61 protein-coding genes and 1 tRNA gene (2 of these 62 only partly in view) are annotated in these 57,671 nt (G+C 35.0%); 36 read left to right on the top strand and 26 right to left on the bottom strand.

The features are described 5' to 3' along the window. A protein-coding gene (gene acsF / locus AC6EIY_RS01185) for a magnesium-protoporphyrin IX monomethyl ester (oxidative) cyclase (protein WP_498507137.1) crosses the window boundary here: on the bottom strand, positions 1 to 771 show its 5' portion. Its footprint begins 336 nt before the window's first position; only the first 771 of its 1,107 coding nucleotides appear in the window; it begins with the start codon at positions 769 to 771; its stop codon lies off the left edge, out of view. Positions 772 to 994: 223 nt separating this feature from the next. Beyond that, positions 995 to 4,303, bottom strand: a complete 3,309-nt coding sequence (gene carB / locus AC6EIY_RS01180) for a carbamoyl-phosphate synthase large subunit (RefSeq protein ID WP_498507136.1) — start codon at positions 4,301 to 4,303, stop codon at positions 995 to 997. A 120-nt stretch (positions 4,304 to 4,423) separates the two neighbouring features. On the opposite strand from carB, the gene AC6EIY_RS01175 reads away from it, so the two are divergent. The 8 genes from AC6EIY_RS01175 (at position 4,424) to AC6EIY_RS01140 (ending at position 10,281) form a co-directional block, all read left to right on the top strand. Next, on the top strand, positions 4,424 to 5,059 hold the full coding sequence (locus tag AC6EIY_RS01175; RefSeq protein ID WP_498507135.1) for a DUF3318 domain-containing protein: 636 nt from the start codon (positions 4,424 to 4,426) through the stop codon (positions 5,057 to 5,059). After that, complete coding sequence (gene rsfS, locus AC6EIY_RS01170) at positions 5,052 to 5,426, top strand: ribosome silencing factor (protein WP_498507133.1); 375 nt, start codon at positions 5,052 to 5,054, stop codon at positions 5,424 to 5,426. The genes AC6EIY_RS01175 and rsfS overlap by 8 nt, the downstream gene beginning before the upstream one ends. Then, positions 5,419 to 5,919 carry a CGLD27 family protein gene (locus tag AC6EIY_RS01165; RefSeq protein WP_498507131.1) on the top strand — a complete coding sequence of 167 codons (501 nt, stop codon included), beginning with the start codon at positions 5,419 to 5,421 and terminating at the stop codon, positions 5,917 to 5,919. Before rsfS ends, AC6EIY_RS01165 begins: the two co-directional genes overlap by 8 nt. A gap of 45 nt (positions 5,920 to 5,964) precedes the next feature. Next, positions 5,965 to 6,885, top strand: coding sequence for an asparaginase (locus AC6EIY_RS01160; RefSeq protein ID WP_498507130.1), 921 nt, complete (start codon positions 5,965 to 5,967; stop codon positions 6,883 to 6,885). 52 nt (positions 6,886 to 6,937) lie between these two features. Continuing rightward, positions 6,938 to 7,014, top strand: a tRNA-Met gene (locus AC6EIY_RS01155). Positions 7,015 to 7,715: 701 nt separating this feature from the next. Further along, positions 7,716 to 7,907: a hypothetical protein gene (locus tag AC6EIY_RS01150; RefSeq protein ID WP_498507128.1), complete on the top strand. Its 192-nt coding sequence runs from the start codon at positions 7,716 to 7,718 to the stop codon at positions 7,905 to 7,907. A 192-nt stretch (positions 7,908 to 8,099) separates the two neighbouring features. Then, positions 8,100 to 9,434, top strand: a complete 1,335-nt coding sequence (locus AC6EIY_RS01145) for a Rieske 2Fe-2S domain-containing protein (RefSeq protein WP_498507126.1) — start codon at positions 8,100 to 8,102, stop codon at positions 9,432 to 9,434. A gap of 34 nt (positions 9,435 to 9,468) precedes the next feature. Then, entirely contained in the window at positions 9,469 to 10,281 is an 813-nt protein-coding gene (locus tag AC6EIY_RS01140) for an ABC transporter ATP-binding protein (protein WP_498507125.1), read from the top strand. Between the two features lie 222 nt (positions 10,282 to 10,503). Here AC6EIY_RS01140 and AC6EIY_RS01135 read toward each other — a convergent pair whose 3' ends face one another. Continuing rightward, positions 10,504 to 11,229 carry an AhpC/TSA family protein gene (locus AC6EIY_RS01135; protein ID WP_498507124.1) on the bottom strand — a complete coding sequence of 242 codons (726 nt, stop codon included), beginning with the start codon at positions 11,227 to 11,229 and terminating at the stop codon, positions 10,504 to 10,506. Positions 11,230 to 11,478: 249 nt separating this feature from the next. Here AC6EIY_RS01135 and AC6EIY_RS01130 point away from each other — a divergent pair, with 249 nt between their 5' ends. Then, on the top strand, positions 11,479 to 12,537 hold the full coding sequence (locus tag AC6EIY_RS01130) for a chlorophyll a/b binding light-harvesting protein (RefSeq protein ID WP_498507123.1): 1,059 nt from the start codon (positions 11,479 to 11,481) through the stop codon (positions 12,535 to 12,537). A gap of 274 nt (positions 12,538 to 12,811) precedes the next feature. After that, a complete protein-coding gene (locus tag AC6EIY_RS01125; protein ID WP_498507122.1) occupies positions 12,812 to 13,408 on the top strand; it encodes a Crp/Fnr family transcriptional regulator in 597 nt (198 codons plus the stop codon). Positions 13,409 to 13,725: 317 nt separating this feature from the next. Here AC6EIY_RS01125 and AC6EIY_RS01120 read toward each other — a convergent pair whose 3' ends face one another. Both AC6EIY_RS01120 and AC6EIY_RS01115 read right to left on the bottom strand, forming a co-directional pair. Then, complete coding sequence (locus AC6EIY_RS01120) at positions 13,726 to 14,277, bottom strand: ferritin (protein WP_498507121.1); 552 nt, start codon at positions 14,275 to 14,277, stop codon at positions 13,726 to 13,728. 158 nt (positions 14,278 to 14,435) lie between these two features. Continuing rightward, positions 14,436 to 15,521: an ABC transporter ATP-binding protein gene (locus AC6EIY_RS01115; protein WP_498507120.1), complete on the bottom strand. Its 1,086-nt coding sequence runs from the start codon at positions 15,519 to 15,521 to the stop codon at positions 14,436 to 14,438. A gap of 164 nt (positions 15,522 to 15,685) precedes the next feature. Here AC6EIY_RS01115 and nth point away from each other — a divergent pair, with 164 nt between their 5' ends. The 3 genes from nth (at position 15,686) to AC6EIY_RS01100 (ending at position 17,310) form a co-directional block, all read left to right on the top strand. Next, positions 15,686 to 16,339 carry an endonuclease III gene (nth, locus tag AC6EIY_RS01110; protein WP_498507119.1) on the top strand — a complete coding sequence of 218 codons (654 nt, stop codon included), beginning with the start codon at positions 15,686 to 15,688 and terminating at the stop codon, positions 16,337 to 16,339. A gap of 77 nt (positions 16,340 to 16,416) precedes the next feature. Further along, positions 16,417 to 17,085, top strand: a complete 669-nt coding sequence (locus AC6EIY_RS01105; protein WP_498507118.1) for an SDR family oxidoreductase — start codon at positions 16,417 to 16,419, stop codon at positions 17,083 to 17,085. A gap of 21 nt (positions 17,086 to 17,106) precedes the next feature. Next, the gene (locus tag AC6EIY_RS01100) at positions 17,107 to 17,310 is read left to right on the top strand and encodes a hypothetical protein (RefSeq protein ID WP_498507117.1); all 204 of its coding nucleotides are present in this window, start codon (positions 17,107 to 17,109) and stop codon (positions 17,308 to 17,310) included. An 8-nt stretch (positions 17,311 to 17,318) separates the two neighbouring features. On the opposite strand, the gene AC6EIY_RS01095 is transcribed toward AC6EIY_RS01100, so the two are convergent. After that, positions 17,319 to 18,206, bottom strand: coding sequence for a GNAT family N-acetyltransferase (locus AC6EIY_RS01095; protein ID WP_498507116.1), 888 nt, complete (start codon positions 18,204 to 18,206; stop codon positions 17,319 to 17,321). An 885-nt stretch (positions 18,207 to 19,091) separates the two neighbouring features. On the opposite strand from AC6EIY_RS01095, the gene pgsA reads away from it, so the two are divergent. Beyond that, positions 19,092 to 19,664 (top strand): CDP-diacylglycerol--glycerol-3-phosphate 3-phosphatidyltransferase, encoded by a 573-nt coding sequence (pgsA, locus tag AC6EIY_RS01090; protein WP_498507115.1) that lies wholly within the window; start codon positions 19,092 to 19,094, stop codon positions 19,662 to 19,664. On the opposite strand, the gene AC6EIY_RS01085 is transcribed toward pgsA, so the two are convergent. Next, positions 19,636 to 20,553 (bottom strand): NAD-dependent epimerase/dehydratase family protein, encoded by a 918-nt coding sequence (locus tag AC6EIY_RS01085; protein ID WP_498507114.1) that lies wholly within the window; start codon positions 20,551 to 20,553, stop codon positions 19,636 to 19,638. The genes pgsA and AC6EIY_RS01085 overlap by 29 nt on opposite strands. 93 nt (positions 20,554 to 20,646) lie before the next feature. Between AC6EIY_RS01085 and hisA the strand changes: the two genes are divergently transcribed. The 17 genes from hisA (at position 20,647) to AC6EIY_RS01000 (ending at position 36,030) form a co-directional block, all read left to right on the top strand. Further along, positions 20,647 to 21,417 carry a 1-(5-phosphoribosyl)-5-[(5-phosphoribosylamino)methylideneamino]imidazole-4-carboxamide isomerase gene (hisA, locus tag AC6EIY_RS01080; RefSeq protein WP_498507113.1) on the top strand — a complete coding sequence of 257 codons (771 nt, stop codon included), beginning with the start codon at positions 20,647 to 20,649 and terminating at the stop codon, positions 21,415 to 21,417. 127 nt (positions 21,418 to 21,544) lie between these two features. Continuing rightward, complete coding sequence (locus AC6EIY_RS01075) at positions 21,545 to 23,146, top strand: DUF3685 domain-containing protein (protein ID WP_498507112.1); 1,602 nt, start codon at positions 21,545 to 21,547, stop codon at positions 23,144 to 23,146. Positions 23,147 to 23,213: 67 nt separating this feature from the next. After that, complete coding sequence (locus AC6EIY_RS01070) at positions 23,214 to 23,771, top strand: thylakoid membrane photosystem I accumulation factor (RefSeq protein WP_498507111.1); 558 nt, start codon at positions 23,214 to 23,216, stop codon at positions 23,769 to 23,771. A 56-nt stretch (positions 23,772 to 23,827) separates the two neighbouring features. Then, entirely contained in the window at positions 23,828 to 24,994 is a 1,167-nt protein-coding gene (locus AC6EIY_RS01065; RefSeq protein ID WP_498507110.1) for a hypothetical protein, read from the top strand. A gap of 20 nt (positions 24,995 to 25,014) precedes the next feature. Next, positions 25,015 to 26,052, top strand: coding sequence for a hypothetical protein (locus AC6EIY_RS01060; RefSeq protein ID WP_498507109.1), 1,038 nt, complete (start codon positions 25,015 to 25,017; stop codon positions 26,050 to 26,052). Beyond that, the gene (gene ruvX, locus AC6EIY_RS01055; protein ID WP_498507108.1) at positions 26,049 to 26,483 is read left to right on the top strand and encodes a Holliday junction resolvase RuvX; all 435 of its coding nucleotides are present in this window, start codon (positions 26,049 to 26,051) and stop codon (positions 26,481 to 26,483) included. The genes AC6EIY_RS01060 and ruvX overlap by 4 nt, the downstream gene beginning before the upstream one ends. A gap of 65 nt (positions 26,484 to 26,548) precedes the next feature. Next, positions 26,549 to 27,085 (top strand): DUF3727 domain-containing protein, encoded by a 537-nt coding sequence (locus AC6EIY_RS01050; protein ID WP_498507107.1) that lies wholly within the window; start codon positions 26,549 to 26,551, stop codon positions 27,083 to 27,085. Then, a complete protein-coding gene (locus AC6EIY_RS01045) occupies positions 27,073 to 27,594 on the top strand; it encodes a YqeG family HAD IIIA-type phosphatase (protein WP_498508132.1) in 522 nt (173 codons plus the stop codon). The genes AC6EIY_RS01050 and AC6EIY_RS01045 overlap by 13 nt, the downstream gene beginning before the upstream one ends. Then, on the top strand, positions 27,591 to 28,673 hold the full coding sequence (proB, locus tag AC6EIY_RS01040; protein WP_498507106.1) for a glutamate 5-kinase: 1,083 nt from the start codon (positions 27,591 to 27,593) through the stop codon (positions 28,671 to 28,673). Before AC6EIY_RS01045 ends, proB begins: the two co-directional genes overlap by 4 nt. 38 nt (positions 28,674 to 28,711) lie before the next feature. Beyond that, on the top strand, positions 28,712 to 29,764 hold the full coding sequence (gene lpxD / locus AC6EIY_RS01035; protein WP_498507105.1) for a UDP-3-O-(3-hydroxymyristoyl)glucosamine N-acyltransferase: 1,053 nt from the start codon (positions 28,712 to 28,714) through the stop codon (positions 29,762 to 29,764). 26 nt (positions 29,765 to 29,790) lie between these two features. Beyond that, positions 29,791 to 30,870, top strand: a complete 1,080-nt coding sequence (leuB, locus tag AC6EIY_RS01030; protein ID WP_498507104.1) for a 3-isopropylmalate dehydrogenase — start codon at positions 29,791 to 29,793, stop codon at positions 30,868 to 30,870. 88 nt (positions 30,871 to 30,958) lie between these two features. Beyond that, positions 30,959 to 31,861: a phosphoribulokinase gene (locus AC6EIY_RS01025; protein WP_269612712.1), complete on the top strand. Its 903-nt coding sequence runs from the start codon at positions 30,959 to 30,961 to the stop codon at positions 31,859 to 31,861. 60 nt (positions 31,862 to 31,921) lie between these two features. Beyond that, entirely contained in the window at positions 31,922 to 32,398 is a 477-nt protein-coding gene (locus tag AC6EIY_RS01020; RefSeq protein ID WP_498507103.1) for a prepilin peptidase, read from the top strand. Between the two features lie 60 nt (positions 32,399 to 32,458). Beyond that, a complete protein-coding gene (accD, locus tag AC6EIY_RS01015; protein ID WP_498507102.1) occupies positions 32,459 to 33,343 on the top strand; it encodes an acetyl-CoA carboxylase, carboxyltransferase subunit beta in 885 nt (294 codons plus the stop codon). A 37-nt stretch (positions 33,344 to 33,380) separates the two neighbouring features. After that, on the top strand, positions 33,381 to 33,740 hold the full coding sequence (locus AC6EIY_RS01010; protein ID WP_498507101.1) for a hypothetical protein: 360 nt from the start codon (positions 33,381 to 33,383) through the stop codon (positions 33,738 to 33,740). A gap of 21 nt (positions 33,741 to 33,761) precedes the next feature. Then, on the top strand, positions 33,762 to 34,862 hold the full coding sequence (locus AC6EIY_RS01005; protein WP_498507100.1) for a Gfo/Idh/MocA family protein: 1,101 nt from the start codon (positions 33,762 to 33,764) through the stop codon (positions 34,860 to 34,862). A 100-nt stretch (positions 34,863 to 34,962) separates the two neighbouring features. Then, positions 34,963 to 36,030: a class I fructose-bisphosphate aldolase gene (locus tag AC6EIY_RS01000; RefSeq protein WP_158466423.1), complete on the top strand. Its 1,068-nt coding sequence runs from the start codon at positions 34,963 to 34,965 to the stop codon at positions 36,028 to 36,030. A gap of 70 nt (positions 36,031 to 36,100) precedes the next feature. Here the strand turns inward: AC6EIY_RS01000 and purQ are convergent, their stop codons facing one another. The 5 genes from purQ to AC6EIY_RS00975 form a co-directional block, all read right to left on the bottom strand. Beyond that, positions 36,101 to 36,754, bottom strand: coding sequence for a phosphoribosylformylglycinamidine synthase subunit PurQ (gene purQ, locus AC6EIY_RS00995; protein WP_498507099.1), 654 nt, complete (start codon positions 36,752 to 36,754; stop codon positions 36,101 to 36,103). Next, positions 36,751 to 37,032 (bottom strand): phosphoribosylformylglycinamidine synthase subunit PurS, encoded by a 282-nt coding sequence (gene purS, locus AC6EIY_RS00990; protein WP_498507098.1) that lies wholly within the window; start codon positions 37,030 to 37,032, stop codon positions 36,751 to 36,753. Before purS ends, purQ begins: the two co-directional genes overlap by 4 nt. Before the next feature lie 93 nt (positions 37,033 to 37,125). Beyond that, positions 37,126 to 37,311: a hypothetical protein gene (locus AC6EIY_RS00985; protein ID WP_498507097.1), complete on the bottom strand. Its 186-nt coding sequence runs from the start codon at positions 37,309 to 37,311 to the stop codon at positions 37,126 to 37,128. 127 nt (positions 37,312 to 37,438) lie between these two features. Beyond that, the gene (gene cobW / locus AC6EIY_RS00980) at positions 37,439 to 38,479 is read right to left on the bottom strand and encodes a cobalamin biosynthesis protein CobW (RefSeq protein ID WP_498507096.1); all 1,041 of its coding nucleotides are present in this window, start codon (positions 38,477 to 38,479) and stop codon (positions 37,439 to 37,441) included. 20 nt (positions 38,480 to 38,499) lie between these two features. Next, positions 38,500 to 39,012 carry a pentapeptide repeat-containing protein gene (locus tag AC6EIY_RS00975; RefSeq protein WP_498507094.1) on the bottom strand — a complete coding sequence of 171 codons (513 nt, stop codon included), beginning with the start codon at positions 39,010 to 39,012 and terminating at the stop codon, positions 38,500 to 38,502. Between the two features lie 71 nt (positions 39,013 to 39,083). Here AC6EIY_RS00975 and AC6EIY_RS00970 point away from each other — a divergent pair, with 71 nt between their 5' ends. Genes AC6EIY_RS00970 through ilvD form a run of 3 tightly spaced genes read left to right on the top strand, consistent with a single transcriptional unit; the run spans position 39,084 to position 41,730 of the window. Next, positions 39,084 to 39,701: a uracil phosphoribosyltransferase gene (locus AC6EIY_RS00970; protein WP_498507093.1), complete on the top strand. Its 618-nt coding sequence runs from the start codon at positions 39,084 to 39,086 to the stop codon at positions 39,699 to 39,701. A gap of 24 nt (positions 39,702 to 39,725) precedes the next feature. Next, a complete protein-coding gene (locus AC6EIY_RS00965; RefSeq protein ID WP_498507092.1) occupies positions 39,726 to 40,025 on the top strand; it encodes a hypothetical protein in 300 nt (99 codons plus the stop codon). 34 nt (positions 40,026 to 40,059) lie between these two features. After that, on the top strand, positions 40,060 to 41,730 hold the full coding sequence (gene ilvD, locus AC6EIY_RS00960) for a dihydroxy-acid dehydratase (RefSeq protein ID WP_498507091.1): 1,671 nt from the start codon (positions 40,060 to 40,062) through the stop codon (positions 41,728 to 41,730). A gap of 1 nt (position 41,731) precedes the next feature. Here ilvD and AC6EIY_RS00955 read toward each other — a convergent pair whose 3' ends face one another. The 7 genes from AC6EIY_RS00955 to glpX all read right to left on the bottom strand — a co-directional run bounded on the left by AC6EIY_RS00955 (position 41,732) and on the right by glpX (position 48,784). After that, positions 41,732 to 42,127: a DUF8659 family protein gene (locus tag AC6EIY_RS00955; RefSeq protein ID WP_498507090.1), complete on the bottom strand. Its 396-nt coding sequence runs from the start codon at positions 42,125 to 42,127 to the stop codon at positions 41,732 to 41,734. After that, a complete protein-coding gene (locus tag AC6EIY_RS00950) occupies positions 42,114 to 42,689 on the bottom strand; it encodes a CIA30 family protein (RefSeq protein WP_498507089.1) in 576 nt (191 codons plus the stop codon). Before AC6EIY_RS00950 ends, AC6EIY_RS00955 begins: the two co-directional genes overlap by 14 nt. Before the next feature lie 33 nt (positions 42,690 to 42,722). Further along, on the bottom strand, positions 42,723 to 43,439 hold the full coding sequence (gene pgl / locus AC6EIY_RS00945; RefSeq protein WP_498507088.1) for a 6-phosphogluconolactonase: 717 nt from the start codon (positions 43,437 to 43,439) through the stop codon (positions 42,723 to 42,725). Positions 43,440 to 43,444: 5 nt separating this feature from the next. After that, positions 43,445 to 44,863, bottom strand: coding sequence for an NADP-dependent phosphogluconate dehydrogenase (gene gnd / locus AC6EIY_RS00940; RefSeq protein ID WP_498507087.1), 1,419 nt, complete (start codon positions 44,861 to 44,863; stop codon positions 43,445 to 43,447). A gap of 159 nt (positions 44,864 to 45,022) precedes the next feature. After that, on the bottom strand, positions 45,023 to 46,318 hold the full coding sequence (locus tag AC6EIY_RS00935) for a glucose-1-phosphate adenylyltransferase (RefSeq protein WP_498507086.1): 1,296 nt from the start codon (positions 46,316 to 46,318) through the stop codon (positions 45,023 to 45,025). Between the two features lie 105 nt (positions 46,319 to 46,423). Continuing rightward, positions 46,424 to 47,749: a glutamyl-tRNA reductase gene (locus AC6EIY_RS00930; protein ID WP_498507085.1), complete on the bottom strand. Its 1,326-nt coding sequence runs from the start codon at positions 47,747 to 47,749 to the stop codon at positions 46,424 to 46,426. Positions 47,750 to 47,779: 30 nt separating this feature from the next. Further along, complete coding sequence (gene glpX / locus AC6EIY_RS00925; protein ID WP_498507084.1) at positions 47,780 to 48,784, bottom strand: class II fructose-bisphosphatase; 1,005 nt, start codon at positions 48,782 to 48,784, stop codon at positions 47,780 to 47,782. A 199-nt stretch (positions 48,785 to 48,983) separates the two neighbouring features. On the opposite strand from glpX, the gene rpe reads away from it, so the two are divergent. Continuing rightward, entirely contained in the window at positions 48,984 to 49,736 is a 753-nt protein-coding gene (rpe, locus tag AC6EIY_RS00920) for a ribulose-phosphate 3-epimerase (protein WP_498507083.1), read from the top strand. An 18-nt stretch (positions 49,737 to 49,754) separates the two neighbouring features. Here rpe and ccsB read toward each other — a convergent pair whose 3' ends face one another. The 7 genes from ccsB to AC6EIY_RS00885 form a co-directional block, all read right to left on the bottom strand. Further along, positions 49,755 to 50,702 carry a c-type cytochrome biogenesis protein CcsB gene (gene ccsB / locus AC6EIY_RS00915; protein WP_498507082.1) on the bottom strand — a complete coding sequence of 316 codons (948 nt, stop codon included), beginning with the start codon at positions 50,700 to 50,702 and terminating at the stop codon, positions 49,755 to 49,757. Between the two features lie 39 nt (positions 50,703 to 50,741). Then, positions 50,742 to 51,929, bottom strand: a complete 1,188-nt coding sequence (locus tag AC6EIY_RS00910; RefSeq protein ID WP_498507081.1) for an LptF/LptG family permease — start codon at positions 51,927 to 51,929, stop codon at positions 50,742 to 50,744. A gap of 5 nt (positions 51,930 to 51,934) precedes the next feature. Continuing rightward, on the bottom strand, positions 51,935 to 52,660 hold the full coding sequence (lptB, locus tag AC6EIY_RS00905; protein WP_498507080.1) for an LPS export ABC transporter ATP-binding protein: 726 nt from the start codon (positions 52,658 to 52,660) through the stop codon (positions 51,935 to 51,937). A 75-nt stretch (positions 52,661 to 52,735) separates the two neighbouring features. Then, complete coding sequence (locus AC6EIY_RS00900) at positions 52,736 to 54,292, bottom strand: hypothetical protein (RefSeq protein ID WP_498507079.1); 1,557 nt, start codon at positions 54,290 to 54,292, stop codon at positions 52,736 to 52,738. A 157-nt stretch (positions 54,293 to 54,449) separates the two neighbouring features. Then, positions 54,450 to 54,830 (bottom strand): DUF309 domain-containing protein, encoded by a 381-nt coding sequence (locus tag AC6EIY_RS00895; RefSeq protein ID WP_498507078.1) that lies wholly within the window; start codon positions 54,828 to 54,830, stop codon positions 54,450 to 54,452. Next, positions 54,830 to 56,632 (bottom strand): translational GTPase TypA, encoded by a 1,803-nt coding sequence (gene typA, locus AC6EIY_RS00890; RefSeq protein WP_498507077.1) that lies wholly within the window; start codon positions 56,630 to 56,632, stop codon positions 54,830 to 54,832. Before typA ends, AC6EIY_RS00895 begins: the two co-directional genes overlap by 1 nt. 132 nt (positions 56,633 to 56,764) lie before the next feature. Continuing rightward, positions 56,765 to 57,475 (bottom strand): M15 family metallopeptidase, encoded by a 711-nt coding sequence (locus AC6EIY_RS00885; protein ID WP_498507076.1) that lies wholly within the window; start codon positions 57,473 to 57,475, stop codon positions 56,765 to 56,767. Between the two features lie 137 nt (positions 57,476 to 57,612). Here AC6EIY_RS00885 and chlP point away from each other — a divergent pair, with 137 nt between their 5' ends. Continuing rightward, positions 57,613 to 57,671: the 5' portion of a geranylgeranyl reductase gene (gene chlP / locus AC6EIY_RS00880; protein ID WP_498507075.1), read on the top strand. 1,276 nt of this gene lie beyond the right edge of the window; only the first 59 of its 1,335 coding nucleotides appear in the window; the start codon lies at positions 57,613 to 57,615; its stop codon lies off the right edge, out of view.

The raw sequence follows: 57,671 nt of genomic DNA, 5'->3' as shown, positions 1-57,671 counted from the left end.
AACTGTCAAAGTATGAGTAAGAAAAACACTCCAAAGGAAAAAACGACTTAGAAGCTTTCCTCTCCAACCTTTTGTGATTCCAGGCCAGCATCTCATCATTACAGTAAAGCAATCTCCATGTCTGTTTTCGTCTTGACACCAAGGTTCAAAAAAGTCAAACAAAGGAGCAAAAGCTTCTCCTGGATTAGCTTTAAGATGCCTATCCATCAAAATATATCTCCAATAACCAATTTTTTCTGAAAGGTATACAGAGTAAATAACCCAACTTATGGGGAACCAAGTAGCAGCTCTTTTCCCTCCTAAATGAGGTAAATCCACCTCAATCCCCTCAGCGACAAGTGCTCTACTAAGGAATCCCGCATGTCTTGCTTCGTCTCTGGCTAAAAATTGAAATAGTTTGCCAAGGTCCCTGTTACCCTCTTTCTTTAAACGATTTGAAATCTCTTTAAAAAGAAGGAAGCCTGAAAACTCTGAAATAACTGATCTAACCAAATAGCTCTCATAAGTTTCTTTGGCCTTCTGAGGCAATTCTTTTAATCTGTCTAAACTTGCTTTTCTATCGAAATGAGTACAATTATAATCAGCCTTCATCTCTGAAAGCATCGCTTCAAACTCTTCACGAGCATCAGTTAATTCTGTCTTGGCAGCTTTCTTAAATTCGGTTACATAAAAACGAGGTGTTAAAAGGTTTTCATCTAAATGAGGCGGCAACTCGTTAGTTCCGCGTGTATCAACTCTTAGTTTTGGGGAAGAAGAAGCTGTAGCGGTCATTCAAATTATCAAGCAAGAAAATAATTGTATGTCTTAATTAGAAAAAAAGGTGAATTTTTAATGAGGTAGTAATAGAGCTTTGCGTAAAACGACAAAAAAAGGAACTAAAAAAATATATACAAAATTAATATTTAAGGATTTACAGAAAAAAACCATTAGAGTTGATAATATTTAAAATAGAAATATTACTATTAATTTAATAACCTTTCTAACGAAAGATCGATTACGAATGAATATCTTGTAAGGCTGAAACTGATAAAACTTGATTTTGCAGTGCCTCAATTCCCTTCACTGCAGCACTAGCTCCTTTTAAGGTTGTCAAAGTTGGAACTGAATAGTCTAGAGCTGCTTTCCTAAGATATTTATCATCATAAATTGCTTGACGTCCAATCGGAGTATTTATTACCAACTGAACCTTTCCAGATCGAATCATATCCTCGATATTTGGTCTTCCTTCATGAACCTTAAGAACCCTCTCAACCTTTAAATTAAATTTCTCGAGATACTTGGAAGTGCCAGATGTTGCCAAAACTGAAAAACCTAATTCAATTAATTTTTTTGCTACGGGAATCAATGCTGGTTTGTCTCTATCATGAGTAGATAAGAAAACAAAACCAGAAGTAGGTAATCCCTCACCGGCGGCGAGTTCAGATTTCGCATAGGCCATTCCAAAAGTATTTGCAGATCCCATTACCTCACCTGTTGAACGCATTTCTGGTCCTAAAACACTGTCTGAGCCAGGAAAACGTCTAAAAGGCATAACCGCCTCTTTTATTGCTTGAAGAGGTGGAATTGGTTCTTGATTTAAACCAATATCCTTGAGGCTTTTACTCAAAATCAGCTGGGTAGCAATTTTTGCAAGAGGGATTCCAGTAGCTTTAGAAACGAAAGGAACAGTTCTTGAAGCCCTTGGATTAGCCTCAATAATGTAAACAATCTCATTACCTTCATCATCTCTTTTGACAGCATATTGAAGATTAATTAGACCTACGACATCTAGCTCAGTAGCTAAAGATTTTGTCCAACGCTTGATTGTTTTAATGGAGTCACTAGATAGCGTTATGGAGGGGAGGCAGCAGGCTGAATCACCAGAATGAATTCCAGCAGGCTCAATATGCTCCATTAATCCTCCAATCACAACATCCTTGTTAACATCACACAAAGCATCAACATCTACCTCAATGGCATTCTCTAAATATTGATCAATAAGGATTGGATGATCAGGTTCAACGTTTACTGCTTCCTTGATGTATCTTTCCAACTCATCTTGCTCATAAACAATTTCCATAGCTCTACCACCTAGAACATATGAGGGTCTAACGACCAAGGGATAGCCAACTTTATTAGCGACATCCAAAGATTCTTCGAAAGTTCTAGCGATTCCATTCTTAGGTTGCCTGATATTCAATGTTCTCAAAACCTTGTCAAATTGCTCTCTATCTTCAGCCAAGTCAATTGAAAACGGGGATGTTCCTAATACTTTTGTTGTGAACTTTGTGTTTTCGGGTTTCTTCAACCAATTGACTATTGGTAAGGAAAGTTTTAAAGGTGTTTGCCCTCCAAATTGAACAACTATCCCATAGGGTTCCTCAAACTCAATAACATTCAGAACATCTTCTAGAGTTAAAGGTTCAAAATAAAGTATGTCGCTTGTGTCATAATCAGTTGAGACCGTTTCGGGGTTACTATTTATCATTATAGTTATATATTCTTCCTCTTGAGCTTGATAAGAAGCATGGCAACAACAATAATCAAATTCAATGCCTTGACCAATACGATTTGGTCCTCCACCCAGAATTAAAATTTTATTTTTATTATCTTTTTTAATTTCACTGAGTTTAAGGTTTTTGATTATATTTCCATCTTTATCAATCGTGCGAACTGGTCTTTCATATGTAGAATAATGATATGGTGTTTTCGAGGAGAATTCAGAGGCGCATGTGTCAACTGTTTTATAAACAGGTAATATTTTAAGAGAAGTTCTTATAGATCTAATTGATAATTCATCAGTATTAAGAGCAAATGCAATCTGACAATCAGAGAAACCAATTTGTTTAAGATTGAATAAGAAATTAGGCTCTAAATCCTTAATATTTTTATACTTAAGTAATTTTTCCTCTGCATTTACTATATTCCTCAATTTTGACAAAAACCAAGGGTCTATTTTAGAGAAAGAATATATATCATTATCACTACGACCGTTCTTCATAGCTAATCGCACATACATTATTCTTTCAGGAGAAGGGGTCCTTAATTGTCTTTCCAAGTCAACAGATGAAAGCTTTTCATCATCACGATCACAACCCCAACCACTTAATCCAGTCTCTAGAGATCTTATTGCCTTTTGAAAAGATTCTTCAAAACATCTTCCTATTGCCATAGCCTCTCCAACTGACTTCATCGAGGTGGTAAGTATTGAGGAACTTCCTGAGAATTTTTCGAATGCAAAACGAGGAATTTTAGTAACCACATAATCAATTGAAGGTTCAAAACATGCGGGGGTTTTACCGGTAATATCATTAATAATCTCATCTAATCTATAACCAACGGCCAAAAGAGCGGCAATTTTTGCTATTGGAAAACCTGTAGCTTTACTTGCTAAAGCAGACGATCTGCTAACACGGGGGTTCATTTCAATTACTATAATTTCACCATCAACTGGATTAATTGCAAACTGAATATTGCTTCCACCAGTAGCAACACCAATTTCTCTAATTATTGAAATTGAATAATCTCGTAAACGTTGATATTCTCTGTCAGTTAGAGTTTGAGCAGGAGCTACTGTAATAGAATCTCCAGTATGAACTCCCATAGGATCAACATTCTCAATACTGCATATAATCACAACATTATCTGATAAATCTCTCATAACTTCCAGCTCAAATTCTTTCCAACCTAAAAGAGATTTTTCGATAAGTATTTGAGAAACAGGACTAGCATCTAAACCTGTTTTGCATAATTCTAAAAATTCATCCTGGTTATAAGCAATACCTCCTCCGCTTCCGCCTAATGTGAAAGCAGGTCTGATGATTTTGGGAAATGTAGAAATTTTATTTCCTACTATTTCAGCTTCTTGAAGATCAGAAGCAATGCCAGATGGACATACTTTAACCCCAATATTATTCATCGCTATTTTAAATAAATTCCTATCCTCTGCTTTCTTAATTGCATTTAGATCTGCACCTATTAATTCAATGTTGTACTTATCTAAAATTCCAGACTCTGCCAATTCAACTGAAATATTCAATGCAGTTTGGCCTCCCATAGTGGGCAAAAGAGCATCAGGTCGTTCTTTTTCTATGATTTGTTCAACGACTGAAGCTGTGAGAGGTTCTACATATGTCCTATTTGCCGTTTCTGGGTCGGTCATTATTGAAGCTGGATTTGAATTAACTAAAATGACTTCAAAGCCCTCGCTTCTAAGCGCTTTACATGCCTGGGTACCGGAATAATCGAATTCACAGGCCTGGCCAATAACAATGGGTCCAGACCCTAGTATCAAAATCCGACGTATATCTTTACGCCGTGGCATTTGAATCTCTTGTAAACTTCATTTATGTCACGCATTCTAGGTATCTGTCTATCATCTACTGTCTAGATCGGCAAACTACCACTAAAGTTTAACTAACTATCCGAACAAGAAACAAAGAGTATGAGCGAACTACAGCGCCTCAAAGGGCTGCTGCCACCAGAAAACCAAAGCTGGGTATTTATTGAAGCCGCGGCAGCAATAGATCCTCCCTTAATCACGCTCGAAGAAATTGGGCGAGATGAAGTGGAAATTCAAGTTGATCTGGAGCAATGGGATTACTTAGCTCAAGATCATAGAAATTTATTGTTTTGGCATGAGGTGGGACGCATTCAGAATGACACCATCCCTAGAGATGGTTGGGAAATGGCAGCTCTAGCAATAGGTTTAGGTGGAGCAATTGGGGAGTTATGGGTGCAAGATGGACTGTTGCTTTTAATGGCTCTTGGATTGTCAGGGTTTGCGGGCTACAGATTATATTTAAAAAACAATTCAGAGAAACGTTTACAAGACGCAATCGCAGCTGATGAGAGAGCTATTGATTTAGCTTGTCGATTCGGGTATAGCGTTCCAAATGCTTATAAAAGTCTTGGTGGTGCCTTAAAAGATTTAGTAGAAAAATCTAGAAAGAAAAAAAAGAGAACATTTTACGAAGACAGATTAGAAGCATTGAGGAAAAGTGCTGAAAGAGCAAGAGCAGAAATGGCATCTCAAGAAGGTTCTAAAAAATCAGTTACAAGTGAAAATGTTTATGGATAATAGTAGGTTGATTGAACTAGCTGCAGGAGCTTGCGATGATAGAAAAGCTGGGGATACAAAAATTTTAAAGGTAGATCAAGTTTCTAGTATTGCCGATTGGATATTAATTACAGAAGGTCTTTCCGATGTTCAAGTAAGGGCAATAGTTAACAATGTGGAAAAGACGTTAAAAGAAGAAGCAAATCTACTCCCTCTCAGAAAGGAAGGAATTAATGAAGCAAAATGGGCATTATTAGATTACGGAGATCTGATAATTAATGTTTTTCAACCTTATGAAAGAAAATTCTATGATTTAGAATCATTTTGGAGCAATGGAATCTTTCATGGTTTTACTAATAATCAATTGATAGTATTAAAAGATGGATAATAAAATATGTCCTGTTCCTTCAAATCAAAGGCCATTAAATGAATTTAATAGTATTAGAAATTCCTGGATAATCTCCTGGCCTTTTTTAAAAAGAAGTATTTTCTACAGAAAACTAGTACTTAGTTGGTTCTTAATTACACCAATTAGCTTTACAATATCTTATGGAAGCGATTACCTAAAAAATAATATTTTTGACCTTACTTTTGTAAGTTTCACTGCCTCTCTTCTTTTCCCTATATTATTATTAATTAGGCAATGGTTGAGTTGGTTATATATATATAATCGACTAAATTCTGAAACCATTGAATATGAAGAATCTGGTTGGTATGATGGTCAAATTTGGGAAAAACCAATTGAGTGGAGATCCAAGGATTTACTTATAGCTCAGCACCAAGTAAAACCTATCCTAAATCATTTAGAAATAATAATAATAATAATACTCTTCTCAATTATTTTATTTTCATTGTTATTTATAGTTTTAGAAATGAATTAACTCATGAATATACAAAGCAAATTAGAAAGTAACAATACAAATTCTATGAAAGTACTCGTGAAAAGAGGTTCAAGCGTTGAATCAATTCATAGAGCTCACGCCTCAATTTGTGATACGAAAGGGAGGACATTAATGAAAGCAGGTTCGAGTGAATATGAAACTTTTATAAGGTCAGCATTGAAACCATTTCAGGCATTGCCATTTCTTACGAGTGGAACTTCAGAAAAATTCAATTTAGACAATAGAACCTTGGCTCTCGCATGCGGTTCACATTGTGGTTCTGCGAATCAAGCCAGAACAGCTTTCAAACTCTTATGGAGTGCTGACATAGATATAGAAGAACTCAAATGCCCCATCCCTCAAAATAAAGAAAGCAGGCTTCAACACAATTGCTCAGGTAAACATTCGGCATTTCTGGCAACTTGCAAAAAAATGAACTGGGATCTAGACAGCTATTTAATGGGACATCATCCACTTCAGAAAGAAATATTCAGAAGAGTGTCTGATTTATTGAAAATTCCAGTTGAGGAATTAATTGCCGAAAGAGATGATTGTGGAGCACCAACACTACTTTTGCGCTTGTCACAGATGGCTATTTTATACGCACATTTATCTAGATCAGACCAGCCAGAATTTGAAAAAATAACTCGCGCAATGACTCAACACCCAGACCTAGTAGCTGGTGAAGGGTATTTTGATTCGGAATTAATAAAAAGAGGTCATAAGCAAATAATCAGCAAAGGAGGAAGTGAAGGTATTCAATGTATTGGCCTATTGGGTGAAGGACTTGGACTCTCAATAAAGGTAGAAGATGGATCGAAAAGAGCAAAGCATGCTGTAGCCATTCATCTCCTTCGTCAGCTTGAATGGATCACTCCATCAGCGATAGAGGAACTTGATGAGATGATTCTCCAGAAAAAACCTGGAATCTATTTCGAAGTTGAAGGAAAATTAAAGATCCCTTAACTCAAACAAATCGATCTTTTTAGCCACATAAAGATGTATGCTTTATTTGCGACGCGGGGTAGAGCAGTCTGGTAGCTCGTCGGGCTCATAACCCGAAGGTCGGAAGTTCAAATCTTCCCCCCGCCACCAATTAAAACAAAGCCCTTAGGGGCTTATTTAATGCATTTTTTTCATATTCAAATTAACAAGCTTAAACAAAGATTAGGAAAAGGCAAATTCAAATTATAGCTTGGTCTTTTTAAAGTACCCCATGTTCAAACCACAGATATAATCCAAACATCATAAACATAGTCAGGAAAGGGGGGTTCAATTCTCAACCTGAGTGCTTGCGAAACGATGCTCAGAAGTTTAGATCTTCATCCAATCAATAATCAAAGAAGCCATTCGGATAATCTCTTCTTTAATCCTATTTTTTATACTCAGCAAGGGAAATTATATAATTATTTATTTTTACAAATTTATAGATAAAGTTAACCAATCGATCAGAAAGACTACTTACTATAGTATAAAAAAAAATTCTAAGCCCAAACTATACATATGAAAAAAGATAATCTAAAGAGAATTATAAAACAGTTCGAAACCTTGCTAGAAGAGTTGAAAAGTGAGGTCTATTCTGACAAAGATTCATATGTTCATCCGTGGGATGAACATATGAAAAACACGCCTAGAATTATCAATACAGAAGACGATGACGGTTACGCCGATTAGCTAACAAGAAACAGGAAAAATAAAAAAAGTGTAAAGAACAATCCGTTTTCCTTTTTTTAGTACAACTACCTATTGCTCTAGAGGAATTTCAAAAGCAAATTATGTGAAAGTGAGAAAATCCTATGCCTACTTTCCCTCAACTTGTAAAAGCCACCCCCCAGGGAGGCACTATTCATAAATATCAACTTTCTGGCGGAAAAACTTCTTTCATGAGATATCTAGGTTGCTACCTTGGCACATGTAAATTCTGCAATGATATTGAAGAAGCATCTGAATTCATATCAAGCATAGAGCTTTCTCCCAAAACCCTTTGAAAAATAGATTTCATAACACAGAAAAGATACAACAGTACATGCTTCAACGATAAAAATACGTTCAAGTTTTTTTATGTAAATTTAATCGATACTCGAAGGCATTAGATGCTATTTTTTTTGAGTCTTTAAGCACATAAGGAGAAAACTCTTTTAATGAGATGAAAATCATCTCATTAAAAGATCTACTCAGTTATGAAAGAAGAAAAAAGAAAAATTAATAAAACATTTGAATATGAGAAGAATAATCTCATTAGATCTAGTTTTAATGAGAATCAAAGCGTAAATAATCTTGAGAATATTTCTCAAAAGCCTTCCAATCAATTAACCAATGGACTTTTAGGGTGGTATTCAGTATCTAGCAGCGAGTCAGTAAAAGATGGAAAATTAAATCACTTCACGATTTATAATGAACCACTAGTTTTGTATCGTGATAGAGAAGGCATTGTTAGATGCGTAAAAGATGTATGCCCACATAGAGGAGCATCTTTTTTAGGAGGTGAAGTTATAAACGGTCAACTTGTTTGTCCTTATCATGGTGCCAGGTTCTCCTCTCAAGGTAGTTGTACAAATTTAGATAGAATAACTTGTCAGCATATTATTGACTCTAATTATGATAATTACGCAAAAAGCATAAAGCTTTTCCAGTATCCATGTGTAGAAAAAGAAGGTTATATCTATATTTATTATAATGGTAAACCTCTTGCAAACATAGAAGACTTTGAAATAAAGTCTTCTATCAATAGCCTGCTTCCTGATTCTTATGGATTTCCTTCTTTAGAATATGAATATGAAGAGGTATATGTAGATTTTAAAGCCGATTGGGCAAGAATCATTGAGAATCACTTAGATATATTACATGTATTCTGGATGCACGGAGACACTATCCCCGACAAAAATGTAAATAGAGATACTATAACTAGCTTTAATCAAAAGATTAAACGAGATAATAGGCAGATAGAGAGTATATATTCATATAAAACAAATGGGCAGGAAGAGTTTATAAGAATAAAGTTTGTGCCTCCTGGCAGGATTTTTATATATAAGGGATCGCCAGAAAGCACAAGATATATTCAAGTTCTTGATCATATTCCACTCGGAAATAATAAAGCAAGAGTTATTGTAAGGCATTATAGAAAGTTCCTTAAAAATAAACTTTTCACAAAACTAGTTTTATTTAGTCATCTTCAAAGAAAGACATTTTATAAGATTTTTACTGAAGATTATTTAGTCTTAAAAACCCAAACTTTTAATGAACAAATGGGTTATATACAAAAGGATAATGTTAAGTTATTAGGTGAAGATAAAATGGTTCAATATTATTGGGATTGGCTTCAAAATGCATTAAATAAAGAAAAACCTTGGGATTTGCATCCAACTAATTCATTAACTAATTCAGTTCATGAAGACAGAGGCATGCTATATCCACCAGAAAATCCTAATATGGCTATAAAGAATAATAGAAAAATAAATATCAAGCTTTTAACTCGCTTATTATTCCCAATAAGTTTTATTCTATTATTCATTTAATTAAGATCAATTATAACTTTAAATACCTATATAAATGAGAGTTGATCCTCAGAAAAATCTGTTAGCCTGGGCTAGTTTTAAAAATATAACTGTATATATTGATCAAAAAGAAATACTATCGAATATAAGTATTAATCTAAACTATAGTGAAAATACAGTAATCTTAGGCCCAAATGGTTCCGGTAAATCAACTTTTTTAAAGTTATTAAATAGATCCATATATCCGATTTCCCAAAATGACAGCTCGTTAAAACTTTTTAGCAAGGAAAACATAAATATTTGGGATGTAAGAAGAAGAATTGGATTTCTCTTCAAAGAAATGGAGAAAAGGGTAAATAATGGAGTAAAACTTTATGATGTAATCACATCAGGATTTTCTGGCACATTTAATTCTAGGTATTCCAAATTTCTTACAGAAATACAAAGAACTAAAGTTAAAAATTTAATAAATGAATGGGAACTAGATAATATTATTCAAAATGATTTCAATACATTATCTGATGGACAGAAAAGAAGGGCTTTACTTGCTAGAGCTCTTGTTTATGAACCAAGTATATTAGTGCTAGATGAGCCATTTTGTAATTTAGATATAAAGTCAAATTTCATATTAAATAAAAACTTAAATAAATTAATCGAAAACTCAGTAGATATAATTTATGTGACACATAAATTAGAATCAATTCTACCTAAAACTAATAGAGTAATTCTAATAAAAAAAGGAAAGATCATAGAAGAAGGTGACCCAAATGACATAATAAATTCAAAAGTAATCAGTGATCTTTTTGAAATATCAATAAATATAGTAAAACAAAATGGGTACTGGAGAGGTATTCCTCTGGGAAACTAAATTATCACCAGAAGAAAAGAAATAATTATTATGCAAATAAAGAAAAAATATTTATTGTTAATCAAAGAAATACTAAAGTTATTTCTTTGATTATACCCTGATCTTCTAAGACCAAAGGGGGTTCCACATGAATTACATACTAATCTTCCTGACAAAGCACGGTCAGCTCTCAAATTATAGCTTCCACAAACCAAACATTTATTTGAAATCATTAGAGTTGAATTAAATCAAATTTTCTTCTAAGAATGATAATGGTGTAGTCATATTACTTGAGTAAACTAATAAACTTTCAGGAATAAATTTATATAAGACCTCATCTTTTTCATTAAAAAGTATTGTCGCCCCTCTCTGCGTTAAGAAAGATGGTTCAGGAACATATATTTTCCAATTGGAAAGAATTTCAATCATATTCATAAGTCTCCTTGTGGCAAGCTCAAAAGGACGTAAATTTTGTTTTTTAGAAAAAATATCAAACATATCACCTTTTAATAAAGTGAAAGGTCCTATTTTTATATCCTCATCATAATCAAATAAGCTCTTAGAATTTCTATCCCCCAAGTAACCTCTTAAAACCTCCTTAATTGTACCTCTAGAATTTATACCAGCACACATGATCAATAAATTAATTATTGATGGAAGTGGCGAGACAAATCCAACATTGAGATTAAGTTTTTTATGAAGATCAGCATTCCTCAAGGCAACGACATTTTCAATATCTATCTTATTGAACCTACAAAAAAACTCTTTAGACTCTTCACTACCAATACCCGCCAACATCAAATCAACTGAGTTCTCTGTAAGTCTCTTTACTTGACCAGATAATTGTTGCGCATATTCAAAACTATCAAAATCAGCAAAAGAGCCCAGCAAAACTATTAGGGTTTTTCTTTTATCGAGAAATATATTTTCACTTCCAAGAAACTCTTCGATGATATTTTTGTAATTCATAGATTTGTCTTTGTTTTCAAAATAACAAAGTTTGAACGTGAAACAACAAATTTTATCTTCAGTATAAGCAAAAATCATAGTGTCTATAGGGACTTTGCATACAAAATCGACCCATAACATGAAGATCATATTAAGTAGCAGATGTTCTTGAAATATGTACAAAACCTACAATTTCAATAAGCAATGTGAAGGGATATGGAACTTAAAGACCTATAAATATATCCTCTTACTGTTCTTTGTTTATTTCTCGTGCAGACCTACGGGAATCCTAGCGTTACCTATGACTGGTACGCGGGTAATTCAGGGACGGCCAATCGCTCCGGAAAATTCATCGCTGCGCATGCTGCCCATGCTGGTTTGATGATGTTCTGGGCAGGTGCGTTCACTTTATTTGAGCTAGCTCGTTATGACTCATCCGTCGCGATGGGTAATCAAAACTTGATCTGCTTACCTCACCTTGCACAACTTGGAATAGGTGGAATCGAAAACGGAGTAATAACTGAGCCTTATGGTTGCACGGTTATTGCTGTACTTCACCTAATTTTCTCAGGTGTTCTTGGTGCTGGTGGAATTCTTCACTCAACAAGATATGACGGTGATTTAGGAAATTATCCTGAAGGAAGTCGTCCTAAAAAGTTTGACTTCGAGTGGGACGATCCAGACAAACTTACATTTATTCTTGGCCATCATCTTCTTTTCCTAGGTTTGGCAAACATTCAATTCGTTGAATGGGCTCAATATCATGGAATTTGGGATAGTGCTCAAGGTGTTACACGTAAAGTTGTATACAACCTAGATCTAGGAATGGTTTGGAATCACCAAGCTGATTTCCTTCAAATCACTAGTTTAGAAGATGTTATGGGCGGCCATGCTTTTCTAGCATTCTTCCTAATGATTGGTGGTACATTCCATATCATTACTAAGCAATTCGGTGAGTACACAGAATTCAAAGGTAAAGGACTTCTTTCAGCAGAAGCTGTTCTTTCCTACTCACTAGCTGGTGTTGGCTACTGTGCACTTGTTGCAGCTTTCTGGAGTTCAACAAACACAACTGTTTATTCAACAGAATTCTTTGGAGACGTACTTCAACTCAAATTTGATTTCGCTCCTTATTTTATCGATACCGACGCATCACTTGCGACCGGAGCTCATACAGCAAGAGCTTGGCTTGCAAACGTTCACTTCTATCTTGGCTTCTTCTTCATCCAGGGACATCTCTGGCATGCATTAAGAGCTATGGGATTTGATTTCAGACGCGTAGGTAAAGCGTTCGACAATATGGAAAACGCAAAAATCACTAATGGTTAATCATTGATTTGATTTCATTAATGAGAAAAAAGACCCGCAAGCGGGTCTTTTTTTTTGCAATCTTGTAGTAGAAATAAATACAAACCTTCTCACACTTATGTCACAATTGACTAACCCAAAACTAAAATAGTGAAAAATAAAATTCGTTTTGATGTGATTTTTTATACATAAGGTCGCAAAAACTCTCAAGAGCTTGTTGCTATTGAGAATCGGTTGCAAAAAGCATCTTTTCCTGTGTAAGTTAGAAATTAATTCAAGCTCCTTTAAAAATTCAATGAGCTTTAGAAGCTACTCAGAGCCACCTTCTTCAGCGGTTAGGATGGCTACAGGACAATCCGTACTCATAGACCCATCCTCGAGAAGAGGAGATACATGCCTAGAAGTTATAGACGGCATAGCTCGTGTTTACTGTCCTTGCGAAGAGACAGAAGGAATGACACTGGCTTTCTTGCAATCAGGCGACCAATTAAGAACTGATCGTTTATGTAGTGAAGGAGTTTGCGTAGAAGCTTTAACCCCTCTTTGCTTTATAAGTGACGCTGAAACATCAGCAGAATCAGGAGGTTATGATCCAGTTAATGAGTGGACTCTGCAACTACTCAGAATTAGACACTTAGGGAATGCAGAACAAAGACTTCAAGCCTTATTTGCTTTACTAGTTAATCGATTAGGGAGAAGATGTGGTGACTGGTGCAAATTACCCTTTAGGCTTACACATGAAAGAATTGGAGAATTAATAGGTTCTACTAGAGTCACTTCCACTCGTTTAATTTCAAGACTGAGAACTGCTGAATTACTAAAAGCACCATCGGGTGATCCAACACTAAGTCTTTCGCCAGAGTTTATTGAGACAGCACCTTTAACTGCTTAGAGATAATGAATCAATACAGGTACTCTTATTCTGAATCTATTGTTTTATCACTTTGCAAAGAGATAGAGTACATTAGAATTAGATCAAAGGATATAAACAACTCTCTTAAAACTTGTCATAACAAAATTCTTTCAAAAAGGTTAATTTTGGAGCTTGAGAAGTTGAACAAAAATAGATTAAAAATTTTAAATATATCTAAAAATATGTTCGAAATAAATTCTAATGATTTATCTTATGAATTTTTGTTAGAAATAACAAAAAGATCTAATTTGATTCAACAAACATAAAATCAATTTAGAAGAGAAGTTTTATTAAATTTATTTTTTATTTAATTCGTTATCAATAAGGAACAATGCGGAAGGATCATTGTTAGCAAATTTGACTTTACCTAGCAAGTAAGCCATTTCATCTTCTGATTTAATTTGTTCGTCAATAACAGGATCAAGGAATACAGTGGTACGAGTATCATTCGATCTCTCTGCTAAAGAATAAAGTTGTTGAATAGAGGTTGTTACGTCAGCCTCCATTTGGAAAGACAAAGTTACTAATTCTTTAACTGTATTCCATTCTTGTATTGGTTTAGTAACTTCTTCAAGTTCAACAGTTTGACCACGAGCAATCATATATTTCGCGAAGTTAAATCCATGCTCTTGCTCAGATAAGGATTCCCTTTTGAAAAATGAAGAAAACCCTCTCAGTTCTCTCTCAAGGAACCAAAGGGACATAGCAAGATATTGCGCACTTGAGACCCTTTCAAGAGAAGTATGTTGACAAAGAGCCTCAAGAAGATCAACATCCATCGGCTGCGCTATAGCACGGCCTGAAGGACCAACGTGAAGACCTACTGAAGTGGATGTAACTGATTGCATCGCAAAATAGCTAGGCCAGAGAGAAAGTACATTGCCCAAATGATAGGCCCTTTTGTATCATTTTGTTGTCATTAAGCTAAAATTTAATTTTTTTTAATTTGAAAATGAATCTCAATTGCGAAAAAAGATTGAATACAATCTACATAATATTAAACTATTTAGAAATTAGATTTAATTTTTTCTGGAAGAATTATAAATTTTTTTTCATGAATTGCTTCAACTTTACATTTATCTCCAATAGATAAATGTACATCTAAGCTCATCTCCGACCTTAACTTTAGACCATTACTAATCACAGTATAGACAAAACAATTGATACGATATTCTTTTGATAATACTGTAAAAATACCATTAATACAAGCTTCAATTCTGATAGAGTTTTGATCGAATATGCAAACTGATTTGGATGAGATCGATGTGTCTGAAGGAAAATTCAATTTTCCAATACATGTGGAATAGGAATCATCAATGTATTTAATAGGCAAGATATTTTTTTGCAATACAAATTGTGCTACAAAATCATTTGATGGGCTTGAAACCATCTCAAGGGGTGTTGAGTATTGTTGAATTTCACCAGTTCTTAATACAGCAATCCGATCACAAATAGCCAATGCTTCATGAGGGTCATGAGTTACTAAAAGCGCAGATGCTGAACAGGATTTTAAAACAGAAGATAATTCTGACCTCAATCTAGATCTAACTTCAACATCTAAAGAACAAAAAGGTTCATCCAACAAAACCAACGAGGTACCAGGAGCCAGGGCACGAGCCAAGGCAACTCTTTGACTCTGGCCACCAGAGAGTTCGTGTGGATATCTTTTTTTAAACTCATAAATATCCAATAAATTTAATAGCCAGTTTGCCCTTTTAATAGACTGTTCTTTCTTGTCAATGCCAAAGCAAACATTATCCCAAACATTCAAATGAGGGAAAAGCGCATAGTCTTGAAAAACCATACCTATTTGTCTTCTCTCAGGAGAAAGGACATAATGTTTATTTGAGATTGTTTGCCCATTTTTTTTTATTGATCCGCGCCTAGGCTTATCAAAACCTGCTATCAATCTAAGAAGAGTAGTTTTTCCGCACCCCGAGGGACCTAACAATCCAACCAATTCTCCAGGTCTTAGAGATATATTAATATCCTTTAAAACCCAATTATCATTTTTATTAGGTTTAAACTCATGCCATAAATTTTTAATTTCTAATTCAGTATTAACCAAAACTTTTTTGTATATTCTATTCATAAGAAATCCATAAAAAACAAACTAACCACAAAAGGAAAAGTCATTGAACAAAAATCACTAGGATAAGTATAAAATGATGCTAATCTTCTCTTATCAAAGTCTCTGACTTCGATTCAAAGGTTTTTAATTAGTTAACTTTAAAACACATTTTTATTAATACTGCCATGAGAAAAGATGAAAGGGTAAAAATAATAATTAAGAGACTTGAAGAATTATATCCTGAAACACCTATTCCCTTAGATCATCGAAATGGTTTCACATTACTCGTAGCAGTTGTATTAAGTGCACAATCAACCGACAAGAAAGTCAATGAATTAACTAAAGATCTTTTCAATGTTGCCAGCTCTGCTGAAGAAATGTATAAATTAGGTGAGCAAAAAATATATAACTATATAAAACAACTAGGTCTGGCAAAAACCAAAGCAAAAAATACTCATAACTTATCAAAGATTATTTTTGAAAAATTCAATAATAGAGTTCCAAATTCATTTCAGGAACTTGAGTCACTACCTGGAGTCGGTCATAAGACAGCTAGTGTTGTTATGTCTCAAGTCTTTAATGTCCCATCATTTCCTGTCGATACACATATACACAGGTTATCTCAGCGCTGGGGATTAACCTCAGGTAAAAATATTATCCAAACGGAAATGGATCTTAAAAAATTATTTCCAAAGAATCTTTGGAATAAGTTACATTTACAAATTATTTTTTATGGAAGAGAATATTGCTCAGCGAGAGGATGTAACGGTAAAATCTGTAACTTGTGCAGGGAACTTTACCCAAATAGAAAGAAAGCAATTATTTGTTCAAAGGCTTAATAATTATCTATTAATTTTACTATCTCAACAAAAAGGACTATTTCTTGCTAGAAACATATCAAAGAAATTAAATTCAAATGAAATTAGCCATAACAGGAGCTTCAGGGAAAACAGGTTTTAGAGTGGCAGAGGAAGCAATATCATCTGGATATGAGGTTAGATTAATAGTTAGATCTCAATCTGAGATACCTGAATCAATAAAAGGTTGCGAAAGGTACGTATTATCTGACACTAATGGAACCACACTTGATTATGCATTAAAAGGTTGTGAAAGTCTTGTTATAGCTACAGGCGCGAGACCATCTATAGATTTAACAGGTCCAGCAAAAGTAGATTACTTAAATATCAAAAAACAAATTGAAAGCTGCAAGAGGCAAAAGTTAAGACGGGTTGTTCTTGTTAGTTCACTTTGTGCCGGCAAATTGATACACCCTCTAAATTTATTTGGGCTCATACTTATATGGAAAAAATTAGGTGAGAGATCTCTGCAAAAAAGTGGGCTAGATTGGACTGTTATACGACCTGGAGGTTTGAATGAGAATGAAACTAATTTAAATAATCAGAACATTTTGTTTTCTGGTGAGAAAACTCAAGAAGAAGGCTCGATTCCTAGAAGACTAGTTGCCAAAGCATGTATTGAAGCTTTAAAAACAAAAGATTCAATAGAAAAAATCATCGAGATTACTAGTAGCGAAGAGAATCCCAAAACAAATATGAGTAAGGCTATAAAGACGTTTAATATTTGACTATAAAAACCTAAATTCACCATGAACACCAACGCTAAAATTGACGCGTTGCAGCTAATGCTCACTGATCTAAGAACAAGGAACGAATCAATAAGACATAAAGCTGCTTTCAGAGGATGCCAACCAGAATTCCAATCATTAGTTACGGCACTTATTGATCAATTGGAAACACAATTGAATGAAGAGAAGCAAATTCAAAGAGGAAAACCAAATACTGTTGGATAAAAAAAGTCTTAACCTAATTCCAAACAAGCCAAACCATATACATCGCTCATTGAAACAGGAGGTTGAGAACCTCTATACATCCTGAAAGTTTCAGATTCTGATTTAAAACCTAATTTTTCAAAGACTTCAGAAGCTGACTTATTTAGACCAGGAGAATCGATAATTACTAAACCAGGATGACTCTCTATTAATTTCTTCAACAAAATTTTTAAAAGGTCAGGAGTATCAGCCATTAAAGGACCTATTCTCCATCCATCACCATTTTGCAAAAGACATGGTCTGATTCGACCAAAACCATGACATTTTTTTTCTTTATCAATAACTGCTATTACTTTTCCAGCTGGATGATTAAGCCAATTTGATAAAAAATGAGGTCTAGGAGTTGTTTCTCTTTTTTCGTCAAATTTCTCAACGGCATCTTGTGGAATTAAGGAACCTTCAACAAAACTAAATTGATCTAAATCACCATGCCCATAGCTATCTTGAAGTAATTTACCATCACCCAACCATTGCCATCTTGTTGTTTTCGAAGAAATTGTAAAACCCCATTTTGAGTAATCAGCGATTCTCTCTGGAGCGGCCTCTAAACCAACACAAGGTAAATCACTTAAATGACTTAGAGCCTTTTTCCAAAGCTGGACACCAAAACCTCTACCTCTATACTTCTCAATTACCAAAAACAATCCAAGGAATCCATAATCTTGATTATATCGAACACCAGCAATGCACCCAATAGGATTGCCATTCAACCAACCAACCCAAAGCCCCTGTTTGTCTGTATTTTGATAAATAGCTAAATCGCCCACTCCTGGTGCAAAACCTTCCTTTCTAGATATTTCAGTAACAAAATCAATATCTGAATTACATAAAGGTTTAATAGATAAAAAATCACCCATAAAATATATTCTTTTAATAATAACAAATCTAATAAAAATAGATAATAAATCTATAAATATGAGCAAAAAAACATCTAATTAGAAATATACATAATATCTGTAAATAAAAAAAATCCTTAATATAATAAAAAATATTGAATAGGGATTTACAATAGAAATTAAGTAATAATCTTCGACAAATCTCCTCTTATAGAAATATTTGATAGTTCTGAATAACAATCAATAAACTGATTATCTATAAATATTTATGGGTAAGTTAAATACTTGTTTTATTAATAATATTTTTGTATTATTCATCGTTGCTAATTACATAAAGTTTTATTTTATACTAAAAGAGTGTAGAAGCTTAATAACTCTTTTTGAGCAAGGACAATCAATACATCTAAAGATTCTAGAACTATTGATCCAGGTAGAAGGTGCCCACCAAATACACTACAATTTTCATCAGATACACTTATATAAAGATGAGACTCGAATGATCTTACATAACCACTTAAGTTATTATCTATAACTTCTTTTCAAAATTACCCGCTTATCATTTTAAGGACATTTAAATGTAACTCTTGAAAGGTCTCCAACATCGCTTATTAAAAAGAATGTATAATTATTTCTTCTATATAACTCAATCAATGAATTATAAATATCTACTCCTTTAAAATAATCATAAAAATAATGTTCCATAATATTAACGTTATTAGCAACTAAAATATTTAAGTTATTCTTGATCTAATTTTCTCACGATAAATGCCATTGCTCCTAATGATAAGAAAAACATGAAAATAAGAAATGTAGTCATAGCTTTACTCTATTGATAGATAGTATAATATAATAGATTCTAAGTAGGCTATACTTAAAGATTTTTAAATAAACCTAATTCAAAATAGAATGAACAAGAAAATTATTGATTCCAAAAGATTTATCACTTGGCCAATAATCATAAATGGACTAACAATCTCAAGGATATTGCTAGGATTACCAATAATTATTTCACTTAAAAGTGGTAACAATTATATCTTTATTCTTCTAATAGTTATAGCGGGTCTTACTGATTTTCTTGACGGTTATTTTGCACGTAAACATGATCACGAATCTGTTTTTGGCGCAAAGTTAGATCCTCTAGCAGACAAGATACTTCTAATTGGACCAATGATATGGTTGGTCCATGAGGATCTAGTACCATTATGGACAGTATGGTTAATAATATCTAGAGAACTCTTAATAACTAGTTGGCGTTCCGATAAAACCTTAGGTGCTCCAGCCTCAATTCAAGGTAAATATAAAACCACATTTCAATTTACCAGTATAATTCTATTACTATGGCCAAAAAGTTGGGGAACAGCTTATATCCTATATATTATTAATACAATTGGTTATATTTCATTTTGGATAGCATTATTTCTTACTTTAAGCTCTGCCATAAAGTATGTATTCAATCAAAAAGAAGTTCATCAGAACTAAAATCAACTTTTTCATGATTAGCCAAGAGATAATCATTCTTATAGCTATCAATTAAACCATTTAACAAATCGAATTTAGGCTCCCAAGATAAATCTTTTTCTATTTTAGAAGTGTCTGTAAAGAAATTAGTTAATCTTAGAGGAAAAAGTTTTCTAGCCTTGGGATCAAGTTTTGAAGGATCAAAAGAACGTAAATGAAAATCATCGACTTTATTTCCGGTAGCTACAATTGCTGTTTCAATTAAACCTTTGAAAGTTACGGCCTTGCTTCCTGAACAATTATAAATTTGATTAATCGCTTTATCTGTCTCAAGAGATTTAGAAATAGCTTCGGCCAAATCGGAAACATGTCCTAATTGCGTGATGGTTTGACCATCAAAAGGAACAGGAATAGATCGGCCATTAATTATACGATCAAAAAACCATTTTTCAATAGGGTTGTAGTTACCAGGGCCATATATATATGTTGGACGAAAACTTGTAAAAGGAATACCTTCTGCCTTAAGCCAATGCTCTGTTTTTGCTTTACCTATATGACGGCTTTCAAGATCTATTGAACTCTCTTCACTAACAGGAAATAATTGTGTGTTGTCATATACTCCTGCGGAACTTATATAGATAAATCTAAAACTAGGAAGGCCAGAAAATTGAAGAAATCTTTGTGTATCTTCCAACTTCCGTCCAGAACTGTCAACAATAATGTCAAAAGAATGACCAGATAGTTTTTTTAAATCCTCATCATCTGACCTGTCCCCCTTTACGTGATTTATATTTTTTGGTACTGGTAGATTTCCACGCGTAAAAACAAATATCTCATGTCCTTTTGATAGCAGGCTAGAGACAAGAGCTTTTCCAACAAACCTAGTTCCACCGAAAAAAAGAACTTTCAAGATACTTTATTAAAAAAATTATATTAAAGCCTATAGATAATCTCCCAGAGCTACATAAATGATGTTAGATGAATAGTAATAATTTTATTCTTAATGGAAATCATACCTGCAATAGATCTACTGAATGGAAAATGTGTTCGGCTAAATCAAGGAAATTATAATCAAGTTACTAATTTCAATAGTGATCCAGTAAAACAAGCTCAGGTTTGGGAAAGCCAGGGAGCAAAACGACTACATCTTGTAGATCTTGATGGGGCCAGGACTGGTGAACCCATAAATGATTCAACAATAAAAGAAATAAAAAAATCCATTACGATACCCATTCAGGTTGGTGGTGGTATCAGGAGCATTAAGAGAGCAAAAGAATTATTTGGGATAGGAATAGACAGAGTTATTTTAGGTACAGTTGCGATAGAGAACCTGCAATTAGTTAAAGATCTATCTGGAGAATATCCAAAAAGAGTTGCAGTAGGGATTGATGCTAAAAAGGGAATGGTAGCTACTCGAGGTTGGTTAAAACAAAGCGACATATCTTCTTTAGACTTAGCTAAACAACTTAACGATATTGATTTAGCTGCAATCATATCAACCGATATTACAACTGATGGAACTCTAGAAGGACCAAATATAAAAGCCTTAAGTGAAATAGCCGAGGCAAGTATTAATCCAGTAATTGCCTCAGGAGGGGTAGGTTCAATAGCTGATTTAATTTCCCTTGCAGATTTAGAAAATGAAGGTATTGAAGGAATAATCGTAGGCAGAGCCCTATATGACGGCTCAATAGATTTAAAAGAGGCGATATTAACATTAAAAAATCTTCTTATTCAAGATTCATTAAATGATAAAGATAAATTTCTTGTCTAACATTTAAAAAAATAATTGGTTCTTTCGATTTATTGAATAGGACTGGAACTATTCTTAAATCAAGTTATCTTTAAAAGGATAAGTTCTTAAATTTAAATTGATCGAAGGAAGACCAAAACAAATTTTAATGATAGCGCCTTCACTTCTGGGCGAATCTTTGGCTTTGCAACTAACATCGCAGGATAATAATTTAGAAATAATCCTAGACAAAAAAGATATAATTGGATTCCCAAAACTTATTCTATTTTGTCTTGAAGAAGTAGAGCTCTCAAACTCAATTAAACTAGAAATCATTAAGTTAAAAGAAAAATGGGATCAAGCTCCTATTTTAATTGTAATACCAAAAAGCATTAAATTATCATCTGCAGATTTGATGACTTTTGGTAGTGAAGGAATTATTCAAGATCCTACTATTGAACTTTTAAGAGATGCAATCAATATTTTACTTGGAGGAGGCAGAGTATTTAAAATCAATAATGAATCGAATTACAATGCTGACTCAATTTCTAATTCATATGGATTAGGGCATTGGTTATTAACTAGTGGTATATCACAAATAAATAAAGATCTACACACGATAAACCATCTGATAGCTAAGAAATCAATAAATACATTTTATCTTTTAGTATTAATTGGCAGAAGAAGGGAACTATTAACGGCGAAAAGATTAATCATCTGGTTATGGGGGCCTCTAGAGGTATTAATAAAGTCTCCAATTATAACTAATAGCTCGAAAAATATAAATCTAATCAACAAATATAGTACTGACATAACAATAAAAAACCCCTCAACTAATGAGTTATGGAATGCAATATACAAGCGGGCAAAGGAGAGACTTCAAGATGATCTGACTAATTCTACAGATGAACTAACCGCTCTTTTTTCGTTAAATAAAAGCAAAAGAACTAATCTCTTGAAAACTCTTTTACAAGAATTTTCAATTGTTATCAAAAAACTTGATTCTAAAAATAATCGCAAAGAAGAACTGGAAGAGATTTTACAATCTATCACTCCTGAATTACGTTCTAATACATTACGCAATTTCATAGATTCATATGATCGTCTTCAAAAGAATGGTGATGAAGTTTTCATTGCGGACTTTCTAGTAAATAATGCAGAGCTTGGAATACTTGATGATGAACTACCTTCAATTGCATTGATAATAGATCCAATATTAAATAATAAGCCGATCCTCATCGATGGAGAGTATTTATCAATAGAGGACCCTCGATCTATTATTCAACTAGAAACTTTGATTCTAAATTGGATATTCAGGACAGCTGAAATAGTTAGTGAAGAAATTATATCTTCATGTTCTGAATGGCCAGAATTGCGTAAATACTTTCTAAATAAGGAATTAGTTTCAACCAGGGAACTTGAACGTAAAAGAAATCATATCAATACAAATAATCAACTTCAAAGTCTATTCAAAAAACCTGTTAGATTATACGAAAGTAAAAGATTATATTATACAGTAAAAAATAATAAAATTGAAAAGATTATCATCCTTGAACCTAGAGATGATGAATTAAAGAAATTAGACTGGGCACAGAGACAAATAGCATTTATAATAGAGTTAAGAGATGCATTGGCTCCACAAGTACAAGCAATTATTCAATACTTAGGTGATTTAATAGTTCTAATTCTCACAAAAGTTGTTGGAAGATCTATTGGATTAATAGGTAGAGGTATAGCTCAAGGTATGGGGAGGAACCTATCTAAAGGATAATTTATTTATTAATAAATATAGCAAGGTTAGCTTTAAGACTTTAGAATTAAATAAATAGTACTTTACATTGACTTTCTTAAGAGTACTCTACTCACTACTAATACTTTTTTTTCTATTTGTAAATCCAGCATATTCTGCGAGAGATACTGATAGTTATGATGGAAATATATATCCAATTTATGCTGGTAACGGATCATTAGTTCCACCAGCAAGCACATTATCAGAATCATTAAAGAACGAAAGAACCAGTGTTTTAGTTTTCTATCTAGACGATAGTGCTGTTAGTAAACAATATGCACCAGTAGTCTCTGGTATTAAATTATTGTGGAGTTCATCTGTTGATTTAATTCCTCTATCAATTGACGAATTAGACAATGATGATCAAAAAACTTTTAAGGATCCTGGTTATTACTGGCATGGGAAGATACCTCAAACTGTGATTATTGATGGCAAAGGTAATGTTCTCTTAGACGAAGAAGGGCAAGTTTCGTTCGAAGACATTAACAATGCAATAACAAGAGGGACAGGTCTCAAGAAACCTGATTTTGATCTAACAGTCAAAAGCTTTAACGAATATAATAGCGAGCCTTCTAAAGATGGTTACACCAGTCCTAGAGGCAGCTAAAATGCAATAGGAGAAATAATTTTTTTATTTAAATTATCAAATATCTTTCTTAAAAAATGTTATCAAACTATCTTTTTCTCATAATAATAACGTTTCTTTTGATCGAAATAAATCATTATTTCAGACAAAATTCGCCCTTAGTTCTGAAGCCCAAAGAATTCAAAAGAATCATTCAAGCTTCTACGCAGAAATATATTGCCTGGGTTGAGATTAAGAATTTGCATAAAAGAATGGAGGTTATGATTCCTTCTTTAAAAGTTAATCCTCAGTTAATAGGTATATCAAAAAACGAGATACTAAAGATTAATACAAATATCACACCTCTTCACCCTGATGATGAAGACGAGCAAAAAAATGACTACTGGTCTGCATATATAATAAAAAGTCAAAAATCAACATTTATCAGAATTGAAGTTGAATTTGAGATTGAGGATTCTGCAATAGATAATCTCAAATGTTTATGGATCGATATTGAATGGGTTAATTATGGACCATTCGGTTTTTTAAAAAAATTTGATGGTTTCGTCTTACCTAATTATATAAACTCACATAAAGAAATTTCCTCTAATAGTAATTTAGTTTATCCAATTAAAACTCATATTCTTGGTACCTTAGATGATCCTATTAGCATATTAAAATCCTATATACCCAAAAATTACCTAGCTAGAGATATTCTTACAATAGGAGAATCACCCTTAGCAATTATGCAAGGGAAATATATAGACTACAGGAACGTAAAGGCAAGTCTGCTTTCAAGGTTACTTTGCAAAGGATTTCATCCAACTAGCAGCTTAGCGAGTGCATGCGGAATGCAAACCCTAATAAATATTTCTAGTCCAACTCGGATAATAATTTCGTGGTTAATAGCAGGAATTTTAAAACTTTTTGGCGCTAAAGGTATGTTTTATCGTTTAGCAGGTGAACAAGCAAGATTGATTGATGACATTACTGGTACTACACCACCCTATGATAAAAGTATAGTTTTAGGACCTAAAGATACAAAGACCTTTTGTATCGAAGCCTCAAAAGAATTATGCATAGATGTGGCTGTTGTAGATGTAAATGATCTAGGAAGAGTTAAAATCTTATCAACAAATAATATTGAAAACACAAAAATAATCAAAAAAGCACTAACATCCAACCCAGCTGGCAATGCTAACCAACAAACTCCAATAGTAATGATCAGAACAGATGAAATAGTTTCGAAGTCACATGATAATTAAAAATCCAATAAAATAGTTAAATGCAAAAAGATGAAGCTTTACCTTCAGATTTATTAATCGAGCCACTTCAGCTCAAGCATTTATCAATGCTTAAGGCAGAAAATAATTCTAAGTACCTCGGTGTATTTCAAATACTATTGTGCAAAAAATGGTTTTCTTTATTAGAATCAAATCTCATAAATTTAATACCAACTAGAAATTCAAAATGCATTGTTGCAGTTGAAAGAAACAATATAATTGCATATATTTTAGCTACTCCAATCAACAGAAGAGGTACATGTTGGTCTATTTCAGAACCATACTTTATCGGAGAATCAATATCATATAGCCGTTATAATTTATTACAAAATCTACTACGCAAAGTTCTCTATGAAAGCAATATTAATACACAAAGTTTTTTAATTTCTATAAATACAAATGACAATCAGAATTTATCAGTAATAAGACAATCGGGATTTCAGCCCTTAAGAATAATAAATTATTGGAAGAAAAAAGAAAGTATAAAACACCAAAAAAACGAAACCAAAGATAATTTTATCTGGGAAAAACTAACAGAAGAGAATAGTCAACAAATATGGAGACTTGAACAAGCCAGAGAGTCGATCAACTTTCGTTCAATATTTGATAGGCAATGGCAAGATATTTACGAAAAAAGGAATATTTTAACTGGTGTAATTAAGTCTAAAGAAAATAATGTTATTGCGGGATTAATACCATCCATTTGTCCTAAATATGAATACACACTAGAATTGATTAGAGGTTTGGCATGGGATGAAAGACTCAATCAATCAATTCCACAAAGAATTAATAACATAAAGATTGGCAAAAATAAATGTTATGTAGAAACAACAAGTGAAGATAAAAAGTTAATTGAAATATTAAGTAATAGCAATTGGGAAATAAAAGAAGAGCGAGTCCTTCTTGGAAGAAGTGTATGGAAGAGACAAAATGGATACAAATTAAAGTCCCTTGAAAATGAACTAATAAATAGTCTTGTCGGAAATTTACAACAACAACCTGAACTCCCCTCAACCATTCAAATTGGAAAAAACAAATGATTCAGCCAAATCCTTGTTCGGTTTTAAGTCTTGATATTGGAAATAAAAGAATAGGTGTTGCGGGTTGTGATTCACTTGGAATATCAATAACTCATCTCCCTGCAATTTTCAGAAGAAGCTTTGAAGAAGATCTTAGAGAATTATCGAAGATATGCTCCGACCGAAAAGTTGAAGGTCTCATTATTGGTAATCCTCTTGATATGCACGGCAAAGAGACTAATCAATCTTTTCGATGTAAAAAATATGGGATTAAATTATCGAAATGCCTAAAACTTCCTGTGGCTTTTGTAAATGAACATTGCTCAACCGTCGAGGCTAAAGAGAAATTCTCTATAAAATCAGACAAGACTGGGAAAATAGACAGTGCTGCTGCCGCTATACTTTTACAACAATGGCTTATTGAGGGACCTAATCTAGGTGACTCAAATTAAATTTTGAATATGATGTAAAAAACACTATCAAATAAAACTAGATACTGACTAATAAAAACTCACCTATGTCAACAACAAATAAAAACGACGAAGTACCTACACTTTTAGTTAAAGATTCTCAAGGTTCGGATCTCTTATGTTTTCTTGAACAAGTAGTTCCTCTAGAAGGTAATGAATATGCCCTGTTAACACCTGTAGACACTCCTGTATCTCTGTTTCAATTAATTGATGATCAAGATCCAAAGCTAATCGAGACAATTGAAAAAAATGAACCAATACTAGAGGTGGCTGATGTTGTCCTTCAAGAACATGATCTTAGACTTGTTCGCTCAGCTATCACACTTACAGTCTCAGGCGAACTAGATGAGCCAGAACCTGAAGAAATTGAAGAAGAGGACATTGATGATGAGTCAGAGACATATGAACTTCTTGTAAATTTTAGAGTGGAAAACAATGAGTATGGTCTATACATACCGCTTGATCCTTTCTTCATAGTTGGGAAATTAGAAGAAGGTGAAATAAAGCTTGTTGAAGGCGAAGAGTTTGACAAGATACAATCCGGAATTGAAGCTGAACTTGAGGAGAGAGGATTATCAGAATAAACATACAAAAATTACTTAAACCCCATTGGAAAGTAAACGATAAAATTTCAAAGATTTCGATAAATGAATTGTTATCGAAAAATGTAAAAGCATTAATACTTGATGTAGATGGAACATTAACTTCTGGGAAAAAGCCAGTAATCTCAAATGATATACAAAATTGGGTGATCAACTCTAAGAAATTCTTTTATACTTATTTATTCAGCAATAACCCCTCTAGAAGTAGAATAAAAAAAATTGCTGATCAATTAGATTTAGAATTCACACATTCAGGCGGAAAACCAAGTAAAAAAAAATTAAAGAAGATATTAGATACAATTCCTTGTTCAACAGATAAAATAGCAATTATTGGAGATAGAGTTTTTACAGATATTTTGGTAGGCAACAGATTAGGAATGTATACAATATTAGTAGATTCAGTAGATTACTATGGAAAAAAAATTGAGAAAAATAAATTTCAATCAATAGAAAGATTTTTGGCTAAAATTATAAGTGGAGATTTGATATGACAACTTGGGTGATAAAAATTGGCACAAGCCTGTTAAGAGGAGGCGATAAATATACAACTTTTGACATCATTAATGATTATTGTTCATACATATCAAGAGCACAAAAAAATGGGGATAAAATTATTTTAGTCTCCAGTGGTGCTGTAGGTCTGGGATGTCATAAAATGAACTTCAAGTTAAGACCTAAAGAAATTATTTCTCTACAAGCTTCTGCAGCAATAGGACAACTTCATTTAATGGCTTTGTATGAAAAGGCCATGAGTAGGCTTGGATATAAAGTTGCACAAATACTATTAACCAGGTCAGAATTGGGTTCAAGAAATAGTTATAAATCTGCCTCGCAGACACTAAAAAGATTGATTGAATGGGATGTCATACCAATAGTAAATGAAAATGATATTACCTCAGATGAAGAATTAAAATATGGAGATAATGACACTTTATCTGCATTAGTTGCAACAGCGATATCTGCCGATCAACTAATATTGTTAACTGATATCGATCATCTTTACTCCTCTGATCCAAAAACAAATAGCAAAGCCAAGCCCATTAAAGATATTAATAATTCAGTTGAATTAAATAAATTAGAGCTAACAAATGTACAAACATCTTGGGGAACCGGAGGAATAAAAACCAAACTAACTGCTGCAAAGATAGCCACTGAAAGCGGTATAAAAGTTCAATTAGCAGATGGTAGAGATCCAAAAACATTAGGTGAATTACTTAATGGAAAAAAAATAGGAACTGTTTTCCATCCTCATCCCAATCCAATAGGAAACAGAAAAAGTTGGTTATCACATGCGATCAAACCAGTAGGGGAAATTCATCTAGATGATGGTGCAAGTGAAGCCATCAAAAATAAAGGAGCTTCACTACTACTAGTTGGAGTAAAAAAAGTTAATGGGAATTTTATTTCTAATCAACCTGTAAAAGTTATCAACACCAAAGGGGAAGAAATTGCTAAGGGGATTTGCTCAATGAGCAGCGATGCTATAAAAATAGGAATCAAATCTAAATCGAAAGCAACAGGATCTCCCCTTGTTATTCACAGAGATGTTCTGGTTCTGACCAGTGAATAACTCAAATAAAATAGTAACTTTCACTCCCCAATTAAATCATGCAATTCAAGGAAATTGTCGAAAATCTGAAGCAAGGTCAATCCGGTGTGGTTGACTTTAAGGTTCAAAACAATCCAGTTATTTTAACTGCAGCTTCTTTAGAAAAAGCCGAGAAAAATGAAATCAGTTTTCTAGACAACAATAGTCCAATAAATCTGAGAAATCTCATCAAGACATCAAAAGCCTCTGCTCTATTACTACCAGCAAACGATACTTATATAATTGAAATAGCAAAGAAGATTTCAGCTGATTGGATAATACTTAAAGAGCCCAAGATTGCTTTTGCTGAAACATTAGACTTTCTTTATCCTTCTGAGATAAAAAATGAAGGCATACATCAAAGTGCAATCATCGGAGAGAATGTAAAAATCGGTGTTGGTGTTTCAATCGGAGCTAATACTTACATTGGAGATAATACAGAAATTGGGGACGAGACTTTCATTCATCCTGGCGTGGTTGTCTATAAAAATGTAACCATTGGTGCTAAGAATTTAATTCACGCAAACAGTGTTATTCATTCTGGATCTAAAATTGAAAACGAATGTGTAATTAATGCTAATGCCGTTATTGGTGGTGAAGGTTTTGGATTCGTGCAAACATCAAACGGATGGAAAAAAATGCCTCAAGTGGGAATAGTTGTTTTAAGAAACAAAGTAGAAGTTGGTAGTGGGTCAACAATTGATAGACCTTCAGTAGGAGAAACCATAATTGGTGAAGATACAAAAATTGATAATCTAGTTCAAATTGGTCATGGAGTATCAACCGGTAAGGGATGTGCTATGGCTGCCCAAGTAGGTATTGCTGGAGGAGCTCAGATTGGAGACGCAGTAATTCTTGCTGGACAAGTAGGAGTAGGTAATAAAGTCAAAATCGGAGATAGAGTTATAGCCAGCTCAAAAACAGGAATCGTATCTGATATTGAGACTGGAAAAGTTGTTAGTGGATTCCCAGCTATTCCTAATAAACTATGGCTAAGGTGTTCTGCTAATTTTAAAAAACTACCTGATATAGCAAAAACCATTCGTAAATTAGATCGAAAAAACTCCAGGTAAGTTTTTCCTTTAATTAAAATGAAAAAATGAAGTCTTACAAAATAACATTATTGCCAGGCGATGGAATTGGTCCAGAGATAACAAACGTCACTCATAAAATCCTTGACCTTGTCTCAAGGAAATTTGGTTTTGGGCTTAAATTCAAAGAAATGCCTTTTGGTGGATCGGCTATAAGTTCAGAGGGTGTGCCCTTTCCAGATAGAACCCTTCAAGAATGTAAAAACTCTAATGCGATTTTGTTAGCTGCTATAGGAGACCCAAAGTATGACAAATTGCCCAGGGAGAAAAGACCTGAGACAGGTTTACTTAATCTCAGATCTTCTTTAGATCTTTTCGCAAATATAAGACCAGTAAAAATAATTCCCTCCTTAACAAAAGCAAGTAGCTTAAAAGAGGAGTTTGTTAAAGAAGTTGATTTGGTAGTAGTAAGAGAACTTACCAGCGGGATTTACTTTGGTGAACCAAAAGGAAGGATAAAAACAGAAAAAGGAGAAAGGGCATTTAACACGATGACCTACACCTCAGAGGAGGTCAATCGAATAGCAGAAATTGCTTTTAAATTGGCCAAACAAAGAAATTACAAAGTTTGCTCAGTCGATAAAGCTAATGTTCTAGATGTAAGTCAGCTATGGAGAGATGAAACAATATTGGTATCTAAAAATCACAAAGAAGTAGAGCTAACTCATCAATATGTGGATAATGCTGCGATGCAACTTGTTAGAAATCCAAGCCAATTTGATGTGATGCTTACAAGCAATTTATTCGGAGACATTCTTAGCGACATTGCAGCCATGCTTACTGGATCAATTGGCATGCTTCCCTCTGCGTCGTTAACCACTAATGGTCCAGGTGTCTTTGAACCTGTTCATGGTTCAGCTCCTGACATAGCGGGGAAAGACATAGCTAATCCAATAGCAATGCTTTTATCTGCTTCAATGATGTTAAAAATTGCCTTTAATGAAACACAAGCAGGCAATTATTTAGAAAATGCAATTAACGAGCTTCTGAATGAGGGTTATAGAACTTCCGACTTGATGAGCACTGAGACAGTGAAACAGGTTAGTTGTTCCCAAATGGGGGAACTTTTAGCAAAAAAATTAAAATAATTAATTCACAAATTTAAGAACTCTTTAAATAGATTCCCTTTGATGGTCAGTCGACCTGTAAAAATAAAAAGTCAATGCATAAGCGTCGATGTCAAAGCTTCACCCAGTAGTGGCTGTAACTGGTTCGTCAGGTGCAGGAACAAGCACAGTTAAAAGAGCTTTTGAGCATATCTTTGCTCGCGAAAAGATTGTTCCTGCAGTTGTTGAAGGAGATAGTTATCACCGTTTCGAAAGAATGCCTATGAAGAAGGCAATGTCTGAGGCACTTTCAAGAGGTGAAAACTTTTCACATTTTGGACCAGAGGCAAATTTATTCGATAAACTTGAAGACCTCTTTAGTCAATACGGCAAAACTGGTGGGGGCCAGAAAAGATATTATTTGCATAGTCCTGAAGAAGCAGAGGAACATAACACTCGATTAGGAACCAAATTAGATCCAGGCCAATTCACTCCCTGGGAAGACATTCCAACAGGAACAGATCTATTGTTTTATGAGGGTCTCCATGGTGGCGTTGTAGGAAAAGATTATGACGTAGCATCATTTGCTGATTTACTTGTTGGTGTAGTACCAATTACAAATTTAGAGTGGATACAAAAAATTCACCGAGATAATGCAGAAAGGGGTTACTCAGCCGAGACGATCGTTGATACGATTCTGAGAAGAATGCCTGATTACATTAATCATATATGTCCCCAATTTAGCCGTACAGATATTAACTTCCAAAGAGTTCCGACAATTGATACTTCAAACCCATTTATTTGCAGAAATATTCCAACACCTGACGAAAGTTTTGTAATTATTCATTTCAGAAAAGGTTCAAGAGAAAAATGGGGAATTGACTTCCAGTACTTATTAGGAATGATACACGATTCATTTATGTCAAGTCCCACAAGTATTGTTGTTAACGGAGGGAAAATGGGATTTGCGATGGAACTTATTCTTACACCTATTATTCATAAAATGATAGAAGAGAAAAAAGCTGCAGGATAATAAGTCAAATTAATTCAAGCTAATCAAATAAAATATAATAGATAAAGCTAATAAATAACTTTGATTAGTATATTATTTACTTTGATACTTTTATATTTATTGTCTTCTATATCTATAGAAGACATAAATACATTACTAATAAGTGAAAATAAATTAAAATTATTTATTTTCTACGGTATTCTTTATTTGTTATGCATTGGCATATCAAATAAAGGGATAGATGTTAAATGGCTAATAATAAATAATTCTTTATCAATGATTATTATCTTTCTAATTATGTATTTTATCAGTAGTGTAAGTTATAAGATTTTTGGAGTAAATTCATTAGGCATGGGTGATATAAAACTCTCTTCTTTTAGTACAATATGGCTTGGTATTGAATTGAGTTTTTTATCATTATGCATTTCATTCTTACTCTCAGCTATATATAGTTTGAGTGGAAAACTTACAAAAAAATTTAAACCATTACACCAGTATCCTTTTGCACCATTCCTCTCAATTGGGATATTTTGCTCTTGGATCATAGATAAGATTTAAACTTTCTGATTCCTTTAATGGGACTTAGGGTACTAAATTAAATTCAATCACTAAATAGCTGTGTCATTATTCGACTGGTTTGCTGATAGAAGAAAAGGGCAATTTGTTGGCAAAGTAACTCAGGAATCTGAAGAAAGTGATGGACTATGGGAAAAATGTCCAGAATGTGGACAAGTTGTTTATAGAAAAGATTTAATAGATAATTGCAGTGTTTGTAGCAACTGCAATCACCACAATCGAATAGATAGCGAAGAGAGAATAAGACTAATCACTGATCCAAGCACATTTAAATCAATCAATAATCACATAACACCCGTTGATCCTCTCGGGTTTAAAGATCGAAGAGCTTACGCAGACAGACTGAGAGAAAGTCAAGCAAGTACTGGACTCAAAGATGGTGTACTCACAGGTACATGCGAGGTAGATTCTATTCCCATGGCATTAGCCGTAATGGATTTTAGGTTCATGGGTGGTTCAATGGGATCTGTTGTAGGAGAAAAAATTACACGGCTCATTGAACATTCAACCAAAGAAAAATTACCATTACTAATTGTTTGTGCATCTGGTGGTGCTCGAATGCAAGAAGGGATGTTAAGCCTGATGCAAATGGCAAAGATTTCAGGAGCACTAGAAAGACATAGAGATGCTCAATTGCTCTATATGCCTTTACTTACCCATCCCACCACCGGGGGAGTTACTGCTAGTTTTGCCATGCTTGGAGATTTAATCCTTGCTGAGCCAAAAGCACTGATTGGATTTGCAGGGAGAAGAGTAATTGAACAAACATTGAGAGAAAAACTACCTGATAATTTCCAAACCGCAGAGTATCTTCAAGATCATGGCTTCGTAGATACCATCGTACCTAGAACAGAACTTAAAGAAACTTTGGCAAAGTTACTTCGATTACACAAGACACAAGAAGTGAAATCACGAACTAATGCATAAAAGAAATCAAAGGATAAAAAATAAACTATATTATCTCTTGAATATCTTCATTGTAATATTAATATTTTTATTCAATAGTACAAATTTAGTATATGCAGAAAATATTAATTGGGTTGAAGTTAGTAAAACGCCTGCAGGAGTCCAATATTTAGACAGAGACAATATTCATATCAAAGGAAAAGGAATAATAGAATTAACCACAAAATACCTAAAAATCGACCCTTCTACATCAGAGAAAATAGAAGATAACATTTATGTAATGAACATCAATTGTTTAACTCATAAATTTAAAGATGTTTCAGTTAATGGTAAAAAGAAATTAACCGCAAAATGGGAAGACCCCAACGGGGATAAACTACTTGATGATGTGATTTCAGATAGCTGCAAAAATGTTTAAACTCATTAATTTTTTAAAAGGATGATCAATTCAGATCATCCTCTCCGCATAGCTATTGCAGGACTAGGTTTCGGTGAAAGTGTTCATATTCCTGCCTCAATGTCTAATAAGAATATCGAGCTTGTGGGGTTGTGGCATCCTCGGCCAGAAAGGCTTAAAGAAGCATGCAATAAGCACAATCTTCGTGCTTATGAGACCTGGGAAGATCTTGTCAATGATTCCGAAATAGATGGAATAATAATAGCCACGCCACCAGCCCCAAGATACAAGCTGGCACTAGATGCAATAAAGAAGGGAAAACACCTGTTACTGGAAAAGCCAACTTGCTTAAACTCTGACGCGGTAGAAGAGCTTCAAAGAAATTCTCTCCAAAGAAATTTAAAAATAGCTGTCGATTATGAATATCGAGCGGTTCCTCTGTTCATGCAAGCAAAACGAATAATTAACGATAAGAAATTAGATGAACCTTATTTTGTAAAACTAGACTGGCTAATGAGTAGTAGAGCCAACCCCGATAGGCCATGGAATTGGTATTCAGATAAAGATTCTGGTGGAGGGGTCTTGGGCGCTTTAGGTACCCATGCTTTTGACATGATTCATTGGCTAATTGGTCCAACTCATTCTTTGAGCGCAATAAATTCAACTTCAATCAAAGAGAGAGTTTGTACACAATCAAAAACCACTAAGAAAGTGACAAGTGAAGATGTAAGTATTTCTCAACTACAAATAAAAAGTATTAATAACAATTTGATTCCAGTACAAGTAAATCTCTCTGCAGTTACAAAAAAAAGCAGGGGTTTTAGTCTAGAAATATATGGTGGTAATGGAACTCTTGTGCTTAGCAGCGACAATCAGAACGATTATGTTCATGGATTTGGTTTGTGGTACTCAACCAAAGGAGAAGTTCTTAAAAATATTCAACCAGATGCAGATCTCTCCTTTTCAAAAACATGGACTGATGGACGAATTGCTCCAGTAGCAAGAATACAAAGCTGGTGGGCTGAAAGCATAAAAGACGGTACACCTGTTATCCCAGGCTTAGCTGAGGGATTAGCTAGCCAAAAAGTTTGCGACAAGGTACAAGAATCAAACTCAATAGGTATGAAGCTAGAAATCAATTAAAAAAATTCGCTTAAAAAACAAAAAACAATTTTTTAGGTGTAATAAGCCACAAAAAGGGCCGTTGATATGGAATAATCTTAAGGAAATTTTTGTTGCATAAATGGCACTCTCGTACTACGCAGAAGAACTAAAGAAAACAGCAAGTGCCATAGCCCAGCCAGGCAAAGGGATTCTTGCTGTTGACGAATCAACCAAAACAGTAGGGAAAAGACTTGCTTCTATAGGTGTTGAGAACACTGAGGACAATAGAAAAGCATATAGAGGTATGCTTTTCACCACAGAAGGTCTTGGAAACTTCATAAGTGGAGCAATTCTTTTTGAAGAGACTCTTTTCCAGAACCATCCAGATGGTGAGCCGATGGTCAAAAAACTTGAGAAGCTTGGAATAATCCCAGGAATCAAGGTTGACAAAGGTCTAAGACCATTAGCTGGTGGACACGATGTAGAAACTTTTTGTTCAGGTTTAGACGGCCTTGTTGAAAGAGCTGCTGATTATTACGAGCAAGGTGCAAGATTTGCTAAGTGGAGAGCAGTGCTTCAAATTACAGATGATGGTTGTCCTTCTAAACTTTCTATAAGAGAAAATGCTTGGGGGTTAGCAAGATACGCTAGATCAGTACAAGAATCTGGATTGGTCCCGATTATTGAACCAGAAATCCTTATGGATGGTTCACATTCAATTGAAAAGACAGCAGCAGTTCAAGAAGAAGTAATTAAAGAGGTTTATTTGGCTTGCCAGGTTAATGGTGTACTTCTAGAAGGAACTCTTCTAAAGCCATCCATGACAGTACAAGGTGCTGACAGCTCAACAAAAGCTGATCCACAACAAGTTGCTGAAATGACAATTCGCACAATGGAACGCTGTGTACCAGCAAGTGTCCCTGGGATTACTTTTCTTTCAGGTGGCTTGAGCGAGGAAGCCGCATCAGTTTATTTAAATCTGATGAATAAAATCGATAGAAAAGCTAAGTGGAATGTTTCATTCTCGTATGGTCGTGCTTTACAACATTCATGTCTAAAAGCATGGAAAGGCTCAAATACTGCTGATGGACAAAAAGCACTTATTGCAAGAGCTCAAGCAAACTCTGAGGCATCAAAAGGATTATATGTTGCTGGTTCTCAGCCTTCTTCTGACGAACAACTATTTGTAGCGGGATACAAGTACTAAGCAAAAGGCTAATAAAAAGCTGCTATCACTAGTTGTGATAGCAGCTTTTTTAATGCATTGATTTATAAGTTTAAGAAAGAAGCGTACTAAGAATTGATTTACCATCAATATTCCCTAAAGCCTCGTCACAAGCTCTTTCGGGATGTGGCATCATCCCCAAAACATTTCCCTTTTTATTTGTAATTCCAGCAATATCATAGATTGATCCATTTGGATTTTTCGCGTATCTAAGAGCCACCGAATCATCATCCTGCAATTTTTTCAAAACGTCTGAGCTACATTGATATCTACCCTCTCCATGAGCGATAGGTAGTGAAATAGAATCATGTTTTTTATAATTTTTCATCCAAGTTGATTTTATACTTTCAATAGATAGATTTGCTCTATCACAAATAAAATGAAGATTTTTATTTCTTGTCAAAGCTCCTTGTAGGAGACCAAGTTCAGTAAGTATTTGAAAACCATTACAAATACCAAGAACTTTTCCTCCTTTATCAACAAAAGAGATTAAAGAATTTAAAACAGGTGCAAATCTTGCTATGGCTCCACAACGTAAATAGTCACCATAACTAAACCCCCCTGGGATAACGATTGCGTCATAACCATTCAAATCAGTAGTTTCATGCCATAGAAAACTTGTAGAAATCCCAAGACAACCTTCAGTAGCCCATCTAACATCCCTGTCGCAGTTAGATCCAGGAAAAACAATTATTCCGATTTTCATTTGTTTTCATTAGTGATTACATTCTTTTCGTCCTTAAATTCGAACCTCCAATCCTCAATTACGGGATTTGCAAGCAATCGATCACTCATTAATTCAATCTTCGATCGAGCATCCTCCTTATTTTCAGCTTCGATCTCAAGTTCAATAGATTTGCCAATTCTCAGCTGCGTTACCCCCTCTATTCCCAATCTCTTAGTAGCTGACCTAGTAGCCTCTCCAGCAGGATCTAAAACTGAAGGTCTTAAATGAACAAAAACACTTGCTTTAAATAAAGACACTTTTATAAATAAGTGGAATTTTTAGTTACCTTTTTCATTGGTTAAACAAAGAAAGAGGGATCCAAATTATTCTAGGTAATATTTGATAAATTTCTAATTGATATTTGCTTTTTGATCACTTATTAGTCCTTTGCCTAGACATGTCAAACAAGTGTGATAACAATTTGGACTAGATTTCATGTAACCATTACCGCCACATTTATTGCAATTCTTATAGTTGAAAGCATCTGAGAGACGCTGAACATTATTTGTTTCGGTAGTGGAAACGGCGTTACTCACAACAACAAGTCGGGTTAGAAACTACTCAAAAATTGGTGTAAGGAAATTATCTCTTACACCACAAAGAATCGCGGATAAAAACAAAAAAACAACCTATTTTTAATATAAATATAATAATTTGAACTGACTAACTAAAAGAGTCTTCAAAAGCTTTTTTCACTCCGCCTTTAAGACTAAGAAAGACTAACTCAAGCCCAGCCTTCGAAGGTTTCCAGGAATCATCATTTGCGCGCTCATACCACGAATCAAATCGAGACCCAACCATTTGAATCTGGAGAGGCAAAGCTTTCCCTTCTATCCAGAATCTCCCTTTTATACGAAGAATTTGGTATTTCGAGACAAGATTTACAAGTATTTCTTTTAACACATCCAGTTCAATTGGGAATTCAAATCTAAAATGCTCACTGATCACATCAACATGGTCATGGCTGTGGTTATGGTTATGGTTATTTTGATTTAGAGGAGAAAAATTGTTTTTTTCTTTGCAAAGGCCAAGAATTACTGAAGGTTCAATTTTCCCATTAGATAACGGCAGGATGTTAGTACTCGAATTCCCTTGTTTCTTCACCTGAACCTCAACAGTTGAAAATTCTTTAGCAGAAATCAAATCTGACCTACTAATCAGAACGAGATCAGCAGATATCAATTGATCCCTAAAAAGTTCATTTATTGGGGTTAGATGATCAATACTATTATCGTTGGTAATTTGTTCATGAATACTTGTTAAATCACTCACTGGGCTTCCATTCGAGAGGGCATATCCATCAACCAAAGTTACGACTCCATTAATGAAAACCTTATTTCTTATTGCAGGCCAATTTAGAGCTTTAAGCAAAGGCTGTGGCAAAGCAAGGCCACTGGTTTCAATAATGATTCCATCAAGCTGAGCTGATCTAAGGAGCAAAGCTTCCATTGCAGGTAGGAAATCTTCTTGAACAGTGCAACATAAGCAGCCATTATTTAACTCGACTATTCTTTCATTTCCTTCACTATCAGGGCATAGCCCACAGTTTTTAAGAAGGTCTCCATCTAAGCCAACTGTTCCAAATTCATTAACTATTACAGCTAGACGTTGATGTCCTTCGCTTAAAAGATGTCTCAAAAGTGTTGTTTTACCTGAACCTAAGAATCCAGTAACTACGGTCACTGGTAGACGACTATTACCCATCACTAATTTTGATCAACAAGTTAACAACCAAGACTATAGGTTGTATCTTCCTCGGTCTTTGTATTTTTCCCAGAGGCCATGGAACAAAGTTCTTTTTGTTGTATTCGACTTATCACCGCATCGGTAAAATCGGCTCCTTCAATAAGAGCATCGGTGAAGGTACTTTCCATCAATAATGCACCATTGAAATCGACATCTCTTAAATCAGCACCTTCAAAATCAGTTGCATATGCCAATGCGTCATTAAGCTGAGCACCATGCAAATCTGCTCCATTCAATTTACTATTATTAAAAACTGCTCCTGTGAGGTTTGATCCACTGAAATTTATGCCCTTCAGATCTAATTTCACGAAATCATTTCCACTTAAATCTTGACCAGACATATCCTGGGAAATATTGAGTTCTTCTTGATTACGAATCTCAGCAGGCGTTCTAGCGAACACCCTTTGAGCAGGGAACATCAAAATAAAGATAAGTAATACAGCAAAAACAATTGTTTTAAAATCAGAGATGAAAAAAGTTTTTTTGTTCATTGGAGCTAAAAAGGTCTTTTAACAGGTAATTTAATTATTCACGTTATGGCAAATAAGGCCAAGAATGAATTATGTCAATGAGCTTAAGAGTAATAGTCCCTCCACACCCACTCATATCACATTGGTTAACTATTTTAAGGAACCCTACTACCCCGGAAATCCTTTACGCAACAGGATTAGAACAACTTGGCACTTGGCTGACATATGAAGCGCTAAGAGATTGGATTCCAAGTAAAAAAGAACAGGTCACCACTTCAACTGGAACTACTGAATGCTCAATTATTGATCCAAACATACCTATTTTGGCAATTCCTTATTTACCAGCTGGGCTTGAGCTACATAGAGGTGCAAGAAATTTAATTCCTAATTCAAATTTGTGTATCGGAGGACTTCCAAAAGACATAGAAGAAAATGCAGGAATTATTTTTTTCATAGACCAAATAACAACCGGTAAAAATCTTCTTAAAGATTTAAATTGTTTAAAAGAAAAAAAAATTGATTCAAGGAGAATAAGAGTAATTACAGCATTGGCATCTAACAAAGGCCTCAAGGAAATAGGAGAAAATATTCAAGATTTAAATATTTATTGTGCTTGTATAGATCCTGAATTAATATCAGAAAGTGAACTCTCACCTGGAATTGGTGATCCATCATTACGTATCAAGACCAGAGTCACCTCATCGAACTAGCATTTTCCGAAGTTTTTCTAAGTTATGAGCCAATACCGAGATTCAAATTCAGGAAGTTTGGCTTCATTAATTAGTGGGGCTGTACTTGGTGCTGCAGGTTTAGCTTGGTGGTTGCTTTCAGAAGCCGAGAAAAGAAATGAGACAAGAAAGCAAAAAGCAATGCTTTACGCACCAAGGATTCAAGATGGATCAGAAGCAACTGAATTAGTATCAGATTCTGGGGGGAGTCAAAGTAACGATCAGCTTGAACAACGTGTTGAGCAGCTAAATTCTGCTATTGCAGACGTAAGGAAACAGTTAGAGGATCTTGGTGCCTCCAATTAATTTAATTTATTAAAAACAAATAAATAACAATCAAATGCTTAGATCAAATGCAATAACCCAGGGAATTCAACGCTCACCAAACAGGGCAATGCTTAGGGCCGTTGGCTTTGGAGATGATGATTTTAATAAACCAATAATTGGAATTGCAAATGGCTATAGCACTATTACTCCATGCAACATGGGATTAATGGATCTGGCAATTAGAGCAGAGTCAGCATTGAAAGAAGCAGGGGCAATGCCACAACTATTCGGAACAATAACTGTTAGTGATGGGATCTCAATGGGAACAGAGGGAATGAAATATTCATTGGTCTCTCGTGAAGTTATTGCAGATGCAATTGAGACAGCTTGCAATGGGCAAAGCATGGATGGTGTATTAGCTATTGGTGGCTGCGACAAAAACATGCCTGGCGCAATGTTATCGATGGCACGCATGAACATTCCATCAATCTTTGTATATGGGGGAACAATTAAGCCAGGAAAACTAGACGGATGTGATTTAACCGTGGTTAGTTCGTTTGAGGCCGTAGGACAATTAACAAGTGGAAAAATTAACGAAGAAAGGTTAATGGCAGTAGAGAAAAATGCTATTCCTGGTCCTGGTAGTTGCGGAGGGATGTTTACTGCAAACACAATGTCAGCAGCCATAGAGACAATGGGCTTAAGTTTGCCATTTAGTTCAACAATGGCTGCAGAGGATGATGAAAAGGCTGACAGTGCAGAAAAAAGCGCTCAGGTACTTGTTGAGGCAGTAAAGAACAACATCAGGCCCCTTGATTTATTAACAAAGAAAGCCTTTGAAAATGCAATTAGTGTCATAATGGCTGTTGGTGGGTCGACAAATTCAGTTCTACACCTACTTGCAATAGCTAGGACTGCAGGGATTGATTTAACAATTGATGATTTTGAAAGAATTAGACAAGAAGTTCCTGTGTTCTGCGACCTCAAACCCAGTGGAAAATATGTAACTGTCGACTTACATAAAGCTGGAGGGATACCTCAAGTAATGAAACAACTTCTAGAGGCAGGAATGTTACATGGAGAATGCAAAACTATTGAAGGAAAAACAATTAAAGATGTACTAAAGGATATCCCCGCGAAACCTAAAGATAATCAAGACGTTATCAGATCAATATCTAACCCAATTTATAAAAAAGGACATCTAGCTATACTTAAAGGCAATTTAGCAAGTGAAGGAAGTGTCGCAAAAATTAGTGGGGTAAAGACACCTGTTTTAACCGGACCTGCAAGAGTGTTTGAAAGTGAAGAGGAATGCTTAACTGCAATTCTTGATAATAAAGTCAAAGCTGGGGATGTAGTAGTCGTTAGATATGAAGGCCCGGTAGGTGGACCGGGCATGAGAGAAATGCTCTCCCCAACTTCAGCGATTGTGGGCCAAGGATTGGGAGAGAAAGTTGCCCTAATAACTGACGGCCGCTTTAGTGGCGGTTCATATGGATTAGTTGTTGGCCACGTTGCTCCTGAAGCAGCCGTGGGAGGAACTATTGGATTAGTAGAGGAAGGAGATAGTATTACCGTTGACGCCAATAAGTTGTTAATTCAATTAAATGTCGAGGAAAATGAACTTGCCAGAAGGAGAGAGAAGTGGAAAAAGCCACAACCTCGATATAAGACTGGAATTCTAGGAAAGTATTCCAGATTAGTTAGTTCATCAAGCCAAGGAGCTACAACAGATCAAATATAATTCAGGTCAATGAAGTCTTAAAAACCGTCCTAAGTCTTCTTGCAAGTGACTCAAAAAGCTTTCCATATGATGGTGTTTCGCATTGCACCCCAGAAGAGCTATCCATCCAAACAGCATGCTTGCCTTGCCACAATATCGGCCTCTCATTTAGTGATTTCCAAGATATAGTCATATTTACCTCATTCCCACTTTTATACACTTCAAGTTCAATATCCATAGATTCTTCTCTTTCACCATCTATATTTCTAGATTGAATTTTAAAAATCAAATCATCAAGCTCATCTTTATCATCTAGTTGATTTTCTAAAAAAACAGAATGAACATATGGCTTCATACAAAGATCTGCTGCTTTGGCAACTTCAGCTATCAAGCTATCTTTAGAATCAGGAGTATGCACTAATTGACTTAATTAAAAATTTGATTGGACCAGCAAAAAATCCTGAGTTCATTTTACCTGGCTGACCAAATTTTGAATGGAGAACTTGAAATCTATTGATACAAGTGGGATCAAAACTAATAGGTAGCCGAACAGGCTTAGCTCGACTAGCCGGTTCCAAATCTTTAAAAGGTATTTTTATTCTACTAACTCCATTCTTCTTTGTGGGTATTGATGCAACCCAACGAATATCACCTTTTAGAAAATTTGATAGTGATAAAGGTTTCTTTTCACAAGCAATCGCAAATTTCAATGTTCTCCCTTCTCCTACAACATCAAGAATTAGACCGGAATATTTGGAAAGATTTAAAGGCTTATCAAAAATTGGAGAGCGGCAACTAACAAAGCCACCGCCTTCTTCTACTAAGTTACCCTCAAGAAACAAGCCTTTCTCTGAAGAACGACACTTTGCGAGACTTGATCCGCCCATAATTGTGTCATTCAGTGATTTCCAATCTGAAAATTCTGACCCCTGTATGATGGGAGTTATTGAAATTTCAGTCGGTGGTGAATCAGGAATCAATTAAGAAGTATGCTCTACTCATACAATAATCGACTAGGAAGATGGGTAAGCATCTTTATCAGCTAAGACAATAATTTCAATGTTTGGTGAAACTAATTTTGCGGGTGTTCGCTCCCACGATTCTGATTGATCAAGTAGACGTTTAAGAGCAGTTTGTTTGGCAGATCCACTTATTAGGAATACCACATTGTCAGCTGAACTGAGTAATTTACTTGTAAAGGTGATTCTTTTATGACCTTTGCCTTCGCCAACAGTAATTAGCCTATCTCTTTCAAATAATGCATCCGAACCAGGAAAGAGGGAGGCTGTGTGCCCATCATCTCCTAAGCCTAATAAAATCAAATCAAATTTTGGTGGATCACCATCTAAATTATTTTTCAAAATTTTTTCATAATCTTTAGCACTATCCTCTGGCGATGCTAATTCAACGGTTGAAACACTAAAGAATGATGCCTCTTGAGAAGGGTTACCTTCTTTAAATAATGAATTATTCAATAGGAAGCAATTACTATCTTGAGATTCATTGTCAACCCATCTTTCATCTCCAAGAAACAAATCGACGTTCATCCAATCAATATTTCTTTTACCCAATAAAGAATATGCAGCTTCAGGAGTCGAACCACCGCAAAGGGCAATTTTGGCTCTATTTTTAATATTTAAAGTTGACTCAACAATCTGAGCAATCAAATCAGAGGCAGCTTGAGCAAGAGAGTTTTTATCTTCTGAAACTTGAATTAGGTATTTAGTCATTAGTATCAATCAATCCATTCAGTGTGAAATGTTCCTGCTTTGTCGACGCGCTCATAAGTATGAGACCCAAAACAATCTCTCATTGCCTGAACCAAGTTCTGAGGCAGTCTCGAGGTTCTAAAGCTATTTAAATAATCAAGAGTGCTACTTAAACACGGAACTGGAATTCCAGCATTAGCAGCAGCAGAGACAACCTGGGTCAGACCAAAAAGACGATTATTTACCTGTTCAGCAAACCAACTATCTAGAATAAGATTGCTTAACTTCGGATCTTTTTTAAATGAATCCTGAATACGACTCAAAAGAGTAGACCTTATTATGCAACCCCCTTTCCATATTTGAGCAATGGAGGTCATATCAAGATCATAATCATATTCATCAGAAGCTAACCTCAGAATATCCATGCCTTGGGCATAGCTGGCTATTGTAGCCAATACGACTGCATCCATTAGCAATGGCATGCCATCAGAGGGCTTTCCAAAATCTACAAATGAAGGCTGATTTCCGTTCAAAATCGTTTCTGCATAATTTCTTTGATCTTTCATCGAGCTCATAACTCTTCCATTCAAAGATGCATAAATAGTTGGGACAGAAGCTCCAAGTTCAAGTGCACTGACGACTGTCCATAAGCCAGTACCTTTTTGGCCCGCCTTATCCATTATCTTTTCAACAAGATCAGAACCGTCATCTGGATCCTTAACTCGCAAACATGCTTCTGTAATTTCGACAAGATAGGAAGAAAGTTCCTCGGTTTTATTCCAATAGCCCATAACAGATGCCATATCATCACCCGTCATCCCGCAAACTCTCTTCATCAAGTCATAAGCCTCAGCCAATATTTGCTCGATCCCATATTCAATTCCATTGTGAACAGTCTTAACAAAATGCCCTGACCCCCCTGGACCCATGTAAGACACGCAAGGTCCATCTTCTACCTGAGCTGCCATTTTGTTCAACAAGCTCTCAATTGCATCGTAAGAGGCCTTTGTGCCACCAGGCATCATGCTAGGTCCTTCCAATGCGCCCTTCGCTCCACCTGATACACCCATCCCAATATATCCAAAACTCTTACTCTCAAGTTCTTTTACTCTTCTTTCTGTATCCATAAATTGGGCATTACCACCATCGATAAGCAAGTCCCCTTCCTCGAGGAAGGGGGAAATTTGATTAATGACAGCATCAGTTGCCGCACCCGCTTTAACCATCATCAATACTCTTCTTGGACGTTCCAACTTTGATACAAATTCTTGAAGATCTTTGGCTCCTTGAATTGATTTGTTGAATCCTCTACCTAAAAGAAAATCTTCAGTTTTTTGATAAGTGCGGTTATAAACCACACTAGAAAAACCATTTCGCTCTGCATTAAGAACAAGGTTCTCTCCCATTACTCCAAGACCGACTAATCCAAAATGTGCCTTGGTCATTAAGTTAATAAGTTTCTACTTGAGCCAGTGTGACGACTGTCGAATCATTTCGCTGCAGGAAAGAGCTAAATGTCAGGGATGAAGGATTCTTTAATAAATACTTGATAACAAAATCATGAAAAAACTAGACCTATTAATTTCCATGAGTGTTAAATAAAATCAAATAATGGTTCCATCAGGAATTGTGGCGTTTTTGACAATCACAACGATCCCATTGCGAATATAAAAACCTTGATCAGCTCTATCAGCTTCTTCAACATTATCTTTATTGACTATCGTCACATTATCTCCAATTCGCGCATTTTTATCGAGTATTGCTCTTTTAACCGTTGTTCCCTGCCCAACCCCTAAAGGAATACCTCCACCATTTCTTAGAGCTATTCTCTCCTCATAAGATTCGTAAAAATCAGATCCCATAACAAGGGTTTCATTTAGTACAACATCACTTTCAATCCGACTCCTAACTCCTAAAACACAATGGTGAATGCTACAAGACTTAAGTATTGAACCTTCGGAAACTATTGAATCTGTTATTTGTGTATCTACAATTTTTGAAGGTGGCAAATATCTAGGCCTTGTATAAATAGGAAATTTTTCATCATAAAAACTAAACGGAGGGGTTGGTTGCTGAGTTAACGCTAGGTTCGATTCAAAGAATGCACCAATTGTTCCTATATCCTCCCAATAATCATTAAAAACATAACTTTTAAGTTTGTCACCTCTACCTAAAGCCTCAGGTATGATTTCTTTTCCAAAATCTGTATACGAAGGAAATTTATTTAATAAGTCAAAAAGAGTGGCACGACTAAAAACATATATACCCATAGAAGCTAAATAAGGTTTATCTTTTGCCTCATTTGCTTCCAATCCAAACCTTGAAGTATCTACAGCCATTGCTTTCAATGATTCGCCAGAGGGTTTTTCGCGAAATTCTTTAATATTGCCAGATTCATCAGTTCGCATCAAACCAAATGCTTCCGCTTGCGCTGAATCAACTGGCAAAGCAGCAACCGTTAAATCAGCACCAGTTTTTCTATGTTGCTCAACAAACAAGCTGTAATCCATCCGATAAAGCTGATCTCCTGAAAGAATCAAATATTCATCAACATCCCACTCTTGAAAAAGCCATTGATATTTTCTTACAGCATCTGCAGTCCCCTCAAACCAAGAAGGTGTTTCGGGTGTTTGTTGAGCAGCTAGAACTTCAACGAAACCTTGGCCAAAAGGTCCGCTCAGATTATAAGTCTGTGCAATATGCCTATTAAGTGATGCGCTAATAAATTGCGTAAGGACATACATTTTGCTGATGTCCGAATTTATGCAATTACTTATTGGAATATCAATTAAACGATATTTACCCGCCAATGGGACAGCAGGTTTTGCTCTCATTTTTGTTAATGGATATAGGCGTGATCCTTTTCCACCGCCAAGAATTATGGCAAGTACTCTCTTCATGAAGGCACTATTAATCGGCTATTCGGAGCAAACCTACTGGATAGAGTGCTCATTAATCTAGTAAGAAGTGATATGTAGTAAGAATTTCAAAAGTAAATAACAATATCAGTTGTTTTTAGGCTTGTTTAGAGAACTTGAAACATCAAGATTGAAAAGTTTTTCAATCACATCAAGAGAATCTCTTCTATCACTCCTTGATTGAGGTGCTCTCAATTTTGTTACGGGTGTATGAAGTATTTTGTTAATAATACCCTTGCTTAATGCCTCAACAACTTTTCGTTCTCTAGCGGAGAAATCAGGTCCCATTCGGCTTAATGCCTTCTGAAGTTCTTCTTTTCTGATTGACTCCAAACCAGACCTAAGACAGTTAATAGTGGGAACAGCAGCTAGAGAATCCCACCATTCTAGAAAGATGCGACATTCCTCTTCTATCAATCCCTCTGCCTCCAAGGCGAGCTTTTGTCTTGCTTCTTGATTTCTTGAAACTACTTCTTGAAGGTCATCCACATCATGAGATTCAATCCCAGATACTGACTTTGCATCAGAAGAAATATTTCTGGGAACTCCAATATCAATTAGTCTAAGCAAAGGTTTTCTATCAATTTTAATCAATTTCTCAGCATCAATAATTGGTTCATTAGCTGCAGTACTTGTAAAAACAAGTGTACTTAGTGAGAGACAAGTATCAAGCTGATCTATTAATTGACAATCAATTTGAATATCAGGAAATGCTTCTGAAAGCTCTAAAGCCCTTTTTTTTGTTCTATTTAAAAGAGTAAGCGAGCAACAACCTTTTGATTGAAGATGCTGAAGCAATAGACGGCTCATCCTTCCCGCGCCAACTACTGCAACCTTTTCAGTTTCTAGACTCATTAATTCATCTCTTCCGTGCGCTTGTCCAAGTTTTAATTGAGCTAGTTCTACAGCCGCAGAACTTATAGAAACTGCTCCAGTGCCTAAATTTGTCTCGCTTCTAACTCTTTTTCCAGTGCTAACTGCCTGTGTTAATAATCTGTTCAAAATAGGACCTAAACTTTGATGGTCTTGGCCAAGTCGGACCATTTTCTTAACCTGAGAGAGAATTTGTCCCTCTCCTAAGACCAAACTATCCAAACCAGCAGAGACCCTCATCACATGAGAAACGGCCTTCTCCTGGACAAAGTTAAATAAATGTGGTGAAAGAATTTCATCCTCAAGACCCGAAAATTCAAGAAGAAAAGATTTAATTGCTTCTATTCCCAATTTAGGGTCCTTAACTAAGCTATAAATCTCAAGTCTGTTGCAGGTACTCAAGATAGAAACTTCTAATATTTGATCAATTTTCTTTAAATTATCAAACGATTTTTCAATTAACTCCTCTGGAATACTTAGCTTCTCACGCACTTCGACTGGGGCCGTGCGATGGCTAAGACCGACGACAGCAATATGCATAAATAGCCCCTTCGATCATTTACTTAAATCTCACTTCAAAGAGATGCTTTGAGCACCATCTTTGATGTGAACTGTATTGGTAAATCTTGCTGTTTGATCAAGCGTACTAATCACAAGACTACTAGTTCTGATGCAATCTTTTTCAAATTTAACTCCATCAAAAAGCAATCCATCTGTAATTCCACTACCAGCAAAAGCAACATTTTCTCCTGAGGCAAGTTCATTTGCTTCATAGATCTTGTCAATATCAGTTATGCCCATTTCGTTCAATCTTTTTATATTTCCCTCTTTTGTATAATCTGCCCATTCTGATGTTTGAGCTATTGCAGGATCATAAACAAGTTGCCCCTGAAAATGCCCACCAAGTGCCCTCATAGCTGCCGCTGAAATAACCCCCTCAGGAGCAGCCCCAATACCCATCAAACAATGCGTGCCAGTCCCCTCAAATCCACATGCTATGGCTGCCTGTACATCTCCATCAGAGATGGGCTGAATCCTGGCACCAGTAGACCTGATCTCGGAAACTAAATTTTTGTGCCTAGCTCTATCCATAACAACAATAGTTAAATCGCTAATTCCGATACCAAGGCAATCACTCAAGATTCTTATGTTTTCTGTAGGAGTTTTCCTTATATCAACTTTCCCCTTAGCTGCTGGAGGAGCAGCTAATTTATTCATATAAAAATCTGGAGCATTAAATAGACCACCCCTATCTGAGGCCGCCAAAACAGCCATCGATCCACGCTGGCTGTTTGCACATAAATTTGTTCCTTCGCAAGGATCTACGGCGAAATCAACTCCAGGACCTGAGCCTGATCCAACCTCTTCACCTATGTAAAGCATAGGAGCTTCATCTCTTTCTCCTTCTCCAATAACAATCCTTCCTTGCATCTGAATGGTTCCCATTCTCTTTCGCATTGCCTCAACGGCTGCGGCATCAGCCTCATCTTTTTGACCCAAACCAGTCAATTGAGCCGAAGCAATTGCAGCTTGCTCAACTACTTCAAGAATTTCTTGGACGAGAGTACGATCCACTTTTTGCAGCTAGGTAAAGAAATTTACGCCTTAAGGCAGACAATATTGTAAGTAATTGAGGGCATTGAAAAATGCTCAGAAAAAAGTACTCACAAAAAACTTATTATCTGTTGATAAGCAATAATTACTGTATCAGTGCATGGTCACACTAGAACTTGGGACCATGAATTAATAGAATCTTTGCCAAAAGACAAAAACAATGATCCAATCCATTTCGTCAGCGATTTTTTCTGAACACCGTCCAGTTCAAATAATCCCTTCGGTCCTGCCAGCAGACTGGGCAAATATGGGGCAATGCGTAAAAGACCTTGAATTAGCAGGTGTAGACAGAATTCAATTTGATGTAATGGATGGAAACTTTGTTCCAAATCTCACATTCGGACCAGATATGATCTCCGCCTGCCGAAAATATTGCAAAGTTCCATTTGAAACTCAACTAATGGTTAGCCAATACAACTGTGAAACCATGCTTGAGGGATATGTAGAAGCAAGTAAGGGTGCAAACGGAGAGCCAGGGGTTGTAATTGCTCATGCTGAAGCAAATGTTCATCTTCATCGAATTCTTGGAAGAATTCGTCAACTAGGAGGGTCACCCTCAGTAGCACTTAATCCTCATACTCCAATGGATATGGTTAAGGATGTTCTTGACATGGTTGATCACGTATTAGTCATGACTGTTAACCCTGGGTTTGGTGGACAAGCTTACATACCAACAATGCTCAACAAAATAACTCAATTAAGAAAAATGATTTTAGAAAATGGATTCAACGTAGATATAGAAGTTGATGGAGGGATAAAAGCAGATTGGTCATTATCTCAATGCTGTGCTGCAGGGGCAAATTGTTTTATTGCAGGTAGTGGTATGTTTGCTTATCCAACACTCAAAGAAGGATGTGATGCTCTAAGAAAAGTTGCTAATGATGCACAAAATGGAATAATCTTAGACAAATAATTAATTAATTATCAACCACTACGTATCAAAGAACCAACCATAGCTGTGCAAGCCAACTCCTAGAAGATTGACTCCAATATAGCAAATAATAATAACAAAAAAGCCTGCAATAGCAACCAATGCAGGCTTTTTCCCCTCCCATCCTTTTGTTATTCTTGTATGCAAATAAGCCGCATAGACCAACCAACATATTAAAGCCCAAGTCTCTTTAGGATCCCAACTCCACCAACTACCCCAAGCCTCGTTAGCCCAAACAGCACCACTAATAAGACCAACTGTAAGTAATAAAAATCCTGCAGTTATTGACCTGTAACTCAAAGAATCAAGTTGCTCAGCATTTGTAAATTCGACCGGTTGTATTGAATTTAAGTTCCCATTCTTATCATTTAAATATAATTCAGTACTTTTCCTAAATGAACCCGACCCAAAAGAGCTATTTCGAATATTAAATTGCTTATTCCAATCAACAAGAAATACTCCAAAAGACAAAATCGAACCTACTAGTAATGCCGCGTATGAACACATAATTACACTGACATGCATTACCAACCAACTAGAACGAAGTGCTGGAACTAAAGGAGCCGAAGATTGCAAATTCTCTGGCAAAACAAAGCTGGCAAAACCTATTGAAAGCAATGAAATAGGAGTCGCAACCGCAGAGACAATTGGAGACTTCCATGCCCTTTCGACAAAAAGTTGAGTCAACGTACAACCCCAAGTCAAAAAGCAAAGTGATTCATAGAGATTACTAATTGGAAAATGTCCTGATTGCCACCATCTAAGTATCAATTGACTAGTTAGAAAAAGATTTGCTACTGCAACTAAAAATTTAGATTTGGTGGAATTACTGCTCCCAGCAACTGACCAAAAAGAAATAGGCAAAGCAATTAATAAAGAAAAGAAAGCAACAAATCCAAGAAGAATAACAGGATCAAAAGAAAATATATTTAAAAGAAAATCAAACATTTATAAAAAGCTACTAAAGTTTATTTGATAAAGACCAGATCATTTGCTTGCTTGTTTTAACAAAAAACCTCCTCCTAGCATAGACAAAAAAACAGGGGTCCAAGCAGCTAGGAAAGGATTTATTATTCCTTTGACTCCGAGTGAGCTAAAACTAAAACTTAGGATGTAATAGGTAAGTATCAAAATTATACTTAATCCAAAACTTTGACTCCTGCCTCCTCCATTCTTTTGCATTACTCCAAAGCTACAGCCGATCAAAGCAAAGACCGTACACGCAATTGGCAAAGTAAATTTTTCTTGAATTCTTACCCTCATTTTTCTTGCTTCTTTGATATTGCCACTTCTTTGATATAGCTTCATGGCCGTATTAGCCTCTCCAAGGTTCATGTCATTAGCATCTTTAGGTAATTGTGCAATATTCGTAAGTTCAACGCCTAATGGATACAAAAAGCTCAAAAATTTAGTTCTTGTGTTACTACCATCAGGAATTAAAGTCAAAATATTTCCCTCAAAAAATTCCCAATTTTTTTTGTCACTATTCCAGATTCCTTTTTTCGCCTTAAGCATTTGAGTAAAACCTAGTTTAGAGAAATCAATTACTGTGACATCCGACATCTCTCCCTCAAAAAACCTTCGAGCATAAAAAAGATGAGTAACTCCTCTTTTTTTGTAACTTGAATATGGATCTATAATTTCGCCTTTCTTTGAAAAAATAATATCCTCTCCCTGTTCATTTGCAAAAGATCTTCCTAAAGAATTAGATAAGACTATTTCAGCATTTTTATTTGCAATTGGAACAATATTGTTATTAAATAGGAAAGTCATATATGACATAAATATTGATAAAATTAATCCTGGCAATACAATTCTATAAATTGATACACCAATACTTTTTAAAGCCTTAATCTCACTATTATCATTTAGACTTCCATAAGCTAACAATGTTGAAAGTAGCATCGCCATTGGAAAAGAGATAACAATAAAGCTAGGGAGCCTTAGAATTAAAATCTTAATAGCAATAGATATCGGAAGCCCAATCTCAACTATTTTCCTTATTAGATCGAAAATAACGCCTAAAGAGAGAGACACCACCGTAAAAGCAGCAATCGAAAAAAACAAAGGTGGTAATAATTCAAAAAATATCCATCTATCTAACAACGGAATTAATTTCGACTTTTTTTCTAATAAGTCGTGAAATCTAGTTAAAAAAAATGGTTTTTTTAGCATAGTAATTATTCAAATGAATTGCCAAGATAATTCTCTTTTACTACTTGATTACTCTTGAGCTTTTCAGAAGATCCATCAGCAAGGATTTCCCCTTTGTTAAGAATATAAGAGCGGTTTGTTATCGCCAACGTTGCTCTAACATTGTGATCAGTAATTAATATTCCTATATTTTTGTTTTTTAATTTCCCAATTAAATTCTGTAGATCATTAATAGCAATAGGATCTACTCCCGCAAAAGGCTCATCTAAAAGTAAGTATTTGGGACCTAATCTTCCTACAGCTAAAGCTCTGGCGACTTCACATCTGCGTCTTTCTCCACCTGAAAGTTGATGGCCAAAACGATAAAGAAAAGATACTAAATTAAATTCCTCGATCAATTCTTCACGCTTTTTCCTATGTAAAGATATTGATAAGTTAGCTTGAGAAAGAGCAATATCCAAATTCTCAATAACTGTAAGGTTTCTGAAAACACTTGGTTCTTGGGGTAAATATCCAATACCAAATTGAACTCTTTTTGTCATTGAGAAGTTTTTTATACTTTTTCCCTCCAAGTAAATATTGCCTTTGTTTGGCTTAATCAAACCCACAATCATATTAAAAGTACTTGTCTTACCTGCGCCATTTGGCCCCAAAAGACCAACCACCTCACCACGATTAACATTCAAAGTGACGTTTTTTAGAATATTTCTCTTGGACAAAGTTAAATCCAAACTCTCAATAACTAGAGTCATTTCATTAAAACCTATCAGGGAAAAGCTTATACATAAGAATTATCTGATAATTAATTATACCTAACATCTACAAAATTAATCAATAATCCTTTCAACCCAATACAAGTAGAATCTCTCTGAATCATGAAAGGAATTTTCAAATTTAGAATCGGCAATTACACTAAATTCATCAAAATAAAGAGATTCACCAGGCTCCAGGTTATTGATAGCTGATTCCTTACTTAAAAGTAATAATAATTTATTTACATTGGGGAATTTATCTAAATAAACTTGAACTGCATCTAGTGTCTTATTTCTTTCTAATTCAACCCTATTAGCCCACTGTGCATAACTACCTAATCCATTCAACTCAGGCAAATAGAATTCTCTAGAAAGGTATCCTGATACAGTCGCTACTTCAACATCTCTCGTTGCAAATATTGGGAAATCCTGCCATCCTTTAGCTTCTATATATTCAGCGGTTGCCTTTCCACCTGAATAAGGCAAAAGAAAATCATTTAAGACCATATGCACACCAACAACCATATGAATTGTTAAACAAAAAGTTAGCAACCTTGGGAAATACAATAAATTACCCTTAGTGAAAAGATTTTGATTACTAGAAGAGTTAAATTGTTGCTCTTCATTAGATTGTGATAACCAGACTGATGAGATAATCAAAAGGAAATAATATCCATAATGTCTTGATCCAATACCAAAATATAAAAAATAGTTAAAAAGAAATAAAAAAATTAAACCACTAAAAAAATAAATCAAAGCCGGGGGATAATGTTTAATAAAGACAATTGTACTTAACACTAAAAACAAAGTAATTAAAGCACATATACCAAGATCAAAAAGCCTACTTGAATCAGGGATAATAAGTACATATCCACCAAAAAGCTGTCCTATTACTCTTAGAAAATGACGAAAATCGATTACGGAAGAAACTAATTTAATGGAATCTCTGACTTGGAAAAGACTAAAAGCTCCAAAACACAATAAAGCGAAAGAAATAGCGGCACTTGAAATCAAATCATAAATCCATTTTTTATTTTTCATATAATTTTCTCTCTGATTAGGGTTTACAAACCAATCAAAGACAAGAGTCATTCCAATTGCAAATGCTAATGACCAGGAAAAAGCTTGTGTATTAGCCAAAAGGCCGATACATAAAGCAAATGGAATATAGGTTTTTTGTTTTAAATGATAAATAGAACAAAAAATAAATATTATTAATTCTGCAATTACATAATGACGACATACAAAGAAATATTCCCAAAAAGGAAAATATCCAAAAGTAAATAAAGCTTTAGTTAATAAATTAAAAGGGCTAAATCTCCAAAAAACTAAAATCGCTAAACTACCTAAAAGCCAATGCAAAAGTTGCATACTTACCGGTGTACCAGTAATATTTTTCGAAAAATAAATTAATAGTGACCAGAGGATAGGATGCCCAGATGGTGCGTTATTTCTCCATAAATCTATCAGAGTATCGCTTTGCCAGGCTACCAGCCATCCTTGCATCTCATCCCTCCAAAGTGCATGATTAAATGCACCGAATAAGCCTATTATTATAAACAAAAAAGGTAAAAATATCTCAAAAAATTTCTTACCAGGTAATTGTATTTGATTGATTCTTTTAAATTCCATTTTAATTAACGAGGGATGCATTAAATATATTTAAATTAATCAAAATTTAATTTCTATTTTTTATTAAAAATTAAAATAAAGCTAAAAAATATAACAATTAAATTATATTAACTCATCTCACTTTTAATAGCAAAAGAGTAAGAGGTTTAACAAGGTTTTATAGGAAATAGAGAACTGGCAAGCTGCAACTAGCTATGTCATTACCAATTTGAAGAAATTCCAATCTCCTGCTGATGCATTTACAAAGTCCTTCAATATCTAATCCTAAATTATTTAATTGATATCTTTTCAACCTACCCAATGCTTCTCCATAAAGTATCGTTGCACCATTGGTATTACTATTTTCTAAATGCACTTGTGCAACAGCAACTTGCAATATGCCCTGTATCAACTGTCTTTCAGGTCCGCCAGTCTCATGCCATATCTCTTCAAAAACATCATGAGCTTGATACCATTGACAAGAATTAAATAATTTCATTCCTATTTCAAAGCGAGAATCATTTATAAATAAATCATCCTGTTTATCTATTCGAATCATTATTTTTTCAAATTTTTCTTTGCATTAATTTTTCTCAACCTTATAGATTCTGGTGTAACTTCCAACATTTCTCCTGGTCCAATATATTCAAGTGCTCTTTCTAGTGTCATTTCAATTGGGGATTGCAATTGATCTAACTCATCTGCACCAGCTGATCTCATATTGGTAAGTTGTTTAGCCTTGCAAATGTTTAATTCAAGATCTTGTGGTCGATTATTCTCCCCAATAATCATTCCTTTATAAACTTTAGCTCCAGGAGTAATAAAAAATTGACCACGGTCTTCTGCATTTTTTAAGGAATAAAAAGTAGCTACACCCTCCTCAAATGAAATAAGTACTCCATTTCTCCTTTGTTCAAAATCTCCAGCAGATGGCCTGTATTCAAAAAACGAATGGCTCATAATTCCTTCACCCCTGGTTGCACGAATAAATTCACCCCTAAATCCAATTAAGCCTCTGGATGGGATAACAAATTCAAGTTGGGTTCTGTGATCCGTGCCCGTTTCCATATTTTGCATTTCACCTTTTCTGACACCAAGGCTTTCAATACAAGCGCCAACTGAAGCTTCTGGGACATCAAGAACTAGGGTCTCAACAGGTTCGCATTTAATTTCATCAATGGTCCGAAAAATTACTTGTGGTTGAGAAACTTGAAATTCATACCCCTCTCTTCTCATGGTCTCGATCAGAATTCCCAGATGTAACTCACCTCTTCCGCTTACAGAAAAGCGATCGGGAGAATCTGTATCTTCTACTCTTAATGCAACATTAGTAAGAAGTTCTTTGTTTAAACGATCCCTCAGCTGACGACTTGTAACAAACTTGCCCTCTTTGCCTGCAAATGGAGAATCATTTACGACAAAAGTCATCTGCAATGTTGGCTCATCTACCTTTATTAGAGGTAAAGGCTTCGGTTCATCAGGACAAGCTACAGTTTCTCCAATAGAAACATCCTCAAATCCAGCCAAGGCAACTATGTCGCCAGCATTTGCTTCGTCTATTTCAATTCTTTTTAATCCTTTAAATCCTAATAGTTTGTTAATCCTTCCTTTTTTTAGGCTCCCATCTTCTTTTATCAAGCATGTCCTTTGACCATTTTTAATTACACCATTATGTACTCTCCCAATAATAATCGTTCCTAAAAAATCAGAGTAATCAAGAGTGGTAACTTGTAATTGTAAAGGCTTATTCTGATCCCCGACAGGAGGAGGGACCTGCCTAATAATTGCATCAAATAAAGGTTTCATATTATCGCTTTCACTTTTTACTTCAGTCTTTGCAAAACCACCCAATCCACTCCCAAACAAATAAGGGAAATCACACTGATCATCATCCGCTCCTAATTCCAAAAATAGATCTAAGACTTTATCTACCGCGGTTTCAGGTTCTACTCTTGCACGATCAATTTTATTCACAAAAACAATGGGTCTTAAGCCCTGCTCTAAAGCTTTTTTCAGAACGAATCGGGTTTGAGGCATTGGTCCCTCGTTGGCATCAACCACGAGAAGACAGCCATCTACCATACCCAAAACCCTTTCGACTTCTCCTCCAAAATCAGCGTGACCTGGTGTGTCGACAATGTTTATCCTGGTATCGTTGTATGTGACAGCTGTATTTTTCGAAAGAATAGTTATTCCTCTTTCACGTTCCAAATCGTTGGAATCCATAGCACAAGTTGGGACTTCTTCATTATCTCGAAAAGTTCCTGATTGATTTAAAAGTGCATCAACCAAAGTTGTCTTACCGTGATCAACATGGGCAATTATTGCGATATTCCTTATGGCTTGTATATCAAAACTCATAATTTAAAAAAATTAAAAATTCTTTGATTAATAGAGACATAAAGAATATCTCACCGTGACTTCATTTAGCTGTTTTAAATGCCAATTAAAATATCGAATATAAAATTGGAAGTAAAAAAAATTAAGTCAAAGTTACTTGAATTTTGTAATTTTATTGGCAGCCTCAAATTCCCTCAAAGCATTAACGGTCCCTTCAAATCTCCAATGCCATGGCTCATAAGTTACTCCTTGTTTGTTGTTGGGTGGAAAAGAAAGAACGAAATGATATTTGGGAGCAAACCTCTTCATCCACTTAAAAGCAGGCGTTTGTTCAAATTCAACCTCAAAATGAGTCTCTGGGAAATTCCCATCACCAACATCAATTGCATACCCTGTGCTGTGTTCAGAATAGCCAGGAGGAGCTGAATCCATTGAGCGCTCAACTGCAGTTTGATTTCTAATAGATTTATTTTCATAAAAAATTTCTCTTTGCAAATCTATTGATCTAAAACCACTTAATAGTTGTAGAGAAATCCCTCTTTGGGCCGCCATAAATTGCATTTCCTTAAAATTTTCATAAATTTCTCTATGTACGTAAATACCTGAAGAGAAAAGAATTAAATCATTTTTTGAAGCCTCAGGATAGGGAAGATGGCCCAACAAACTTTTATTTTGATTTGTCTCAGTAGAGTTAATCGAATCATCTAAAGATTTTGTTTGGCGTAAAAATGATTTATCAGCTAGAAACGTTAAGGATATGCCAAGTCCTACGAATAGAAGTCCGAAACGCAAAAAAGACTTAATAGTAAGGGTTTTGATGGATCTAATCCTTTTAGCAAGAGGGATTTCATCTTGATAATTCATATGATCTGCTTATGGTCAAAACAATTGGAATTCACAAAAATGATGTTTCGATAGTAACGAGTATCTCCAATCTTTATACTTTCCATGAGATAAGGATGTAAGTTTTATATGTAGAGAACTAAATTTTTCATCCAAAGATGTTAAGAGTTGCTGTTATTGGTGGTGGTCCAAGTGGATCATGCGCTGCAGAGATTTT

The sequence above is a fragment of the Prochlorococcus sp. MIT2304 genome (assembly GCF_059772405.1).
The sequence above is the reverse complement of the archived record's forward strand: the minus strand, read 5'-3'. Positions and strand labels throughout refer to the sequence as shown.

What these genes read in the sequence shown, in the direction of transcription:
- carB (WP_498507136.1), bottom strand. Translation starts at nt 4,303, where the DNA reads ATGCCACGGCGTAAAGATATACGTCGGATTTTGATACTAGGGTCTGGA.
- AC6EIY_RS01175 (WP_498507135.1), top strand. Translation starts at nt 4,424, where the DNA reads ATGAGCGAACTACAGCGCCTCAAAGGGCTGCTGCCACCAGAAAACCAA.
- rsfS (WP_498507133.1), top strand. Translation starts at nt 5,052, where the DNA reads ATGGATAATAGTAGGTTGATTGAACTAGCTGCAGGAGCTTGCGATGAT.
- AC6EIY_RS01165 (WP_498507131.1), top strand. Translation starts at nt 5,419, where the DNA reads ATGGATAATAAAATATGTCCTGTTCCTTCAAATCAAAGGCCATTAAAT.
- AC6EIY_RS01160 (WP_498507130.1), top strand. Translation starts at nt 5,965, where the DNA reads ATGAAAGTACTCGTGAAAAGAGGTTCAAGCGTTGAATCAATTCATAGA.
- AC6EIY_RS01150 (WP_498507128.1), top strand. Translation starts at nt 7,716, where the DNA reads ATGCCTACTTTCCCTCAACTTGTAAAAGCCACCCCCCAGGGAGGCACT.
- AC6EIY_RS01145 (WP_498507126.1), top strand. Translation starts at nt 8,100, where the DNA reads ATGAAAGAAGAAAAAAGAAAAATTAATAAAACATTTGAATATGAGAAG.
- AC6EIY_RS01140 (WP_498507125.1), top strand. Translation starts at nt 9,469, where the DNA reads ATGAGAGTTGATCCTCAGAAAAATCTGTTAGCCTGGGCTAGTTTTAAA.
- AC6EIY_RS01135 (WP_498507124.1), bottom strand. Translation starts at nt 11,229, where the DNA reads ATGAATTACAAAAATATCATCGAAGAGTTTCTTGGAAGTGAAAATATA.
- AC6EIY_RS01125 (WP_498507122.1), top strand. Translation starts at nt 12,812, where the DNA reads ATGAGCTTTAGAAGCTACTCAGAGCCACCTTCTTCAGCGGTTAGGATG.
- AC6EIY_RS01120 (WP_498507121.1), bottom strand. Translation starts at nt 14,277, where the DNA reads ATGCAATCAGTTACATCCACTTCAGTAGGTCTTCACGTTGGTCCTTCA.
- AC6EIY_RS01115 (WP_498507120.1), bottom strand. Translation starts at nt 15,521, where the DNA reads ATGAATAGAATATACAAAAAAGTTTTGGTTAATACTGAATTAGAAATT.
- nth (WP_498507119.1), top strand. Translation starts at nt 15,686, where the DNA reads ATGAGAAAAGATGAAAGGGTAAAAATAATAATTAAGAGACTTGAAGAA.
- AC6EIY_RS01105 (WP_498507118.1), top strand. Translation starts at nt 16,417, where the DNA reads ATGAAATTAGCCATAACAGGAGCTTCAGGGAAAACAGGTTTTAGAGTG.
- AC6EIY_RS01100 (WP_498507117.1), top strand. Translation starts at nt 17,107, where the DNA reads ATGAACACCAACGCTAAAATTGACGCGTTGCAGCTAATGCTCACTGAT.
- AC6EIY_RS01095 (WP_498507116.1), bottom strand. Translation starts at nt 18,206, where the DNA reads ATGGGTGATTTTTTATCTATTAAACCTTTATGTAATTCAGATATTGAT.
- pgsA (WP_498507115.1), top strand. Translation starts at nt 19,092, where the DNA reads ATGAACAAGAAAATTATTGATTCCAAAAGATTTATCACTTGGCCAATA.
- hisA (WP_498507113.1), top strand. Translation starts at nt 20,647, where the DNA reads ATGGAAATCATACCTGCAATAGATCTACTGAATGGAAAATGTGTTCGG.
- AC6EIY_RS01075 (WP_498507112.1), top strand. Translation starts at nt 21,545, where the DNA reads ATGATAGCGCCTTCACTTCTGGGCGAATCTTTGGCTTTGCAACTAACA.
- AC6EIY_RS01065 (WP_498507110.1), top strand. Translation starts at nt 23,828, where the DNA reads ATGTTATCAAACTATCTTTTTCTCATAATAATAACGTTTCTTTTGATC.
- AC6EIY_RS01060 (WP_498507109.1), top strand. Translation starts at nt 25,015, where the DNA reads ATGCAAAAAGATGAAGCTTTACCTTCAGATTTATTAATCGAGCCACTT.
- ruvX (WP_498507108.1), top strand. Translation starts at nt 26,049, where the DNA reads ATGATTCAGCCAAATCCTTGTTCGGTTTTAAGTCTTGATATTGGAAAT.
- AC6EIY_RS01050 (WP_498507107.1), top strand. Translation starts at nt 26,549, where the DNA reads ATGTCAACAACAAATAAAAACGACGAAGTACCTACACTTTTAGTTAAA.
- proB (WP_498507106.1), top strand. Translation starts at nt 27,591, where the DNA reads ATGACAACTTGGGTGATAAAAATTGGCACAAGCCTGTTAAGAGGAGGC.
- lpxD (WP_498507105.1), top strand. Translation starts at nt 28,712, where the DNA reads ATGCAATTCAAGGAAATTGTCGAAAATCTGAAGCAAGGTCAATCCGGT.
- leuB (WP_498507104.1), top strand. Translation starts at nt 29,791, where the DNA reads ATGAAGTCTTACAAAATAACATTATTGCCAGGCGATGGAATTGGTCCA.
- AC6EIY_RS01025 (WP_269612712.1), top strand. Translation starts at nt 30,959, where the DNA reads ATGTCAAAGCTTCACCCAGTAGTGGCTGTAACTGGTTCGTCAGGTGCA.
- AC6EIY_RS01005 (WP_498507100.1), top strand. Translation starts at nt 33,762, where the DNA reads ATGATCAATTCAGATCATCCTCTCCGCATAGCTATTGCAGGACTAGGT.
- AC6EIY_RS01000 (WP_158466423.1), top strand. Translation starts at nt 34,963, where the DNA reads ATGGCACTCTCGTACTACGCAGAAGAACTAAAGAAAACAGCAAGTGCC.
- purQ (WP_498507099.1), bottom strand. Translation starts at nt 36,754, where the DNA reads ATGAAAATCGGAATAATTGTTTTTCCTGGATCTAACTGCGACAGGGAT.
- cobW (WP_498507096.1), bottom strand. Translation starts at nt 38,479, where the DNA reads ATGGGTAATAGTCGTCTACCAGTGACCGTAGTTACTGGATTCTTAGGT.
- AC6EIY_RS00975 (WP_498507094.1), bottom strand. Translation starts at nt 39,012, where the DNA reads ATGAACAAAAAAACTTTTTTCATCTCTGATTTTAAAACAATTGTTTTT.
- AC6EIY_RS00970 (WP_498507093.1), top strand. Translation starts at nt 39,084, where the DNA reads ATGTCAATGAGCTTAAGAGTAATAGTCCCTCCACACCCACTCATATCA.
- AC6EIY_RS00965 (WP_498507092.1), top strand. Translation starts at nt 39,726, where the DNA reads ATGAGCCAATACCGAGATTCAAATTCAGGAAGTTTGGCTTCATTAATT.
- ilvD (WP_498507091.1), top strand. Translation starts at nt 40,060, where the DNA reads ATGCTTAGATCAAATGCAATAACCCAGGGAATTCAACGCTCACCAAAC.
- pgl (WP_498507088.1), bottom strand. Translation starts at nt 43,439, where the DNA reads ATGACTAAATACCTAATTCAAGTTTCAGAAGATAAAAACTCTCTTGCT.
- gnd (WP_498507087.1), bottom strand. Translation starts at nt 44,863, where the DNA reads ATGACCAAGGCACATTTTGGATTAGTCGGTCTTGGAGTAATGGGAGAG.
- AC6EIY_RS00935 (WP_498507086.1), bottom strand. Translation starts at nt 46,318, where the DNA reads ATGAAGAGAGTACTTGCCATAATTCTTGGCGGTGGAAAAGGATCACGC.
- AC6EIY_RS00930 (WP_498507085.1), bottom strand. Translation starts at nt 47,749, where the DNA reads ATGCATATTGCTGTCGTCGGTCTTAGCCATCGCACGGCCCCAGTCGAA.
- rpe (WP_498507083.1), top strand. Translation starts at nt 48,984, where the DNA reads ATGATCCAATCCATTTCGTCAGCGATTTTTTCTGAACACCGTCCAGTT.
- ccsB (WP_498507082.1), bottom strand. Translation starts at nt 50,702, where the DNA reads ATGTTTGATTTTCTTTTAAATATATTTTCTTTTGATCCTGTTATTCTT.
- AC6EIY_RS00910 (WP_498507081.1), bottom strand. Translation starts at nt 51,929, where the DNA reads ATGCTAAAAAAACCATTTTTTTTAACTAGATTTCACGACTTATTAGAA.
- lptB (WP_498507080.1), bottom strand. Translation starts at nt 52,660, where the DNA reads ATGACTCTAGTTATTGAGAGTTTGGATTTAACTTTGTCCAAGAGAAAT.
- AC6EIY_RS00900 (WP_498507079.1), bottom strand. Translation starts at nt 54,292, where the DNA reads ATGGAATTTAAAAGAATCAATCAAATACAATTACCTGGTAAGAAATTT.
- AC6EIY_RS00895 (WP_498507078.1), bottom strand. Translation starts at nt 54,830, where the DNA reads ATGATTCGAATAGATAAACAGGATGATTTATTTATAAATGATTCTCGC.
- typA (WP_498507077.1), bottom strand. Translation starts at nt 56,632, where the DNA reads ATGAGTTTTGATATACAAGCCATAAGGAATATCGCAATAATTGCCCAT.
- AC6EIY_RS00885 (WP_498507076.1), bottom strand. Translation starts at nt 57,475, where the DNA reads ATGAATTATCAAGATGAAATCCCTCTTGCTAAAAGGATTAGATCCATC.